Genomic DNA, 57280 nt, shown 5'->3' with positions numbered 1-57280 from the left:
GCGGTCGCCTTCCAGTGCCAGCGCTTCAGCGCGTCGCCGGGCAGGTAGGGGCGCGCGATCACGTCGTCCTGGCCCAGTCCGGAGGTGGGGTGCAGCCGCGTGGCGCCGTCGGTGGCTCCTGCCGGGCCCACGCGGACGTCGAGCGGGCTGCGGCGGGGCAGGACGATGAAGCGGTCGCGGTCGCTGGTGCTCAGCGAGCGCTGCACGAGGCCGAACGCGTCGCCCACGATGACCGAGAAGGGACCGAGCTCGTGGCTGCCCCGACGGCGGCCCCGCACCTCGTACCCGACCGTGGCGTACGGGCCGTCGGTGACCGGGACCGTGCCCGTGGCCTCGCCCAGCACGGTGCTCGGGAGACGGTCGCGCCAGTGACCGGCGACGACCGGGACCCCGGACCGCACGCCGACCCGGATCTCGACCTCCACGACCTCGTCGGGCTCGACGATCGCCGGCACCACGGTGCGCGTGAGGTCGAGACGGGGACGGGCCAGGAGCGCCAGGACGACCGCCACGGCCACGAGTCCGGCACACAGGCCCGTGACGTACAGGAGGGCGGGGATGCCGGCGATGGCGGCCAGCAGGAGGCTCACCACCGCGGCCGCGATCAAAGCGACGGAGCGTCCGGTGAGCCACATGGTCAGACCGGGACCCGGCGCAGGACGTCGGCCACGATCTCGTCCGAGCTCCCACCGCCGCGGAGGGGGACGAGGCGGTGGCTGAGCACCACCGGGGCGAGCTCGACGACGTCGTCGGGCAGGACGAACTCGCGGTCGCGGACCGCGGCGAGGGCCTTGGCCGCACGGACGAGCTGGAGCGTGGCGCGCGGGCTCGCACCGAGCCGCAGGTCGCCGGACTCGCGCGTGGCGCGGGCGAGGGCGACGACGTAGCGCTCGACGGACTCGGCCACGTGGATGCTTCGTGCGTGGGTGACCATCTGCTGGAGGTCGTCGACGAGGATCACCGGCTCGAGCAGCGCGGCAGGATCTCTGACGTCACGGTCGCGCAGCATCGCCAGCTCGGCCTCGACGTCGGGGTAGCCCAGCGAGATGCGCGCCATGAACCGGTCGCGCTGGGCCTCCGGGAGGATGTACGTCCCCTCCATCTCGAAGGGGTTCTGGGTGGCCACGACCATGAACGGCGCGGGCAGCGGGTAGGTGGTGCCGTCGACCGAGACCTGCCGCTCCTCCATCGCCTCGAGCAGCGCGGACTGCGTCTTCGGCGAGGCGCGGTTGATCTCGTCGCCGAGCACGATGTTCGCGAACACCGCGCCGGGCTTGAACTCGAACTCCGACCTGGCCTGGTTGAACACCGAGACGCCGGTGACGTCGGACGGCAGCAGGTCGGGCGTGAACTGGATGCGGCGCACCGACCCGTCGACCGATCGCGCCAGCGCCCGGGCGAGCGCCGTCTTGCCGACGCCGGGGACGTCCTCGATCAGCAGGTGACCCTCCGCGAGCATCACCACGAGGGCGGTCTCGATCGCGTGCTCCTTGCCGTCGATCACCTTGGCGACGTTGTCGAGCACGGACTGAGCAGCCGCGGCGAAGTCCATGGCCCGATCCTAGGCATACCGAGCAATATCGGACACGCGAACGGAACGACCCGGCGATACCGTGACGCCATGCCCCGCCTCCTTGTCGTCCAGCACTGCCCCACCCCTCGCCTGGCCGAGCTCGGCGACGCCGTGCTCGCCGGCGCGCGCGATGACGCGATCGAGGGAGTCGAGGTCGTCGTGCGGGCGGCCCTGGACGCCACCGTCGAGGACGTGCTCTCCGCGGACGGCTTCGTCCTCGGCACCTCGGCCAACCTGGGCTACATCTCGGGCGCGCTCAAGCACTTCTTCGACACCGTCTACAACGACGTGCGTGAGCCCACCGCGAAGCGGCCCTTCTCGTACTGGATCCGTGGCGGCTACGACACGATCGGCGCCGAGCGCGCCATGGAGTCGATCACGACGGGCCTGCAGTGGTCACTCGCGGCGCCGCCCCTGGTCTTCACCGGCGACATCGAGCCGCACCTGGAGGAGGCCACCGAGCTCGGCGGCACGCTCGCGGCGCTGCTCATGTGACCGGTGGTTGAGTAGCAGGCGAGGAACGAGCCGCATATCGAAACCACCGGTCTCAGCGGCTCAGCCAGTCGCGCAGCCGCTCCAGCGGCCAGGTCGTGACGATGCGGTCGGGATCAAGTCCACGCGCCGCCGCGCGCTCGGCGCCGTGGTCGAGGAAGTCCAGCTGACCCGGCGCATGCGCGTCGGTGTCGATCGAGAACAGGCAGCCGAGCTCGTTGGCCAGGTCGATGAGCTCGTCGGGCGGGTCCTGCCGCTCGGTGCGCGAGTTGATCTCGACGGCGACGCCGTGGTCGGCGCACGCGCGGAAGACCTGCTCGGCGTCGAACTGCGACTGCTTGCGCGTGCCGCGGGAGCCCTCGACGAGACGACCCGTGCAGTGCCCCAGGACGTCGGTGTGGGGGTTCGACACGGCCGCCACCATCCGCCGGGTCATCGCACCGGAGTCCATCCGCAGCTTCGAGTGCACGCTCGCGACCACCACGTCGAGCCGTGCGAGGAGGTCGTCGTCCTGGTCGAGCGCGCCGTCGTCGAGGATGTCGACCTCGATGCCGGTCAGCAGGGTCACGCCGGGGTCGCTCACGTTCACGTCGGCGATGACCTCGAGCTGCACCTCCAGCCGCTCGCGGCTCAGCCCGTTCGCCACCGTGAGCCGCGGCGAGTGGTCGGTGATCGCCTGGTACTCCCGGCCACGCCAGGCGGCCGCGCGGGCCATCTCGTCGATCGGGCTGCCGCCGTCGGACCAGTCGGTGTGGCTGTGCAGGTCACCGCGCAGCAGCGCCCGCAGCTCGGCACCGCCCTCGGCGAGCGGCTCGGTGTTGCGCTCGCGGAGGTCGGCCAGGTACGTGGGGACCTCGCCTGCGAGAGACTGCTCCACGACCGTGATGGTGCGCGGGCCGAGGCCCTTCATCCGGGCGAGCGCGCCGGCGCCAGCGCGCTCGGCGACGTCCTCGGCGGTCAGGTCGGCCAGTGCTGCGGCGGCCTTCCTGAACGCCTCGACCCGGTAGCTGGACGCGCGCTCGCGCTCCAACCAGAACGCGGTCTCGCGCAGCGCCTCGACGGGGTCCACTCCCCCATCGTGCAAGAGATGGGCGCGGGTCACCAGACCAGGGAGGCGGCGATGACGAACATGACCAGGCCGATCAGCAGGTCGAGCACCTGCCACGCGCGCGGCCGGGCCAGCAACGGCGCCAGGCGCGTGGCCCCGAAGCCCAGCGCGGAGAACCACGCGACGCTGCCCACCGAGGCACCCGCCCCGAACCACCAGCGACCCACGGGACCGTGGGTCTGCGCGATCGAGCCGAGCAGCACCACGGTGTCGAGGTAGACGTGCGGGTTGAGCCAGGTGAGCGCCAGCGCCTGAAGCGCGATGGTGCGGACCGTGCCGGCCGCCCGTCCGGTGGCCTCAAGCTGCTCCGGCCGGAACGCGCGGCGGATCGAGCCGATGCCGTACCAGACCAGGAAGGCGACGCCGAGCCACGTGACGACGTCGATCACCCAGCCGGCACGGTCGACGATCGCGCCGATGCCGGCGACTCCCGCCAGGATCAGCACGAGGTCCGAGACCGCGCAGATCGCGACCACGATCGCCACGTGGGCGCGTCGGATCCCCTGCCGGAGGACGAAGGCGTTCTGCGCGCCGATCACGACGATGAGGGAGAGGCCGGTCACCATGCCGGTCAGGAAGGGGTTCACCACCCTTCGACCGTAGGTTCGCCGCTCGATGAAGTCCAACGAATGTTTCTGCACGACGTGAAGGAATGCTTAACTGGCGCGGTGGACCTCTCCCCCGCCCAGCTCGCCGCCCTGGTCGCGATCGCCGACACCGGCTCGTTCGAGGCCGCCGCCGCGCGGCTCCACGTGACGCCGAGCGCGGTCAGCCAGCGGATCCGTGCCCTCGAGAGCTCGGTCGGACGCGTGCTCGTGGGCCGCGGCACGCCCTGTGTGCCCACGGATGCCGGAGCGGACCTCGTCCGCCTCGGCCGCCAGCTCGAACTGGTCTTCGCCGAGGCGTGGCACGAGGGCCCCACCGACCTCGCGCTGGCCGTCAATGCCGACTCGCTCGCCACGTGGTTCCGGCCCGTGCTCGCGGAGGTGGCCACGTGGGAGGGGGTCGCTCTGCGCCTGCGCGTGGAGGACGAGGGCCACAGCCACGACCTCCTGCGCCGCGGCGAGGTGGTGGCCGCGGTGACCAGCGACCCGTCCCCGGTCCAGGGCTGCTCGGTCACCCCGCTCGGCGCGATGCGCTACCTCCCGGTCGCTCATCCGCGCCTGCTCGGGCCCGGCGGACGTCCCGACTGGTCGGCCATGCCGATGGTGGTGTTCAACGCCAAGGACCGCCTCCAGCACGAGCAGCTGCGCCGGCACACCGACACCGATCCGGCGGTCGTCCACGAGGTCCCCTCGTCCGACGACTTCCGCGCAGCCGTCGAGGCCGGGCTCGGCTGGGGCCTGCTGCCCGAGACGCAGGCCCGAGCCGCCCTCGACGACGCCCGGCTCGTCCGGCTCGGCCGCTCGGTGACCCGGGTGGCGCTCTACTGGCAGCGCTGGAAGCTGGACTCCCCGCTGCTCGACCGGCTCAGTGGGACGCTGCAGACACACGCTCCTCGGTGACGGCGAAGTCGGCGGCGGCCTCGGCCAGTGCAGCGAGGAAGTCCGTGGCGTCGGGCTCGGCCGCCACGCTTCGGCGCCACTTCCAGCGCGCCGTCGGGGTCTCGCCGACCGCCTACCGCGCGACCTTCCGCGTGGCGTGACGCCTCTGGAGGACCGCGTCTCGCCATGCGGGAATATCAGTCTGATTCAGCCGTAGTTCGAACGCACGTACTACACTTTCGTCATGTTCAGGGCCCGGACCGACGACGAGGCGTTCGCTGACGTTCGTCGCGAGCAGGCACGAGCCGAGTACGCCACGTGGAATCTCGTCCTGAACCACTTCGAGCGGGCGACGAAGCTGGTGGACGCCGCCGATCAGGCACCGGTGTCCAAGCAGCACGGCCGCAGCGCAGTGGTGCTCGACATGGCGCAGCAGCTTGCCATCTCGGAGCAGCGCACGTGGGGCATCCTCCACGAGGCGCGCACCCTCCGCGATCGCACGCCGCGCGTCTGGGCCACGTTCCGCGTCGGACGCATCGATGCTGCGAAGGCCGGCACGATCGCCGCCCTCGTCGAGAAGCTCCGCACGCCCGAGGCCGTCGCGGCGGTCGACCACGCGGCCGTCGAGTACGCAGAGTCCCACACGCTCGGCGAGCTGCGGTCGTGGCTCCGGCGCCTCCGTGCGCGGCTCGAGCCCGAGCAGGTGGAGACCGAGGCCGCTCGCGCCACCGAGGAGCGCCGCGTCAACGTCGTCCATCTCGACGACGGCACGTCATGGCTGAACGCGCTCCTGCCCACCGGAGTCGCCGTGGCGGTCGCCGACCGTCTGACGCGCGCCGCGCGGGCCCTCCCGGCCATCGACGGCGAGACGGGCGAGCGCGACCGTCGCACGCGCGACCAGAAGCAGGCCGACCTGCTCGCGCACTGGCTCACCTCCTGCACCGGCACCGAGACCGAGATCCACGCCGAGATCGCGATCAGCATCGCCGCCACCGACCTCATCGGGCTCACCGACGGACCTGGCCTCACGCTGGACGGCGAGCCGGTGAGCAGCGAGTGGGTCCGCGAGCTCGCCCAGTCCGAGCACACGGAGTTCCGGCGTCTCGTCCTCGATCCGGTCGGACGGGTGATGGACACGGCGGTCCTGGCGTACCGGCCACCGCAGTCATTGAGGGAGGCGTTGCGGTGGCGCGACGGCACCTGCCGGGTGGCCGGCTGCCGGACCCCGGCGCGCAGCACCGACCTCGACCACGAGCTCGCGTACGACCGCGGCGGCACCACGTCGGCGGACAACCTGCGCTGCCTGTGCCGACGGCACCACAACATGAAGTCCCACGGACACCTCGACGACCGGCACCTCGACCGGGCGATGGAGCACGTCGAGCGCTACCGCGTGGCCTAGAAGCCGAGCTTGCGCAGCTGGCGCGGGTCGCGCTGCCAGTCCTTGGCGACCTTCACGTGAAGGTCCAGGTGCACCGGCGTGCCCAGCAGGCGCTCGATCTGGCCGCGCGAGTCGATGCCGATCTGCTTGAGCCGCGAGCCCTTCTTGCCGATGATGATGCCCTTCTGGCTGTCGCGCTCCACGTAGACGTTGGCGCGCACGTCGAGCAGCGGCTTCTCGGCGGGCCGGTCCTCGCGGGGCACGACCTCCTCGACCACCACGGCCAGCGAGTGCGGCAGCTCGTCGTGCACGCCCTCGAGCGCGGCCTCGCGGATGATCTCCGCGATCAGCGTCTCCTCGGGCTCGTCGGTGAGCTGACCCTCGGGGTACAGCGGCGGTCCGGGCGGCAGAGTGTCGATGAGCAGCGAGGCCAGCAGGTCGACCTGCTCGCCCGCCACGGCCGAGACGGGCACGACCTCGCGCCACGTCAGCCCGGCCTCCTCGCCGGCGGCGGCGATGTCCATGAGGTGCTCGGCGAGGCGGGCCGGGGGCACGAGGTCGGGCTTGGTCGCGATCGCGAAGACCGGCTTGCGCCGCCGGGCGGCGATCTCCTTGATGAGGTACCGGTCGCCCGGGCCGATCTTCTCGTTCGCCGGCAGGCACATGCCCACCGTGTCGACCTCGGCCCACGTGGTGCGGACCAGGTCGTTGAGGCGCTGACCCAGCAGCGTGCGCGGCTTGTGCAGGCCCGGTGTGTCGACGAGGACGAGCTGGGCGTCGTCGCGGTGGACGAGGCCGCGAATGACGTGGCGGGTGGTCTGGGGGCGCGAGGAGGTGATCGCCACCTTGCCGCCCACGAGCGCGTTGGTCAGCGTGGACTTGCCGGCGTTGGGACGGCCGACGAAGCAGGCGAAGCCCGAGCGGAATCCCTCGGGGGCGCTCATGTGGACAGCACCGTGTCGACGGCACCGGCCGGGTCGGCGACCACCACGGTGACGCCCGCGCCACCGAACTCGATCACCGAGTCGAGGCCGACCGGGACGTCGCCCTCGGTGACCAGCGCGGCCGCCTCGAGGCCCTTGGCCCCGGACGAGACCGCCATCGCGACGGCGAGGTCGAGGGCCGAGACGCGCAGCGTGTCGAGGTGGACCGTGGCCGACGTGTACGTGCGCCCGTCGAGGTCGCGCACGGCAGCTCCCTGCGCCACGCCGAGACGGGCACGAGAGGTCCGGGCGAGCGTCACGAGCTTGGCGTCCTCGGGGGTCAGGTCCATGCGACGAATGTACCGGCCGGGCTCAGGCGTCGGCCGTGACGTCCAGCGGCTCGACCCGCGAGACGACGACGCGGCCGATGCGGTTGCGGCGGCCCTGCGGGGCCTGGGCCTCGAGGCGCAGGCCGTCGACCTCGACGACGGAGCCCGGGATGGGCACGGTGCCCAGGTGCTTGGCCATGAGGCCGCCCACGGAGTCGACGTCCTCGTCCTCCACGGGGATGCCGAAGAGCTCCTCGAGGTCGTCGACGTCGAAGCGTGCGCTGACCCGCCAGGCGCCGTCGGAGAGCTGCTCGCGCTCGTCGGGCTCGTCGTCGTACTCGTCGGTGATCTCGCCGACGATCTCCTCGAGGATGTCCTCGATCGTCACCATGCCGGCGGTGCCGCCGAACTCGTCGATGACGATCGCCACGTGCGTGCGCTGCGCCTGCATCTCGCGCAGCAGGTCGTCGGCGTGCTTCGTGTCGGGCACGTAGACGCAGGGGCGGCAGATCGACTCGACCTTCTCGGTGGTCTCGGCCGCGTGGTTGTCGAAGACACGCTTGGTGATGTCCTTGAGGTACGCCATGCCGATGACGTCGTCCAGGTTCTCGCCGATGACCGGGATGCGGGAGTAGCCGCTGCGCAGGCCCAGCGACATCGCCTGGCGCAGGGTCTTGTGCCGCTCGATGTAGACCAGGTCGGGGCGCGGCACCATGACCTCGCGCACGATCGTGTCGCCGAGCTCGAACACCGACTGGATCATCTTCGACTCGTCTGACTCGATGACCGAGCTGGCGGCGGCGAGGTCGACCAGCTCGCGCACCTCGACCTCGGACGCGAACGGTCCCTCGGCGAAGCCGCGGCCGGGGGTCAGGGCGTTGCCCAGGAAGATCAGCAGGCGCGGCACGGGGCCGAGGAGCACGGTCAGCCAGATCACGGGCGCGGCGGACGCGACGGCGATGCTCTCGGAGTGCTGGCGACCCAGGGTGCGCGGACCGACGCCGATCACGACGAACGACACGACCGACATGACACCGGCCGCGATGAGCACGTTCTGCCAGTAGCCGGCGACCTCGTCGGCCACGATCGCCGCGACCAGCACGATGCCGGTGGTCTCGGCGACGATGCGCAGCAGCAGGACGGAGTTCAGGTACGGCGCGGGGTCCTCGAGGATCCTCACGAGCCGCTTGGCGCCGCCGACGCCGGCCTCGGTCAGCTCGTCGGCGCGCGCCTTGGAGAAGGTGGAGATGGCGGCTTCCACGGCGACGAGCACACCCGCCAGCACGACCAGGAAGACCGCCAGGAGTATGGCTGGGCCACTCATGCGGGAATCACTGCTCCCGCAGGGCCGGGTCGGCCCACTCGAGCAGCAGCCGGCCCTGGATGCCGAACATCTCGGCGTGCTCCTCGGGCTCGGCGTGGTCGTAGCCCAGCAGGTGCAGGATGCCGTGGACGGTGAGCAGCGCCATCTCGTCGTCGCGCTCGTGGCCGGCGGCGGGAGCCTGCTGCTCGGCGACCTGCGGGCACAGGGCGATGTCGCCGAGGTAGCCCGCGTCGAGCTCCTCGTCCTCGCGGCCCGGAGTCAGCTCGTCCATCGGGAACGACAGCACGTCGGTGGGTCCCTGCTTGCCCATCCACTCGCGGTTCAGGACGGAGATGGTGTCGACGTCGACGAGCCGCAGCGTCATCTCGGTCTGGGGGTGCAGCCGCATCCGCCGCATCACGAAGCGGCACAGCGAGGTGAGCGAGGCGACGTCGACGTCGACCCCGGACTCATTGAGGACGTCGACGGTCATGCGCTCCCCCGGCGACCTCGGAGCGAGCGCGCCCGTTCGCCTCGTAGTCGTCGTACGCAGCCACGATGCGGCCCACCAGCTTGTGGCGGACGACGTCGTGGCTGGTCAGGCGGCTGAAGTGCACGTCGCGGACCTCGTCGAGGATCTGCTGCACGACCCGCAGGCCGCTGGTGGCGCCGCCGGGCAGGTCGACCTGGGTGACGTCGCCCGTGACCACCATCTTCGAGCCGAAGCCGAGACGGGTGAGGAACATCTTCATCTGCTCGGCGGTGGTGTTCTGCGCCTCGTCGAGGATGATGAACGCGTCGTTGAGCGTGCGGCCGCGCATGTACGCCAGCGGCGCCACCTCGATGACGCCCGACGTCAGCAGCTTCGGGATCGACTCGGGGTCGAGCATGTCGTGCAGCGCGTCGTACAGCGGGCGCAGGTACGGGTCGATCTTCTCGCTGAGGGTGCCCGGCAGGTAGCCGAGCCGCTCGCCGGCCTCGACGGCGGGGCGGGTCAGGATGATCCGCGTGACCTCCTTGGCCTGGAGGGCCTGGACGGCCTTGGCCATCGCGAGGTAGGTCTTGCCCGTGCCGGCGGGACCGATGCCGAACACGATCGTGTGCTCGTCGATCGCGTCGACGTACTTCTTCTGGTTGAGCGTCTTGGGCCGGATCGTGCGCCCGCGGCTGGACAGGATGTTGAGGCTCAGCACGTCGGCCGGGCGCTCCTGCGTCTCGGTGCGGAGCATGCCGATGCTGCGCTCCACGGTCTCGGCGCTGAGCGCCTGACCCGTGCGCAGGATCGTCACGAGCTCGTCGAGGAGTCGCTCGACCAGGGCGGCCTCGGAGGGCTCGCCCGTGATCGTGACCTCGTTCCCGCGCGCATGGATCTTCGCCTCGAAGGCGGACTCCATGAGGCGCAGGAACTCGTCGGCGGGCCCGAACAGGGAGACCAGGGGCACGGACGCGGGAATCGTCACCGTGTGTCGTGGCTGTGCAGTGTCGTCAGTCATACCCCTCCAGCGTAGCGTCAGGCCAGGAACAGCTTCGAGACGTCGACGCCGGCCAGCACGTGCACGTGTGCGTGGAAGACGGTCTGTCCCGCATTCTCCCCGGTGTTGAACACCAGGTTGTAGTCCTCGTACCCCTCCTGCGAGGCCACCACACGCGTCTGGGCCAGCAGCTCGGCCGCGACGGCCGGCTCCGCCGACGCGAGGGAGGCCGCGTCGCGCTCGTGCACCTTGGGCACGACGAGCACGTGCACCGGCGCCTTCGGGTTGATGTCCCGGAACGCGATCGTGTGCTCGGACTCGGCGACGACGTCGGCCGGGATCTCGCCCGCGACGATCTTGCAGAAGATGCAGTCAGCAGCCATGCGCCGACTCTAGCGACCGGCTCACTTGAAGGCGTCGCGGATGCGGCCGAAGACGCCGGAGCGCGAGTTGTGGCCCACGACCGGGTCGACGTGCTCCTCGCCGCGCGCGGCGGCGAGCCTCTCGAGCAGCTCGCGCTGCTCGGCGTCGAGCTCGCGCGGGGTCTCCACCACGACGTGCACGGTGAGGTCGCCGCGGCCCGAGCCGCGCAGGCGCGGGACGCCGAAGCCACGGGCCACCACGGTCTCGCCCGACTGGGTGCCCGGCGGCACCTCGATCGGCACGGAGCGCTCGGCGTCGTCGACCTCGTCGCGCTCCGCGTCGAGGGTGGGCAGGTCGATGCGGGTGCCCAGCGCGGCAGCGGTCATCGGCACCGTGATCTGGCACGCGAGGGCGTCGCCCTGGCGCGTGAAGACGGGGTGGCGGGCCACCTTGACCTCGATGTAGAGGTCGCCGGCCGGGCCACCGCCCGCGCCGACCTCGCCCTCACCGGCGAGCTGGATCCGGTTCCCGTCGTCGACACCGGCGGGCACGTTGACCTGCAGGCTGCGGCGCGAGCGGACGCGGCCCTCGCCGTTGCACTCGCGGCAGGGGTCGGGGATGACCGTGCCGTAGCCGTGGCACGTGGGGCACGGACGCGAGGTGCGGATGTCACCGAGCAGCGAGCGCTGGACGTGGTGGACGTTGCCGTGGCCGTGGCAGGTGCCGCACGTGACCGGCTCGGAGCCCTCGTTCGCGCCGGTGCCGTCGCAGACCTCACACGTCACCGCGGTGTCGACCTTGATCTCGCGGCTGACGCCGAACGCGGCCTCCGCGAGGGAGATCGACAGGCGCAGCAGCGCATCCTGGCCGCGCTGCACGCGCGGGCGCGGACCGCGCGAGGACGTCTGACCGAAGAACGCGTCCATGATGTCGTCGAAGCTGAAGCCCTGGCCGAAGCCGCCGCCCATGCCGCCACCGCCGGACAGCGGGTCGCCGCCGCGGTCGTAGACGGCGCGCTTCTGCGGGTCGGACAGCACCTCGTAGGCGGTGGTGACCTCCTTGAAGCGCTCGGACGCGTCGGGGGCGTCGTTGACGTCCGGGTGCAACTGGCGGGCCAGCCGGCGGTACGCCTTCTTCAGCTCCTCCGGGGTCGCCTCGCGGGACACGCCCAGCAGTTCGTAGTAGTCCAAGGTCTCTTTCTCTCTCGCAATTCCTGGGGTGGATCGCTCAGCCGTCGGCGAGGATCCGCCCGACGTAGCGGGCGACGGCGCCGACGGCGGCCATCGTGGCGGGGTAGTCCATGCGCGTCGGTCCCATGGTGCCCAGTTGGGCGAAGCTCTCGCCGTCGGGTCCGTAGTTGCTGGACACGACGGCCGTGCCCGACAGGTCGTCGCGGCCCGTCTCGCGCCCGATCCGCACGTGCGGTCCGACCGTGGCCTCACCGAGCAGGTGCAGCAGCACGACCTGCTCCTCCATCGCCTCCAGCACGGGACGGATCGCGGTGTCGAAGTCAGCGCCGAAGCGCGCGAGGTTCGCCGTGCCGCCGACGGCCACCCGCTCGTCGGAGCGCTCGTTGGAGAACGTGTTCGCCAGGGTCGTGACGATCGAGGTGACGACCGGGCGGTCGTCGGTGGCGAACGTGTCGATCAGCTCGGCCAGCCGCAGCGAGGCCTCGGGCAGCCGCTCGCCCAGCGTGGCGCGGACGATGCGCGACTTGAGGTCGCTCAGCAGGCCCTCGCCGGGGGTCTGCGCGAGCTCGACGATGCGCTGCTCGACGCGGCCGCTGCTGGTGATCACGACGATCAGCACGCGCGAGCCCTCGAGCGCGACGAGCTCCACGTGACGGACGGTGGAGCGCGTGAGCGACGGGTACTGGACGATCGCGACCTGGTTCGTCAGCTGCGCGAGGATCTTCACGCTGCGCATGACGATGTCGTCGACGTCGATGGCGCCCGAGAGGAACGTCTCGATGGCGCGGCGCTCGGCGACCGAGAGCGCCTTGACCTCGGCCAGCCGGTCGACGAACATCCGGTAGCCCTTGTCGGTGGGGATCCGGCCGGCGCTGGTGTGCGGCGCCGTGAGGTAGCCCTCGTCCTCGAGGGCCGCCATGTCGTTGCGGATCGTGGCCGACGAGACGCCGAGGCGGTGACGCTCGACGAGCGCCTTGGAGCCGACGGGCTCCTGCGTGGCGACGTAGTCCTCGACGATCGCTCGCAGGACGTTGAGCCGACGGTCCTCGATCACGCTGTCACCTCCCACGCTGCTGGCACTCGAACCTGACCAGTGCCAGTCTACCGAGGTCGTCGAGGGCGGTGCGCCTGCGCGGAGGCCGCCGGGCGGCATGGCAACCTGTCGGGGTGAGTGAGGTCTCCGTACGCCCCGACGGCGCGATCGAGGTCGCCGACGGCGGCCAGGTGCTCGTGTACACCGCCTACGCCGTGACGGCCCCCGACGGGACCACCGTCGCGCACGAGTCGCGCGGCGGGACGATGGCCGCGGTCTGGGCGAGTGCCGTGGGCGAGGCCTTCGTCGAGGTCAGCCACCTCGGCCACGGCCCCGAGGGCGGCGAGCTGGTCATGGTGGTCACCCGGCCCGGCCACTCCCCCGACGTCGCGCTGGGCGCACTCGTCACCGACGAGATCCCCGCCACCGTGCCCGAGAGCTGGCCCGCGGCGGTCGACCTGGCGATCGGGCTGATCGTGCACGACACCCTCGACAGCGGCACCAAGGACGACGTCGAGGACTTCCACCAGCGACTCCTGGGAGTGTGGTTCGGCCATGGCTGACCGCTACGGCTCCGACGTCCTCTCCGGCGACTGGCGCCGGCCCGCCCGCGGCCGCTCCACCGAGGTGGCCGCCGACACCGGCCTCGTCGTGGAGGAGGCCTCCACGGGCTTCGTCGGCGAGATCATGCGCGTCGAGCGCGACCTCGGCACGGTCCAGCTCGAGGACCGGCGCCTGCGACGCAAGGTCTTCCCGCTCGGCCCCGGCTTCCTCCTGGAGGGCAAGCCGGTCGTGCTGGTCGCCCCCACGCCGAAGGGGAAGGCCGCGCCCACCCGCACCGCCTCGGGCTCGCGGATCGCCGCCGACACCCGGGCGAAGGTCGCGCTGCCCAGCCGGATCTACGTCGAGGGCCGCCACGACGCCGAGCTCGTCGAGAAGGTCTGGGGCGACGACCTGCGCGCCGAGGGCGTGGCCGTGGAGTACCTCAACGGCATCGACGACCTGGCGGCGATCGTCCGCGACTTCTCCCCCGGTCCGAAGCGCCGGCTCGGCGTGCTCGTCGACCACCTGGTGCCCGGCTCGAAGGAGCAGCGTCTCGCCGACGAGGTCGCGCACGTGCCGCACCTGCTCGTGGTCGGGCACCCCTACGTCGACGTCTGGCAGTCGATCAAGCCGCAGCGGCTCGGCATGGACGCCTGGCCGACGATCCCGCGGAGCATCGAGTGGAAGCGCGGCATCTGCGCCCACCTCGGCTGGCCGCACGACGACCAGGCCGACATCGCGCGGGCCTGGAAGGCGATCCTCGGCCGGGTCGACTCCTGGACCGACCTCGAGCCCGCGTTCCTGGGCCGGGTCGAGGAGCTCATCGACTTCGTCACCTCGCCCTGAGCAGCTGCAGCTTCCACAGCCCCACGGAGAGCAGCCCCAGCACCAGCGGCCCCGCGATCGTGATGGTGCGCCAGATCACGAAGCCCGCCACGAGCTCGGCCTCGTCCGCGCCGGCCTCGATCGCCAGCAGGGTCGCGACGACGACCGCGTCGAGGATGCCCAGCCCCGAGAAGGGGAACAGCGTCAGCGGGTAGGCGACGAGGAAGGCCACGAGCACCTCGATGGCGGGAACCTCCGACGCGGTGACCCCGACGAACCGCAGCGACGCGACGATCAGCGTCGCATCGACGACGACCATCGCCACGAGGGCGAGCACCGAGCGCGGCAGTGCCCACGGGACGCGGTCGACGACGCGCCCGCGGAAGTCCGCCGCCCAGGCAGCCCACGCCTCGGGGTCGACCCCGTGGCGCATCCGTCCGACGAACCGTCCCAGCCGGCGGGCGAAACCCACCGTGAACGCCTCGCCGCGGAACGCCAGCCACACGACGGCCAGGAGTGCGGCACTCACCGAACCGCTCAGGACGGCGGGGACGAACTCGCCGAGGTAGAACGTGCCGAGAGCGAGCATCAGCGCGATCCCCAGCAGCGGCGCGCCGAATCGCACCACGTAGAACGTCACGGTGTTCATGACGGTGCCGGCCAGGCCCGCCGGCGCCGGGATCCCCCAGGACCCGAACATCGCCAGCCGCAGCACGACGTCGGAGGGCGGCGGGGCGACCGTGGTCATCAGGATGGCCGCCTGGTCGTTCTGCATGGCCCTGATCGGCGGACACCCCGGGATGAAGAGGGCGAGCGGCAGGGCATTGAGGAACTGACGCACCAGCAGCCCGATCACGAGGACGGCGAACTGCCACGGCGCGAGCTTGGCGATCGCGGTGCGGACCTGCTCCCAGTCGATGTCGCCCAGCAGCCCGCGGATCACCACGACGATGACCGTCAGCAGGACCGCGACCAGGCCGAGCCGCACCCAGCGTCGGCGCGCTCCTGACTCCTCAGGCATCGAGCGGGTCGCGGATGATCGGGCACGTCATGCAGTGCCCGCCCCCGCGGCCGCGGCCGAGCTCGGCTCCGACGATCTCGATCACCTCGATGCCGGCCTTGCGCAACAGCGAGTTCGTGTGGGTGTTGCGGTCGTAGGCGATGACGACGCCCGGCTCCAGCGCGACGAGGTTGTTGCCGCTGTCCCACTGCTGGCGCTCGGTGTCGTACTCGCTGCCGCCGGTCTCGACGATCTGGAACTTCTCCACCCCGAGGGCCTCGGCGACGACGTCGACGAAGAGCGCGTCCTCGTGGTCGATGACCTCGATGCCGGGCAGTCCCTCGCCGGGCAGGATCGTGAACGCGTGGATCGTGTTGACGATCTCGGGGTAGATCGTGACGACGTCGCGGTCGGCGAACGTGAAGACGGTGTCGAGGTGCATGGCGGCGCGCAGCTTCGGCATGCCGGCGACGATGACCTTCTCGGCCGCGCCCTGGTCGAACAGGGCCTTCGCCAGCTGGGTGATGCCCTGGCGCGACGAGCGCTCGCTCATCCCGACCAGCACGACGCCGTTGCCCGGAACCAGGACGTCGCCGCCCTCGACCGTGGCGGTCCCCCAGTTCTCCTCGGGGTCGCCCCACCAGACCTTCGACCCGGCGAAGTCGGGGTGGAACTCGTAGATGGCCTTCATCAGGAGCGTCTCGTCCTTGCGGGCGGCCCAGTACAGCGGGTTCAGCGTCAGACCGCCGTGCACCCAGCACGTCGTGTCGCGCGTGTACAGCGTGTTCGGCAGCGGAGGCATGAGGTACTCGTGACCGCCGTGCGCCTCGCGGACGAGGGCGCGGTAGCCCGGGGCCAGGTCGCGCGGGAGGTCGCGGGTGGACAGGCCGCCGATGAGGAACTTCGTCAGCTCGTCGGCCGGCAGCTCGTCGAGGTAGCCGCGGGTCTCCTCCACGAGGCCGATCCCGACCTCGTTCGCCACGATCTTGCGGTCGAGCAGCCAGGCTCGCGCGGTGCGGTCGGCCATCGTCGCGGAGAGCACGTCGTGCAGCTCGACCACGTCGATCTCGCGCTCACGCATCTTGTCCACGAAGTCCTCGTGGTCGCGCTGGGCGTTCTGCACCCACAGGACGTCGTCGAACAGCAGGTCGTCGCAGTTCGACGGCGTCAGCCGCTCGTGCGCCAGTCCGGGCGCGCAGACGAGCACCTTGCGGAGGCGGCCGACCTCGGAGTGGACGCCGTAGGCGTCGGAGGGCTGCGTCATGAGACTCCTTCGGGACGTGGGATCACACGGTGATCCCGCCGGTGAGCAGTTGGTAGAGGGCGACCACCGCACCGATGGCGATGACCACGAACAGCGCCAGCTCGGCCGGGGTGAACACCCGCAGGCGGCGCTCGCGGCGCGCGACGACGAACAGCACCGCGGCGGGCGCGTAGACCAGGCACGAGAGCAGCAGGAACTCCAGCCCCGCCGCGATGAACAGGAAGATCGCGTACGCGGAGGCGACGGCGGCGAACACCAGGTGCTTGCGCCGCTCGGCGGAGTCCTCTGCCTCGTACGTCTCGCCGCTCAGTGCGAGCTTCAGCGCGTACGCCGCCGCCAGCAGGTAGGGCACGAGCGCGAGACTCGTGGTGAGGTCCAGCATGAAGTCCAACGAGTCCTCGATGAACAGCGTCAGGGCCAGCAGCACCTGAACGCCGATCGACGTCGCGACCAGCGCGGCGATGGGGGTGCCCGCAGCGTTCTCCCGACCGAGGAACCTGGGCATGTCGTCGCTGCGGGCCGGGATGAACACGACCTCCGCCGCCATCAGCGTCCACGCCAGGTAGGCACCGAGAACCGACACGATGACGCCGATGCTGATGAACCACTTGCCCCACGGGCCGACGGCCTGCTCGAACAGCCCGATCATCGACGGCTGAGGGGTCCCCACGATCTCTGCCTGGCTGAAGGCGCCGTAGGAGACCATGGTCACGAGCGAGAAGATCGCGAGGACGCTGAGGAACCCCAGCACCGTCGCGCGGCCGACGTCCTCGCGTCGCTGGGCGTAGCGGGAGTAGACGCTGGCGCCCTCGATCCCGATGAACACGAACGTCGTGATGATCATCGTGTTCTTGACCTGCTCGGTGAGGGTGCCCAGATCGTCGTAGGCGAAGAAGTTGTCGCTGAAGACGCCTGCGTCGAACTGGAAGCCCAGCACGACGATGAACGTCAGGATCGGGATGACCTTGCAGATCGTGACGATCCGGTTGATGACCGCCGCGTCACGCACGCCCCGGGCGATGAGGTAGTGGAACACCCACACGCCGATGGTCGACACCGCCACGGCCAGCAGCGTGTCGCCCTCCCCGAACTCGGGGAAGAAGAAGCCGATCGTCGCCGTGATGAAGATCCAGTAGAACGCGTTGCCCGCCATCGTGCTGGCCCAGAAGCCCACGGCGGAGTTGAAGCCGGCGTAGTCCCCGAAGCCCGCCTTGGCGTAGATGAACACGCCGGAGTTCAGCTCGGGCTTGCGGATCGCGAGGGTCTGGAAGCAGAAGGCGAGCATGAGCATGCCGGTGCCGGCGACGGTCCATGCGATCAGCGCACCGGCGACCCCGGTGGCCGTGCCGAAGCGCGCCGGGAGCCCGAAGACTCCAGCGCCGACCATGGACCCGATGACCATGGCCGTGAGGACCGGTCGGCTGACCTTGCCGGTCGACCCGCCCTGGGCGGTGGTGACCTCCGTGTCCCCCATTCGCTGAACGTAGCGCAGTGCGACGTCTGCCGAACAGGCCTCACTCGCCGCCGACGGCCTCCAGGACCACGCGGTCGGCCATCAACCGACCCGAACGAGTGAGCACGACGCGATCGCCGAGCGGCTCGAGCCAGCCCGCCTCGATGAAGGGGTCGACGTCGCCGAGCAGCGCCGGCTCGATCCCCTCGGCCAGCCGGATGCGCAGCATCACGTCCTCGAGGTGGCGGGCCTGCGCATCGGGCCGCTCGCCGTCGGCGCGCGGCGACTCCCCCGCGGCGAGGCGCTGGGCGTAGGCGGCGGGGTGCTTGACGTTCCACCAGCGCTCGCCGTCGACGAAGGAGTGGGCGCCCGGGCCGACGCCCCACCACTCGCCGCCGTTCCAGTAGCCCACGTTGTGACGACACTGCGCCGCCTCGTCGCGAGCCCAGTTCGACAGCTCGTACCAGCTCAGGCCGGCGGCCTCGAGCAGGTCGTCGGCGAGCAGGTACTTGTCGGCGGTCTCGTCGTCGTCGGGCATGACCACCTCGCCGCGGCGCACCTTGCGCGCGAACGCGGTGCCCGCCTCGACGATCAGGGCGTAGGCGCTGATGTGGTCGGGCTCCATCTCCAGCGCCGACTCGACCGTGTGGCGCCAGTCGTCCATCGACTCCGACGGCGTGCCGTAGATCAGGTCGAGGCTGACCTGCTCGAAGCCGGCCTCGCGAGCCCACGCCACGGCCTGCGGGACGCGCTCGGGATCGTGGGTGCGGTCGAGCACCGAGAGCACGTGCCGCACGGCCGACTGCATGCCGAAGGAGATCCGGGTGAACCCGCCCTCGCGCAGCTCGGCCAACGACTGCGGCGAGACGCTGTCGGGGTTGGCCTCGGTGGTGACCTCGGCGCCCGGTGCGAGCCCGAGGCGGTCGTCGACGGAGCGCAGGAAGCGCACGAGGTCGCCCGCGGCCACCTGCGACGGCGTGCCGCCGCCCACGAACACCGTGTCCACGGTGCGCTCGGGCACGAGGGCCAGCTCGCTCAGCGCGGCCTCGATGTAGGTCGACCGGGAGGCGCCCACGACGTCCGGCCCGCCGAGCTCGTCGGCGGTGTACGTGTTGAAGTCGCAGTAGCCGCACCGCACGGAGCAGAACGGCACGTGCAGGTAGATGCCGAACGCCACGTCCCCAGCGTACGGGGCGGCCCCGCGGTCAGGCCCCGGCGTAGAAGCCGTCGAGGACGTCGGAGTAGCGGTCCTCCACGACGCGCCGCTTCACCTTCATGCTCGGCGTGATCTCACCGGACTCGATCGAGAGGTCGTGGTCCAGCACGGCCCACTTCTTGATCGTCTCCCACGGGTTGAGCTTGGCGTTGAGCTCCTCGATGTCCTGCGCGATCTGCTGCTGGATCCCCGGCGACGAGACGATCTCCTGGTAGGACTTGCCCTCCATGCCGTGGTTCGCGGCCCAGGCGTCGACCGCGTCGGGGTCGAGCGTGATGAGCGCCGAGCAGAACTTGCGGTCGTTGCCGTGGACCACCATCTGGCTGGCCAGCGGGCAGACCGCCTTGAACGCGCCCTCGATGTGCGACGGCGCGACGTACTTGCCGCCCGACGTCTTGAACAGGTCCTTCTTGCGGTCGGTGATCCGCAGGTAGCCGTCGGCGTCGAACTCGCCGATGTCGCCCGTGGCGAGCCAGCCGTCGTCGACCAGCGCGGAGGCGGACTCGGAGTCCAGGTTGTGGTAGCCACGCATGACGCCGGGGCCCTTGATGAGGATCTCGCCGTCGGTCGCGATCTTGACCTCGGTGCCCGGGAAGGGGCGGCCGACGGTGCCGATGCGGTAGTCGTCGGGGTGACCGACCACGGCACCCGCCGAGGTCTCGGTGAGGCCGTAGCCCTCGAGCACCAGGATGCCCGCGGCGTGGAACCACTCGGCGATGTCGGTGGACAGCGCCGCGGCCCCGGAGATGAAGAAGCGGACCCGGCCGCCGAAGCGGTCGCGGACCTTGGAGAAGACCAGCTTGTCGGCGAGGGCGTGCTGCGCCTTGAGCGGCAGCGGCACGGGCTTGCCGGCCCGCTCGAGGCGCGACTTCTGCAGGCCGACGCGCTCGGCCCAGTGGAAGAGCTTGAGCTTGGCGCCGCCCTCCTCCTCCATCATGCCGACGATGCGGCCGTAGGCCTTCTCGAAGATGCGCGGCGCGGCGCCCATGAAGGTGGGCCTCACGACGGCGAGGTTCTCCACGATCTTCGGCACGCGGCCGTCGACCGCGCACGGGAACCCGACGGCGAGCTGCGTCGTGAGCAGCACCTTGCCGAACGAGTGCGCCATGGGCAGCCAGCGGTACTCAAGGTCGTCGATCGTGAGCAGGCCCGGCGCGGCGACGGCGGCACCCTCGTAGGTCCAGCAGTCGTGGACGAGGCGGACGCCCTTGGGTCGTCCGGTGGTGCCTGACGTGTAGATCAGGGTGGCCAGCGACTCGGGTCCGGTCGCGGCGATGCGCTCCTGCACGACGCCCGGGTGGTCGGCGAGGTACTTCTCGCCCTGGGCGAGGAGGTCGTCGAGCGAAATCACCCAGTCGCCGTCGGTCTCGCCCTCGAAGGCGACGACCTTCATGACCTGCGGCAGCTCGGATCGGCCGTCGCGCAGCTTCGCGACCTGGGCGTCGTCCTCGGCGAACACGACGCGACTGTCGGAGTCGGACAGGATGTAGACGACGTCAGGAGTGACGGTGCTCGGGTAGACCGTGGTGGTCGCCGCGCCGGCGGAGTTGATCGCCAGGTCGGCCAGGATCCACTCGATGCGGGTGCCGGACGCGATCGCGACCCGCTCCTCGGGCTCGATGCCCAGCGCGACGAGGCCCGCCGCGAGCTTCGAGACCTGCTCACCGGCCTGGTTCCAGGTCAGCGAGTGCCAGCTCTCGTCGGCATCGGGGTAGCGGAACGCCTCGCGAGGCCCGGAGGCCTCGACGCGGCCGAAGAACAGCTCGCCGACGTTGCGAGCGCGGTTCTGGACGATCAAGAGCTGGTCGGCTTCGGAAACAGCCATTGGAGTTCTCCCGGGGACGGACGGCAAGCGTGTGATGCAGGTCACCCTATACGTGCGGAGGGCCCCGTTACCGCTCAGTCACGAAATCACCCCGGGCGCGGCACCGCCCACCCTGTGCGGGCAGCGGAGCGGCGGGCGAGCGGCTCAGCTCTGCTTGGTGTCGCCGGTGGAGAGCGCGGCGATGAACGCCTCCTGGGGGACCTCGACGCGGCCGACCATCTTCATGCGCTTCTTGCCCTCCTTCTGCTTCTCCAGCAGCTTGCGCTTGCGGCTGATGTCGCCGCCGTAACACTTGGCGAGCACGTCCTTGCGGATCGCGCGGATGTTCTCGCGGGCGATGATCCGCGCGCCGATGGCGGCCTGGATCGGCACCTCGAACTGCTGGCGCGGGATGAGCTCCTTGAGCTTGCCGGCCAGGGCGACGCCGTACGAGTACGCGCTGTCGCGGTGCACGATCGCGCTGAAGGCGTCAACGGGCTCGCCCTGGAGCAGGATGTCGACCTTCACGAGGTCGGCGGCCTGCTCGCCGGACAGCTCGTAGTTGAGCGAGGCGTAGCCCTTCGTGCGCGACTTCAGCGCGTCGAAGAAGTCGAACATGATCTCGCCCATGGGCAGCGTGTAGCGGATCTCGACGCGGTCGTCGGAGAGGTAGTCCATGCCGCCGAGCTGGCCGCGCCGCGCCTGGCACAGCTCCATGATCGTGCCGATGTAGTCCGACGGCGCGAGGATCGTGGCGGACACGATGGGCTCGTAGACCTCGGAGATCTTGCCGGCGTTCGGGTACTCGCTCGGGTTCGTGACGGTGTGCTCGCTGCCGTCCTCGAGCTTCACCCGGTAGACGACGTTCGGCGCGGTCGAGATGAGGTCGAGGTTGAACTCGCGCTCGAGCCGCTCGCGCACGATCTCGAGGTGCAGCAGACCCAGGAAGCCGATGCGGAAGCCGAAGCCGAGCGCGCCGGAGGACTCGGGCTCGTAGACGAGCGCGGCGTCGTTGAGCTGGAGCTTCTCCAGCGCGTCGCGCAAGGTGGCGAAGTCGTCGCCGTCGATCGGGTACAGGCCGGAGAACACCATCGGGTTCGGGTGCTGGTAGCCGCCCAGCGGCTCGGCGGCGGGCTTGGTGGCCGAGGTCACCGTGTCGCCCACGCGGCTCTGGCGAACCTCCTTCACCCCGGTGATGAGGTAGCCGACCTCGCCGACGCCGAGGTGGTCGGCCTTCACGGGCTCGGGGCTGATGACGCCGACCTCGAGCATCTCGTGCACCGCGCCGGTGGACATCATCTTGATCCGGTCGCGGTGGCTGAGCTTGCCGTCGATCACCCGGACGTAGGTGACGACGCCGCGGTACGTGTCGTAGACGGAGTCGAAGATCAGCGCGCGCGGCGGCCCGTCGGGGTCGCCCTGGGGCGGCGGCACCTCGTCGACGATGAGGTTGAGCAGCGCCTCGACGCCCTGGCCCGTCTTGGCCGAGACGCGCAGCACGTCGTCGGGCTCGCCACCGATGATCCCGGCGATCTCCGCGGCGTACTTCTCCGGCTGCGCGCCGGGCAGGTCGATCTTGTTGAGCACGGGAATGATGTGCAGGTCCGCGTCCATCGCCAGGTAGAGGTTCGCCAGCGTCTGGGCCTCGATGCCCTGAGCGGCGTCGACCAGCAGGATCGCGCCCTCGCACGCCTCCAGGGACCGGCTCACCTCGTACGTGAAGTCCACGTGCCCGGGGGTGTCGATCATGTTGAGGATGTAGGTCGTGCCGTCGTCGTCACCGTCGGACTTGGTGAACGGCATCCGCACGGCCTGGCTCTTGATCGTGATGCCACGCTCGCGCTCGATGTCCATCCGGTCGAGGTACTGCGCGCGGGCGGCGCGCGCGTCGACGACGCCGGTGAGCTGGAGCATCCGGTCGGCGAGGGTCGACTTGCCGTGGTCGATGTGCGCGATGATGCAGAAGTTCCGCAGCAGTTCGGGCGGAGTCGACCCCACGGTGGGGGCAGGAGTGGAGCGCGTCATGGTGAGGTCCATTGTCCACGACCCGGGCACAGGTCGTGACCAGCGATCATCGCCAGGCGTATGCGATGACGACGTTGACCACGACCAGGGCTGCGACGACGTGGCCCCAGGGGTTCGGGGCGGGCAGCTTCTGCTTCATGAACGCGAGCGCCGTGGCGACCGCCGCGATGACGAGCTTGACGCCGACCTTGGCGTTGTTCGGGTCGTGCACGGTCTCGCTGGCCGAGCCGATCCCGGTGAGCACGATGCCGATCACCAGGGCCGTGGCGACGGCGTGCGCCATGCCCTTGGGGACCCGCGGGGCGCGGAGCGACATGGCCCACAGGACGAGGGCCGCGACCCAGCACGCGATGTGGACCCAGACGAGGATGTCGTAGAAGAGCTGCACGACCCGAGCGTACGAGACGGAGCGGATTTGAGGACCGGGTGCTCCCGCTGGTAGCATTGACGATTGCGTGTCCAGCCCACCGTACGACGGGCTCGGACGCGACCAAGACTTCTCATCACCGGAACGACGAAAGAAAAGGTTTGCCGTGGCGAACATCAAGTCGCAGATCAAGCGCAACCGGCAGAACGAGGCCGCGCGCGAGCGCAACAAGTCCGTGCGCTCCGCGCTGAAGACCGCCGTTCGCCGCTTCCAGGAGGCCGTCGAGGCCGGCAACACCGACGAGGCCAAGACCCTCGCCGCCGACACCGCGAAGAAGCTCGACAAGGCTGCTTCCAAGGGTGTCATCCACAAGAACCAGGCCGCGAACCGCAAGTCCGCGATCGCCAAGAAGGCCGCCTCGCTCTGATCTTCACGACAACGCCCCGCACCTGATGGTGCGGGGCGTTTTCGCGTTGCCTACGACGTGCGGGCGCGAGCCACGGCGATGTCGATGATCATCCGCTCGACGGCGTGGCCGGGCTCGGCGGAGCCGCCCTTGACTTGCAGGTCGGCGTGGGCGACGGCGTCGAGCGCCTGGCGCAGCGAGGCCTCGCTCCAGCCGCGGGCGCTCTGGCGCAGCGAGCGGATCTTGAACGGCGGTGCGCCCACCTCGCGCGCCAGGTCGGCGTCGCGCAGGCCGGGATCGGCGGTGGCGACCCGGGCCAGCTGGCGCAGCCCCGAGGCGAGCGCGGCGGTGATCAGCAGCGGGGCGACCTTGGCGGACTCGGCCCACCGCGCCCGCTCGAGCGCAAGGTCGAGCCGGCCGTCGAGGGCGGCATCGGCGATCTCGTAGCCGCGGACCTCGGCCCGGCCGCCGAAGTAGCGGCCGACCACCGTCGCGTCGAGCCGCTCGCCCTCGGCCAGGGTGGTGACGAGCTGGTCGACGGCGGCCGCGAGCGACCGCAGGTCGGAGCCGACGGCCGCGACGAGCAGGGCGGCGCCCTCGTCGTCGATGGCGCGCCCCTGCGTGCGGGCCTCCTGACGCACCCACGCGATGAGGTCGCGCTCGTACTTCGGCGCCTGCTGGGCGACCTCGGAGACGGCTGCGGTCTTGCGCAGCTTGTCGAGCAGGCCCTTGCCCTTGGCTCCCCCGCCGTGCACGAGCACGACGGCGGTGTCGTCGGACGGCGACGCGGCGTACTGGAGCAGCTCTCCGGCGACCTGCTCGCCGAGATCCTGCAGATCCGTGAGGACCACCGCGGTGGCCTGGCTGAACAGCGAGGCGCTGGTGAGGGCCGTGAACTCGCCGGGAGCCAGGGCCGAGGCGGCCGTCTCGGCGATCTCGGCCTCGGGAGCGGCTTCGCGGACCTGGGCCACGGCCTGGCGCTTGGCGCGGTCGGAGAGGAACTCGGAGTTGCCGGTGACCAGCAGGATCTTGCCGAACGGGTTCGCCACGTCCCGAGAATAGGTCACCGGGCCGACACGACGAGGCGCCCGTCGCGATCGAGGACGGCGATCGTGCCGGAGGTGTCGGTGCGCCACACCGCGACCCGCTGACGCGCGAGGTCGTCGAGCACCGCGGAGGTCGGGTGCCCGTGCGGGTTGTCCGCCCCGACGCCGACCAGCGCGACCGACGGACCGACCCGTTCGAGCAGTCCCTCCCAGCGGTCTGCGCTGCCATGGTGCGCCACCTTGAGGACGTCGGCGGACAGGTCGGCGTTGAGCCGGCCGAGGCCACGCTGGGCCTCCTCCCCCAAGTCACCGGTGAACAGGATCCGGTGTCCGCGCACGGTGGCCCGCACCACCACGCTCGCGTCGTTGCGCGCCTCGGGCGTCACACGGCCGGTGTCGGCCCGCGGCCAGAGCACCTCGAGGCCGACGTCACCCACCTTCACGTGCTGGCCCGCGAGCAGCCGGATCCGACGCGCGGCGGGCACCGAGGGACCGCCGGACGGGCCGTCGGCGAGCACGGCGACCTCACGGCCGCGCACCGCCCCACGCCAGCCGTCGACGTGGTCGGCGTCGCCGTGGGTGAACAGCAGCAGGGCGATGCGGTCGATCTCGAGCTCGGTCAGGCAGCGGTGGATGGGGCCGGGCTCCTGGCCGACGTCGATCACGATCGCCTCACCCGGTGCCGTGGGGACGACGAACCCGTCGCCCTGCCCGACGTCGCACGCCACGACCACCACGTCGCGCGGCGGCCAGCCGGGTGTCGGCGTGCGCACGATCGCGACCAGCAGCCCCAGGGTCATGCCGACCGCGAGCGCAGGGCGGCGCAGCAGCCACCACACGCCCCACCCGACCATCGGCGTGACGGGGATCAGCGTCCACCACGGCCAGGGCCACGTGATCGCGGCGCCCGGTGCGGAGGCACCGAGACGGGCCACCCGGACGATCACCGAGGCCGCCGCCCAGGCGACCGTGCCGGGCACCGGGGCGAGGGCGGGCGCCACGAGATCGACCAGGCCGGCCGCGAGGCCGGCAACCGTGGCCGGCGCGACCGCGGGCGCGACGACGATGTTCGCGAAGACGGCCACCATCGAGATCTCGCCGCTCAGCGACGTGGCGACCGGGAGGCACGCGAGGTGGGCCGCGATCGGCACCGCCACGGCGGTGGCGACGGGCAGCGGGAGCCAGTGCAGCCGGCGGGTCAGCACCGGCGTGGGCGCGATGATGCCCGCCGTGGCCGAGACCGAGAGGACGAAGCCGGGCCGGGTGGCCAGCCACGGGTCCAGCACCACCAGCGCCACGACCGACCACGCCAGGGCTCGCAGTCCGGCACCGCGGCTGCCGACGAGGAGCCCGGCGAGGGCGACCGAGCCCATCACCGCCGCGCGCTGGACGCTGGGCTCGGGTCGCGCGACGACCACGAACGCCACGACGGTCAGCACGCCGGCCACGAGGACGACGCGACGCGACGCCCCGACAGCGCGCAGGCCCAGGAGCACGATGCCGAGCACGATCGTCAGGTTCGCGCCGGACACCGCGAGCAGGTGGGTCAGGCCCGTGGTCGCGAACTCCTCACGCGTGCGGTCGGAGAGGCCCGACTCGTCCCCCGCGACGAGCGCGGGCACCAGCGCCGCCGCCTGGTCGTCCCGGTGGTCGACACCGTCACGGACGCCGTCGCGCACGACCTCGCTCCACCGCCACCACCACGGACCGGCGCCCACCGGGAGCCAGTCGTGCACCCTCAGTACGGCCGCCTCGTCGCTGTCGTCCGACGGCTGGAGCCCGGCACGGACCGTCAGCCGCGTCCCGGTGACGAAGCGCTCGGAGCCCTCCACGAAGGCCGTCGCCCGGACGCGGACGCGCCAGGTCCGGCCGCGCGACTCCACGACGCGCACGGTCACCGGCACCACCGTCCCCGCGCGGCCGGCACCTGCGAACACGCGCCCGTCCTCGCGGACGTGCACCTCCGCCCGCACCGTCGCCCCGCGCTCGGCCAGCTGGGTCACCGGCGAGGACTCGACGGCCGCCACGCGCCATCCGCACGTGGCCGCGACCACCACGAGGACCGCCGCAGGGAAGGCCAGCGAGGGCCGGCGCCACCCCCAGGCGAGCACCGCCACGGCGACCACGGCCACGACGAGCGACACAGGGACCGGGGCCCGGGTCAGAGCTGCTGCGGTCGCCCAGGCCGCGAGAGCAGCCGGGACGACGCGCAGGTCAGACCGAGACCCGGTCACGCAGGTCAGCCAGGGTCGCCTCGCCGATCCCCTTGACGTCCAAGAGGTCGTCGACGGAGCGGAACGGACCGTTCTCCTCGCGCCACGCGACGATCGACTCGGCCGTCACCGGTCCGACGCCGGGCAGCGAGTCCAGGGCCACCAGGTCCGCGGAGTTGAGGTTCACGACAGCGTCCGCCGGCCCCGCCGGGCCCGAGGCTCCCCCGGCCGGCGCGGCAGCCGGGGCACCGACCACCACCTGCTCCCCGTCGGTGAGCACGCGAGCAAGGTTGAGGGAGGCCGTGTCGACCTTGCCCTTGGTCCCGCCCGCGGCCTCGATCGCCTCGTGCACGCGCGACCCCGGCGGCAGCGTGACGATGCCGGGGCGCCGCACGCGGCCCGCGACGTCGACGACGAGCGTGCCCGCCGTGGCGCCCGCGGACGGCTCGGCGCCGGCGACTTCCACCCCCGAGGACGCCGGAACCGTGACCTCGTGGGGCCGCCCCGCCAGCAGCCACCACACGACGAGGACCGCCGCGGCGCCGCCCACGACGGCCGCGAACCGCACGTGACCGGGCCGCAGCAGGCGTCGGGAGAGATCGGGCCTGCGACGTCGCCCGGGCGGTGGCCGGTCAGGATCGGGAAGCGTGGCGTCGAAGGTCGCGGCCAGCTCGGCGAGGCGCTGCCGCGCGACCTGGGCGCGGGTCTCGGGCGGGACGGGGGCCATGTCGCGACCCTAGGAACGCCCCACGGGCGGCGGAACCACCCGCGCACGTCCTGTGGACCGCCGGTCCCGCGGCGGTGGTCCTGTGGACGGTCAGCGAGCGCTGACGGTGACCGCGATCATCCCGGGTCCGACGTGGGCCCCGATGTCGGCACCCACCTCGTCCACGCCGATCTCGGCGCGGTCCAGTCGCTGCGCGAGGGAGTGGGCCACCCCCACCGCCACCTGCTCGCTGGCCAGGTGCAGCACGCCGATGTCGTAGTCCCCGGGGTAGGTGCCCACCGTCTCGACGGCGAGCGTGACGAGTCGGGCCAGTGCCTTGGACGACGTGCGGACCTTCTCGAGGGGCGTCACCTCGCCGTCCTCCAGGGTGAGGATGGGCTTGACCGCCAGCGCGGACCCGATGAGCGCCGCGGCCCGGCCGATGCGGCCTCCGCGGCGCAGGTACTCGAGAGTGTCGACGTAGAGCAGGACGCGTGCCGAGCGGGCCGAGGCGACCGCGGCGGCCTCCACCTGCTCGGCGGTGCCGCCGGCGTCGCGCGCGCGGGCCGCGGCGCCCGCGGCGAAACCGGTGGCCAGTCCCGCCTGCATCGTGTCGACGACACGGACGGGGACGTCGACACGGTCGGCCGCGAGCCGGGCCGCGTCGACGGTGCCGGAGACCTTCGAGCTGATGTGGACCGACACGATCTCGTCGACGCCGGTGGACGCGAGGGCACGGTAGACGGCCTGGAACGTCTCGGGCGACGGCCGCGAGGTGCTCACCGGAACGGACTCGGTGAGCGCGTCGGCGATCATCTGGGACGTCACGTCGACGCCCTCGGTGTAGACCCGCGCGCCGATGATGACCGTGGTGGGCACGACCGTGATCCCCTCGCGTGCCGCGTCGTCGGGATCCAACGACGCGGTGGAGTCGGTCACGACGGCCACGGTCATGGCCGAAACCCTACCCAGCGGGGTCGCGCCGGTCGTCAGTAGACGTCCTTGGCGTAGCGGCCCTCCTCGGCCAGCCCGGCGAGCCAGTCGCGCGCACCGTCCCGGGACAGGCCCCCGTGGCGCTCGGCCAGGTGCAGCAGCGTGGCCTCGACGTCCTTGGCCATGTGCACGCGATCGCCGCACACGTAGAGGTGGGCGCCCTCGTCGAGCCAGCGCCACAGCTCAGTGCCCTGCTCGCGCATCCGGTCCTGGACGTAGACCCGCCGGTCCTGGTCGCGCGAGAACGCCGTGTCGAGCCGCGTCAGCACGCCGTCGCGCCGCAGCGACTCGAGCTCGTCGCGGTAGAGGAAGTCCGAGCTCGCGTTCCGGTCGCCGAAGAACAGCCAGTTCGGACCGGGCTCGCCGGCGAGCGCCCGATGCTGGAGGAACCCGCGGAACGGCGCGATGCCCGTGCCCGGGCCGATCATGATCGCGGCGGCGCCCGGGTCACCCGGTGGCCGGAAGTGGCGCTGGCGCTGCACGTGGATGCTCACGTCCTGCTCCCCCGCCCGGTCGGCGAGGTGGCTCGAGCAGATGCCGTGCCGCCACAGGCCGTGGACGCGGTGCCGGACCACCGAGACGGTCACCTGCACCTCGCGCGGGTCCTCGAGCGGGCTGGACGAGATCGAGTACTGCCGTGGGGTGAGCGGGCCGAGCACGGTGAGCCACTGATCGAGGCGCGCCAGCGTGGGGTGGTCGTGCAGCAGGTCCACGATCTGCCGGCCCCACGCCCACTCCTGCACCGCGAGCCGGTCGTCGGGATCGGGCAGGCCACTCACGGCGCCGCGATGGCGGTCGATGACCAGGCGCACGACGGCCGGCGTGATCGTGACCGGGTCGTACCGCTCGGCGAGCGCGTCGGAGAGGCGCACCGGCTCGCCGTCGGACTCCAGCAGGGCGTCGCCGTCCAGGCCGGTGAGCGTCAGCCAGGCGTCCACGTAGGCCGGGTCCACGCGTGGCGCCACCGCGAGAGCGTCGCCCGGCTCGTACTCGAGCGTGCCCTCGGGGAGGTGGAAGCCGAACCGGCGCACCTCCTTGGACGAGTCGGGAGTGGTCAGCAGCTCGTTGCGCGTCATCCGCGTGGCCAAGGGCCGGTTGCGCCCGTAGGCCGGGGTGTCGGGCTCGGCGACCGTGATCGTGTCGACGGCGCCCAGCGCCCGCCCGACGGAGTCGAGCCAGTCCGAGGCCGGCGCGTCGAAGGCCGGCTCGCAGTCGACGCGTGCGGCGAGGCGCTCGGCACCGAGGTCGGCCAGGCGCTCGTCGAGGCGGCGCCCGAACCCGCAGAAGTCGGCGTACGTGGAGTCGCCGAAGGCCAGCACGCTGTAGCGCAGCCCGGCGAGACGTGGCGCGTCCGCGAGGAGGCGCCAGAACGCCGCCGCCTCCGTGGGCGGATCGCCGTCGCCGGTCGTGCTCGTGACGAACAGGACCGTGCCGGTGAGGTCCTCGGGGCGGATGCCGGCGAGCGAGCGGTGGACCGCGGTGACGCCCCGACCGGACAGGAGTCGGACCAGCTCGGGGGCGTGGTCCTCGACCCGGCCCGTCTGCGACGCCGTGAGGATCGTGACGTCGGCGGACGCTTCCTGCGCCTCCGGCGCGATGGCGACGAGCACCTCGGCGAACCACGCGCGCACCTCCGGCGCGACCGGCGCCGACGGAGGCAGCGTGGGCGCGCGGTGCGTCATGGCGGCGAGGTAGCCGGCGAGCCAGGCCGTCTCCAGCTCGGACGGCTCCGCGCCGACCGGGGGCGCGACGGGCAGCCGGATCGGCGCGCGCTCCAGGCGTACCGCGCAGGCCTTGAACTCCGGTTGCAGCGAGTCGGGGTCGACCGCGTCGTTCGTGACCGCGTTGACCGCCAGACCCTCCCCCGTCATCTCGCCCCAGTGCATCGGCGCGAAGCACGTGCCGGGCAGCACGCGATCGGTGACGACGGCCGGCAGCACCGCCTCACCACGCCGCGAGACGATCCGCACCAACGAGCCCTCGCCGATGCCGAGGGCCGCCGCGTCGTCGGGATGGACCTCGACGAAGGGGTCGGGGTTGAGCCGGTTGAGCCGCGGGACCTTGCCGGTCTTGGTCATCGTGTGCCACTGGTGCGGCAGCCGACCGGTGTTGAGCACCACGGGGAAGTCGTCGTCGGGCAGCTCGGCCGGCGGCAGGTGCGGCCGGGCGTGGAACACGGCGCGCCCGTCGGGCATCGGGAACGAGATGTCGCCGTCCGTGACGTAGCGAACGGGATTACGACGCTCGCCGCCCGGCGGGCACGGCCACTGGAGCGGGCCCTCCCGCAGCCGCTCGTAGGTCGCTCCGCGCAGGTCGTAGCCGGTGGCCGGGTTGGCGAACGCGCGGATCTCCTCGAACACCTCCTCGGCGCTGTCGAAGGCGAAGGCCTCGCCGAAGCCGAGCCGCGTCGCGATGTCGGCGATGAGCCTCCAGTCGGGGCGGGCGTCGCCTGGCGGTGGACCGGCCGGCTGGCACAGGCTGAGGTTGCGCTCGGAGTTCACCATGACGCCCTCGGCCTCGGTCCAGAGCGCGGCCGGCAGCGCGACGTCGGCATGGGTGAGCGTCTCGTTCTCGGCGTAGGCGTCCTGCACCACCACGAGGTCGGCGGCGGCGAGCCCCTCCAGGACGGTGGACCGGTTCGCCACGGAGTGCGCGGGGTTGGTGCAGATGATCCACGCGGCCCGCACGTCGCCGGCCGCCATCTGCTCGAAGAGGTCGATCGTGCCGCGTCCCATTTCGTCGCGGATCGTGCCCGGTGCCAGGTCCCACACGTCCTCGCAGAACGCACGGTCGTCGGCCGAGACCACCGAGCGCTGCCCCGGCAGGCCGGGACCCATGTAGCCCATCTCGCGGCCGCCCATCGCGTTCGGCTGGCCCGTCAGCGAGAAGGGGCCTGAGCCCGGACGGCAGATCGCGCCGGTGGCCAGGTGCAGGTTGCAGATGGCGTTGGTGTTCCAGGTGCCGTGCGTGGACTGGTTGAGACCCATGGTCCAGCAGGTCATCCAGTCGCCCGCCTCGGCGATCCAGCCGGCGACCGTGCGCAGGTCGTCGGCGGCGATGCCGGTCGTGGCGGCGACGGTGTCGGGCGCGTAGTCGGCCAGCATCGCCTCGACGTCGTCCCAGCCGCGGGTGTGCCGGTCGACGAACTCGCGGTCGACGGCACCGGCCTCCACCAGCAGGTGCAGCAGCCCGTTGAGGAAGGCCAGGTCGGTACCGGGCCGGATCTGGCAGAAGAGGTCGGCCTTCTCGGCGGTCGCCGTGCGCCGGGGATCGACGACGACGAGGCGCGCACCGGCCTTGACCCGCTCCATCATCCGCAGGAACAGGATCGGGTGGGCGTCGGCCATGTTCGAGCCGATCACCAGGAACAGGTCGGCGTGGTCGAAGTCGTCGTAGGAGCCGGGCGGGCCGTCGGCGCCCAGCGACTGCTTGTAGCCGGTGCCAGCGCTGGCCATGCACAGCCGAGAGTTCGACTCGATGTTGACGGTGCGCAGGTAGCCCTTGGCGAGCTTGGTGGCGAGGTACTGAGCCTCCAGCGACATCTGGCCCGAGACGTAGAGCGCCACGGCGTCGGGTCCGTGCTCGTCGATCACGGCACGGAACCGGGTGGCGGCCTCGTCGAGTGCGGCCTCGATCCCGACCTCCGCGCGCTCGGACCCACGGTCGGAGCGCACCGAGGCCTTCTCCATGCGTCCCGGGGCGGCGAGCAGGTCGGCGGTGGTGGCGCCCTTCGTGCAGAGCCGTCCGGCGTTGGCGGGGTGGCTCGCCGTGCCCACGGCACCGGTGACCCGCACGGTGTCGTGCCGTCGCTCGACCTGGAGCGTCAGACCGCACCCGACGCCGCAGTAGCCGCAGACGGTGTCGACCATCGTCACACCGCGGTCGCGAGGTCGTGGGCGCAGGCGGCGGCGTACCGCTCCAGCACGAGGGACACCAGCCGCTCGTCGGGCCGGCGCTCGTCGAGCAGGGGGGCCGTGACGACGTCGGCCCCGGCCCGGCCGAGAGCGTCGTGGAAGTGACCGGGCGCGAGCAGGTGGCTGGCGACCAGCACCCGCCGGCCCGGGCGTCGCACCCCGCGCACGACGTCGGCCAGCGGCGTGCCGCAGTGGCCCACGTGGCCGAGCTCGACGCGCCGGCCGAGCCGGAACGACAGTTCGGCCGCCGTCGCGCGGAGGTCGGCCAGGGCCCGCGGATCGCTGGACGCGGAGGCGCCCAGCACCACGGTGTCGTCGGGTCGCAGGCCCTCGTCGTGCAGGCGCGACACGAGCGTCCGCGTGATGGCCGCGTGCGGTCCCAGCGGCGCGGCAGCGACGTGGCCGGGACGCCTGGTGACGACGCCCGCGATGTCGTGGTGCACGTGGTAGCCGGCCGAGAGCAGCAGCGGCACGACGACGGCCTCGCGGTCAGCCACCGACTCGGCGACCGTGGGGAGGGCCGGCTCCTGGACGTCGACCCACGTGTCGAGCACCTCCACGGAGGGCAGCGCGGTGCGCACGGCCTCGACGAGGGCGGCCACCGCGGCCGCTCCGCGGGCCGAGCGGGTGCCGTGACTGCAGGCGATCAGGACGGGCTGCGACAGGGACCTCATGCGATGTCCTCCCGGTGGAGCGGTTCGAGGCGGTAGCCGCGCTTGACCACGGTCTTGACGAGGCTGCGGTCGCCGAGGGCCTCCCGCAGGCGCCCGACGGCGACGTCGGCGGCGTGGTGGTCGTCGGTGGCGCGGGGCAGCACCGACAGCACCTGGTCGCGGGTGAAGACGGCGCCCGGGTCGGACGCCAGCAGCCGCAGGACCGCCAGCCCGGCGGGCGGGAGCGGCAGCACCGCGTGGTCGAGGGTGGCAGCGGTGGCGTGCAGGCGCAGCCGGCCGGTGGCGACGTCGACGCCGAGGTCGTCGCCACCGAAGTGCAGGACGACCGACCTCACGAGGGCGCCGAGACGCCCGCGATCGGGCACGAGCGGCTCGAAGCCCGCGACGACGAGGGGCTCGGCCGTGACCGGCCCGACGGCGGCGAGCACGAGCCGCCCCTCGCGCGCCAGCTCCAGCAGGGCGGCGCGCTCGCCGAGGTCGCGAACGACGGACAGCCAGGCGCTCGCGCCGGGGGCGGAGGTGAAGACGATCGCGTCGAAGCCGCCGCACGCGGCGTCGCGCACCGACCGCTCGACGGCCTCGGGGTCCGGCGGCGGGCCCCAGCGGTAGACCACGAGGGGCACCGTGGACGCGCCGGCCGCCGTGACCGCCGACTCCAGCCCGTCGTCGCCGGCGCCGTGGTGCTGCACCGCGATCCGCATCCCGTCGACGCCCTCGGCCACGAGGTACTCGGCCATCTCGCGCGACGTCTCGGACTCGGCGACCCAGTCCGCCACGAGTCCCGAGGCCTGGATGGCGCCCCGGGCCTTGGGCCCTCGCGCGACGATCCGCGCCGCCGCCAGGACCTCGAGCAGCGGCTCGAGCAGGTCGACCGACTCGGCCGTCTCCAGCCAGCTGCGGAACCCGATGCCGGTCGTGACGACCACGACGTCCGGCGGGTCGGCGATGAGCTCCTGCGTGCGCCGCACGAGCGTGTCCTCGTCGATGTGCGCCTCGACCCCGAGGGTCGCGGCGATGTGCACCTGCGCGCCACGGCGCACCAACGCGCTGGCCAGGTCGGTGGCGCGGCGCTGGGCCGTGACGAGGATGCGGGTCCCGGCAAGCACCGGCCCGTGAGGGGTCACGCGTCGCCCCGTCTCAGCCACACGACGTCGTCGACCACCCGCACGTCCCAGTGGCCCAGCGAGACCTCGGGGTCGTCGAGGCAGACGCCGGTGCGCAGGTCGAACACCTGCTTGTGCAGGGGCGACGCGACGGTCGGCACGTCGCCCCGCGACCCGACGAGACCGCGGGCGATGACGTTCGAGCCGGTGAACGGGTCGCGGTGGCCCACCGCGAGGATCTCGCCGTCGCCGAGGCGGAAGAGCGCCACCTGCTCGCCGTTGACCAGCGCCGCCGCGCCGCGGTCGACCCAGAGGCGGTCGATCGTGCACACCGCGGTCCATGCGCTCTCCGACACAGCGGCGCTCATTGAACAGCCTCCGTCCGCACGGGCAGCGTGCCGCCGGCGATCACGACGGGGTCGGCGGGCCGGCGCTGCCCGCGTTCCTCGACGTAGGACAGGTCGGGATCGGGGGTGTCCGGGGCGTTGACGAAGGAGCCGAACTGGGCCAGCTTCTCCGGGTCGGCCAGGGTCTGCGCCCACTCGTCGGCGTAGTTCTCGACGTGCTCGGCCATCTGCGCGTCCAGCTCCTCCCCGATGCCGAGCGAGTCGTGCAGGACGACGTCGCGCACGTGCTCGATGCCTCCCTCGATCGACTCGATCCAGGGCGCCGTCCGCTGCAGCCGGTCGGCCGTGCGCACGTAGTAGAGCAGGAATCGGTCGATGGCCCGGATCAGCTCCTCGGTGGTGAGATCCTCCGCGAAGAGCTGCGCGTGGCGGGGCGTGAAGCCGCCGTTGCCGCCGACGTACATGTTCCAGCCGTTGTCGGTGGCGATCACGCCGACGTCCTTGCCTCGGGCCTCGGCACACTCGCGGGCGCAGCCCGAGACGCCGAGCTTGATCTTGTGCGGCGAGCGCAGGCCGCGGTAGCGCAGCTCGAGCTCGACGGCCAGGCCGACGGAGTCCTGCACGCCGTACCGGCACCAGGTCTGGCCGACGCACGACTTCACGGTGCGCAGGCTCTTGCCGTACGCGTGACCCGACTCGAAGCCCGCGTCCACGAGGCGCTTCCAGATCGCCGGCAGCTGGTCGATGCGGGCGCCGAAGAGGTCGATCCGCTGGCCGCCGGTGATCTTCGTGTAGAGCCCGAAGTCGGCGGCGACCTGGCCGATGACGATGAGCCCCTCGGGCGTGACCTCGCCGCCGGGGATGCGCGGCACGACCGAGTAGGTGCCGTCCTTCTGCAGGTTCGCCATGACGTGGTCGTTCGTGTCCTGCAGGCGCGCGTTCTCGCGGTCGAGCACGTGGCCGCGCCCCAGCGTCGACAGGATCGAGGCGGCGACGGGGCGGCAGATGTCGCAGCCCTGGCCGCGGCCGTGCTTGGCGATCAGCTCGCTGAAGGAGCCGATGCCGGTCATGCGGGCGACCTCGTACAGCTCGGCGCGGCTCAGGTCGAAGTGCTCGCACAGCGCGTTGCTGACGGCGATGCCCTGCGACTCGAGCTCGGCGTTGACGATCTGCTTCACCAGCGGCACGCACGAGCCGCAGCTGGTGCCGGCCTTCGTGCACGCCTTCACGCCGGCGAGGTCGGTGCACTCACCGCCGCTGATCGCGCACCGGATCGAGCCGGCCGACACGTTGTTGCAGGAGCAGACGGTGGCCGTGTCGGGCAGTGCGCCCGTGGAGGGCGGCTCGACGCCGTCGGGCATGAGCCAGGCCGCGGGATCGCTGCCGAGCTCGGCGTCGACCATCGGGCGCAGGCTCGTGTAGGCCGAGGCGTCGCCGACGAGCATGCCGCCGAGCAGCGTGGAGGCGTCGTCGCTCATCACGAGCTTCTTGTAGACGCCGGCGAGCGGGTCGGCGTAGACGACCTCGAGGCTGCCGCCCTTCGCGGCGAAGGCGTCGCCGAAGCTGGCGACGTCGACGCCCATCAGCTTGAGCTTGGTGGACAGGTCGGCGCCGGTGAAGGCGGCCGAGCCGCCGAGCAGCCGGTCGGCCACGACCTCGGCCATCGTGTAGCCCGGGCCCACGAGGCCCCAGACGCGGTCGGCGATGCAGGCGACCTCGCCGATGGCCCAGATGTGCTCGTCGCTGGTGCGGCAGGCCGGGTCGGCCATGACGCCGCCGCGCGGGTGCACCTCCAGCCCCGCATCGCGGGCCAGCTCGTCGCGGGGCCGCACGCCGGTGGCGAAGACGACGACGTCGGCCGGGATGGTCTCGCCGTCGGCGAAGGTCATCCGGCCGACCTTCTTGGTGCCGCGGCCGGTGCGCACGGACTTCGTGGCGGTGGAGGTGCGCACCTCGACGCCGAGGCCCTCGATGAGGCGGCGCAGCGCCTGTCCGCCGGCCAGGTCGAGCTGGACGGGCATGAGGCGGTCGGCGAACTCGACGACCGTGCAGTCCGCGCCCAGCTCGCGCAGCGCGCCGGCGGCCTCGAGGCCCAGCAGGCCGCCTCCGATGACGACGCCGCGAGCCGGGTGACCGAGCTGCTCGCCGCGGTCACGCACCCACGTGCGCAGCTCGGTGACGTCGTCGACCGTGCGGTAGACGAAGCAGCCCGGCAGGTCGGCACCGTCGATCGGCGGCACCGCGGCGTACGAGCCGGTGGCCAGCACGAGCTCGTCGTAGTGCTCCTCGCGACCGTGCACCGTGATCGTGCGGGACTCCCGGTCGATGCCCCCGACCTGGGCGTGTCGGTGCAGGCGGACGCCCGGCGTGCGCCACAGGGCCTGGTCGCCGAGCAGCAGGTCGTCGGGGTCGGCGACCGTGAAGAAGGAGGTGAGCGCCACGCGGTCGTAGGGCGGGCGGCTCTCCTCACCGAACACGTCGATGTCCCACTGCGCGGTGGCGCCGCGCTCGACGAGTGCCTCGACCAGGCGGCGCGCGACCATGCCGGCGCCGACGACGATGAGTCTCTTGCGTGTCATGCATCCAGCCTCGGTGCCGCAGGTTTCCGACCCGAGATGTGGATGTAACAAACAATGACATCGGTCTCACACCCGGACGGGACGGCCTGTGAGGAGAACGTTCCCGCCCGGTTACCCGAAGGAGCGCGTGGGTGAAATGCGGCGTTCCTAGCGTCGTGGCGTCCGACCCGACCCGCGTCAGGAGTCCTGATGACCACCGTGAAGACCGACCTGCAGACCTCGACACTCGTCCACCGCCCCGGCCGCTGGATCGACGGCTGGAACCCCGAGGACACCGACCAGTGGGAGGGCGAGGGACGCGCGATCGCCCGCCGCAACCTCGCCGTCTCGGTCTTCGCCGAGTTCTTCGGCTTCATGATGCTCGGCGTGTGGAGCGTGGTGGTGCCCAACCTCGGCGCCGCCGGCTTCGCCTACACGACCGACCAGCTCTACTGGCTGATCGCGCTGCCCGGACTCACCGGCGCGGCCATGCGCGTGCTCTACACCTTCATGGTCCCGGTGTTCGGCGGGCGGAACTGGACGGTGATCTCGGCACTGCTGCTGCTCATCCCCTCACTCGGGCTGGCGTGGGCCGTCAGCGACCCGACGACCTCGTTCGGCGTCATGCTCCTGGTGGCGTCGCTCGCGGGGCTCGGCGGCGGCAACTTCGCCTCGTCGATGGTCAACATCTCGTTCTTCTACCCGCAGCGCGAGAAGGGCAAGGCGCTCGGCATCAACGCCGCCGGCGGCAACCTCGGCACCGGCATCGTGCAGCTGGTCGTGCCGCTCATCATCACGTCGGGCGCGGGCATCGCGCTCGGGCGCGCCGGCCTGATCTTCGTGCCCGCCGCGATCCTGTCGGCGCTCGCGGCGTTCGTGCTCATGAACAACCTGTCGAACGCGAAGTCGGACCTGCGCAGCTACGCGCTCGCCGTGAAGAACCACCACACCTGGGTGATCTCGTTCCTGTACATCGGCACGTTCGGCTCGTTCCTGGGCTTCTCGCTGACGTTCCCCACGCTCATGAAGGCGATGCACCCGGACGTGCCGATCGCGGTGGCGTTCCTCGGCGCGGCCACCGGCGCCCTGACCCGACCCTTCGGCGGTGCGCTGGCCGACCGGTTCGGCGGCACCCGCGTGACGATGGGCTCGTACCTGGCCATGGGCGTCGGCGTCGTCGGTCTGGTGCTCACCGTCGAGGAGGCCGGCTTCGGGCTCTTCCTGGGACTGTTCCTGCTGCTGTTCGCCGCCGCGGGCATCGGCAACGGCTCGGTCTACCGGATGATCCCGATCGCGTTCCTCATCGGCGCCGACGACGACGCCGCGAAGGCACGCGCGCACCGGGCGGCGGCCGGCTGCATCGGCATCGCGGGCGCCGTCGGTGCGCTGGGCTCGTTCTTCGTCCCCCGAACGTTCGCCGAGCTGGGCATCACCGGCGGCCTGTGGGCCTTCGCCGGGGTGTACGCCGTGATGCTGGTCGTGGCCTGGGGCGTCTACGCCCGGCCCGGCACCGAGACGGCTGCGGCGCGGGTCTGAGGCGGGTCGGATCACCCGGTGGTGATGTCGCGGCGCCGGAACGCCCACAGGCCCACCGCCACCAGGGCCGCCGCCAGGACGATCTCGACCAGCGCAGGGACCGGGTCGAACCCTTCGACCGGCACCTCGGGCAGGTGCGTGAACGGCGAGAGCGAGTCGACCCAGTCCGGCAGCCGCAGCGTCTCACCGAGCATGACCTGGAGGGCGACGAACGCCACGACCGCCCACGCCAGCAGGGCGCGGTGCGGCCACAGCCCGAAGAGGGCGACGGCGAGCGCGGCCACGACGAGCACGCCCGGCAGGTAGCTCACCTGCCCGCCCACCTGCTCCACGATCCGGTCCCACTCCCCCAGGCCGACCGCGTAGCCCACGGCGAGGCCCAGACCCATCAGCAGCGAGAGGAGCAGTGCACCGACGAACGCGACCGAGACGGCGGCGGCCATCCACGAGACCCGCCGGACACCGGTGGCCAGCACCAGCTCCGCGCGGCCGGACTCCTCCTCCGCGCGGAGCCGGAGTACCGACGTGACCGCGAAGCCGCAGGAGACGACCGCCATGAACAGGAAGATGTAGCGCAGGAACGCGTCGATGAGCTGCTCCTCGACGTCGGGTGAGGCGCCGATGACCTCCGCGATGTCGGGGTTTGAGGCGACCAGGTCCGGGATGGTCGGGATGACCGCGCCGTAGAGGAGTCCGAGCGCCGTCACTCCGATGGCCCAGCCGATGACCAGCCCACGCTGGAGGCGAAGGGCCAGGCCCAGCGGCGTGCTGAGGAACCGGGACGCGCGCGGCCGCCCGGGGCGATCCGGCAGCACGCCACCCGCGAAGTCGCGACGGACGGTGAGCCGGCCGGCCACGACGAGCAGCGCGGCCGTCAGCAGCACCAGGGGCACGGCAGGCCACCACTGCTCGTCGCCGAAGGCGTCCATGCGCTGCGCCCACCCGAAGGGCGAGGCCCAGACGAGTGCGTTGTCCCGCATCGCTCCCAGGCCCCGGACCAGGTAGCCCACCGCGATCGCCGCCCCGGCCAGCGCGAGGGCGCCCCGCGCCGACGTCGAGACCTGCACGGCGACCAGCGTGACGGCGACGTACGCGAGTCCGAGCAGCGTCAGGCCCGCGCCGTAGGTCAGGCTGCCCACGGGATCCAAGTCCACCGCGAGCATCGCGACGGTCGTGACGAGGCCGATCAGGAGCGCCGCCGACACGCCGTACAGCAGACCCGCGAGCGTCGCGGCGTGGCGGCCCACCACCGTCGAGCGGACCAGCTCGGCACGACCGGTCTCTTCCTCGGCCCGGGTGTGGCGCACCACCAGGAACATCACCATGAGGCAGATGCCCAGCTGCGCGACCTGTGAGATCTCGTTGGCGACGATGCCGCCGAGGGTGTCGATCCCGGCCTGGCGACCGGACATGAGGAAGCTGACCGGACTCGCCCCGACCGCGCTCGCGTACCCGGCGATCTTCTCGGGGGTGTCGTAGATCGACGGGACGGCCAGCGCGCTGGCCGCGATCGTGCCTCCGAGGCCGATGATCCACAGCGGCAGGATCAGCCGGTCACGTCGCAGGACGAGCCTGACGAGATGTCGAGTCCCCGTGAAGGGCGAGCTCACGAGGTCGGCTCCTCGCCGTACTGACGCAGGAAGAGCTCCTCCAGCGTCGGCGGATGGGCCGCGAGCGAGAGCACGCCGAGGGGTGCCAGCGCCTGCACGGCGTCGTCGAGGTGGGCCGATTCGACGTCGAACGTGACCCGCGTGCCGTCGAACCGGGGATGGTGCACCCCCTCCACCTCCGCGATGAGCGCGGCGGGCCGCGCGGTTTCCGCGATGACCGTCGTCCGGGTGAGGTGCCGGAGCTCGGCGAGCGAGCCGCTCTGCACCACGCGACCGGCCCGGATGATGCTGATCCGGTCGGACAGCGCCTCCGCCTCGGCGAGGATGTGCGAGCTGAGCAGCACGGTGGCGCCCTCGCCCTTCAGCTCGAGCACGGCCCGCTGGAACTCCGCCTCCATGAGGGGATCGAGCCCGGACGTCGGCTCGTCCAGCAGGTACAGCTCGGCCCGGCTCGCCAGGGCGGCGATCAGCGCCACCTTCTGCCGGTTCCCCTTGGAGTAGGTGCGGTTCTTCTTGCTGGGATCGAACTCGAACCGATCGATCATCTCTGCACGACGCGCCTCGTCCAGGCCGCCGCGCATCCGCGCGAGCACGTCGATGACCTCGCCGCCGGTGAGGCCGGGCCACAAAGCCACGTCGCCGGGAACGTACGCGATCCGGCGGTGGAGCTCGGCCGCCTCGTCCCACGGGTCTCCGCCGAGCAGCCTGGCCGTGCCGGAGTCGGCCTTCAGCAGCCCGAGGAGGACACGGATCGTGGTCGACTTGCCCGCGCCGTTCGGCCCGAGGAAGCCATGGACCTCGCCGGCCTCGACCGACAGGTCGACACCGTCCAGGGCGCGCACGGCACCGAAGGTCTTGACGACGTTGCTCAGCTCGATGGCGGTCACCCGCTCATCGTGGCACGCGAGAGTGCTCCTCCAGCAGGCTCAGACGACGACGCTGACCAGCTTCGGCGCGCGGACGATGACCTTGCGGATCTCCTGGTCGCCGATGGTGCGCACGACGTTGGGCTCGGCCAGCGCGAGGGCCGTGAGGTCCTCGTCGCTGATGTCGGCGGGGACCTCCAGCTTGCCGCGGACCTTGCCCTGGATCTGCACGACGCACGTGACCAGGTCCTCGACGAGGTACTGCTCGTCGGCGACTGGCCAGGCCTCGTACGTGAGCGTCTCCTCGTGGCCCAGGCGCGACCACAGCTCCTCGGCCAGGTGCGGGGCGACGGGCGCCAGCATCAGCACGAGCGGCTCGAGGACGGACCGCGAGCGCACTGACTCCTTGGTGAGGTGGTTCGTCAGCTCGATGAGCTTGGCGATCGCGGTGTTGAAGCGCAGCTCGCCCATGTCCTCGGTGACGCCGGCGATCGCCTGGTGCAGCGCACGCAGGGCTGCGGTGTCGGGCTCGGTGTCGTCGGCGACGACCTCGCCGGTCTCCTCGTCGACGACGAGGCGCCAGACGCGCTGCAGGAAGCGCTGCGCACCCACGACCGCGCGGGTCTCCCACGGACGCGAGACGTCCAGCGGGCCCATGCTCATCTCGTACACGCGGAACGTGTCGGCGCCGTAGGCGTCGTACATGTCGTCGGGCGTGACGATGTTCTTGAGGCTCTTGCCCATCTTCCCGTACTCGCGGTTGACCGGCCGGCCCTCGAAGAACCAGCCGCCGTCGCGCTCCTCGACCTCGTCGGCCGGCACGTAGGTGCCCCGCTCGTCGGTGAAGGCGTACGCCTGGATGTAGCCCTGGTTGAACAGGCGGTGGAACGGCTCCTCGCTGCTGACGTGACCGAGGTCGAACATCACCTTGTGCCAGAAGCGCGCGTAGAGCAGGTGCAGGACGGCGTGCTCGACGCCGCCGACGTACAGGTCGACGCCGCCGGTGCCGCCGGGCGTCTTCGGACCGAGCCAGTAGCGCTCGTTAGTCGGGTCGGCGAGCACCTCGCTGTTGTGGGGATCGGTGTAGCGCAGCTCGTACCAGCTGGAGCCCGCCCAGTTCGGCATCGTGTTGGTCTCGCGGCGGTACCGCTTCGGACCGTCACCGAGGTCCAGCTCGACCTCGACCCACTCGGGCACGCGCGCCAGCGGCGGCTCGGGCTCGCTCTCGGCGTCGTCGGGCTCGAACGTCTTGGGCGAGTAGTCGGGCACCTCGGGCAGCTCGACGGGCAGCATCGAGTCGGGCAGCGCGATCGCGTGGCCGGCCTCGTCGTAGACGATCGGGAACGGCTCGCCCCAGTAGCGCTGACGGCTGAACAGCCAGTCGCGCAGGCGGTAGGTGGTGGTGCCCTCGCCGAGGCCGCGCTGCTCCAGCCACGCGATGATCGCGGCCTTCGCGTCGTCGATGGCCAGGCCGTCCAGACTGACGCCCTCGTCGCCGAACACGTCGGTGTTGTCGGAGTTGATCGCGACGCCCGCGCCGGTCCACGGCAGGACCTCGTCCTCGGGCGCCTGCACGACCGGGACGATCCGCAGGCTCAACTCGGTGGCGAACTCGAAGTCGCGAGCGTCGTGGCCGGGGACGGCCATGATGGCTCCGGTGCCGTAGCCCATGAGGACGTAGTCGGCGACGAACACCGGGACGGCCTCGCCGTTCACCGGGTTGGTCGCGAAGGAGCCGGTGAAGACGCCGGTCTTCTCCTTGTTCTCCTGGCGCTCGACGTCGGACTTCGCCGCGGCGGTGCGCCGGTACCGGTCGATCGCCGAGACGGGGTCGGGGGCACCGGCGGTCCAGCGCTCGTCGACGGCCTCGGGCCACGTCTCGGCGGCCAGCTCGTCGACCAGCGGGTGCTCGGGCGCCAGCACCATGTAGGTCGCGCCGAACAGCGTGTCGGGACGGGTGGTGAACACCTCGATGGGGCCGGCGGCGGACTCGAAGCGCACCTTCGCGCCGTGCGAGCGGCCGATCCAGTTGCGCTGCATGAGCTTGACCGGCTCCGGCCAGTCGACCCGGTCGAGGTCGTCGATCAGGCGGTCGGCGTAGGCCGTGATCCGCATCTTCCACTGGCGCAGGCTGCGCTTGAAGACGGGGAAGTTGCCACGCTCACTGCGACCGTCGGCGGTGACCTCCTCGTTCGCCAGCACGGTGCCCAGACCCGGGCACCAGTTGACGGGCGACTCGCTGATGTAGGCCAGGCGGTGCTGGTCGATGACCTCGGGGTCGTCGGTGCCCAGCTCCTGGATCAGCTCGGCGATGGGCCGGGCCTTGCCCTGCTCGGGGTCGTACCAGGAGTTGAAGATCTGCAGGAAGATCCACTGCGTCCAGCGCATGAACTCGGGCTCGATCGTGGCGAACGAGCGGCGCTCGTCGTGGGCCAGGCCGAGGCGGCGCAGCTGGCGCCGCATGTTCGCGATGTTCTCCAGCGTGGTCTCGCGCGGGTGGCGGCCGGTCTGGACGGCGTAGATCTCGGCGGGCAGGCCGAACGCGTCGTAGCCCAGCGCGTGCAGCACGTTGTCGCCCTGCATGCGGCGGAAGCGGCCGACGACGTCGGTCGCGATGTAGCCCAGGGGGTGACCGACGTGCAGGCCCGCGCCCGAGGGGTACGGGAACATGTCCATCAGGAAGTACTTCGAGCCGCCCGCGTTGTGCCGGCCGTCGTCGGCGGCGAGGTCGCCGACCGGGTTCGGCGCCTCGAAGGTGCCCTCGGCCTCCCAGCGGTCCTGCCACGCGGTCTCGATGCGGCCGGCGTACTCGCTGGTGTAGCGGTGCGCGGCGCCGTCCGGCGTCGCGCCCTCCGTCTGGTTGTTCACCGGTCAAGGCTATCCGGCGACCGGCACCACCCGGTGCACAGGCGGCTGCTCGACTACGGGAGCTTGGCCCGGGCCTCGCGGCGCACGGGCGCGGGAAGCCGGTCGCCGAGCCGGTCCAGGAACGCGCGCACCTCCGCCGGCGCGACGGCGCCCGCGTGCTTGAGTGCGATGCCGACGGGCTTGGAGACGGTCGGGTCGGGATCGTCGGCGAGCAGCTCGGCCAGACGCAGGAGGTCGGCGATGCCCGCGGGATGGGCCGGGCGCGTGTACGCCAGCGGCGCCGTCATCGCCGTGCGACGGCGCAGGGGGTCGGCCGACGCGGCCAGCGCGAACAGCGACTCCCTCGAGCGGTCCCGCAGGAACTGACCGATCACGCGCGGAGCGGCCCGGTCGACCATGTCCCACGAGTCGATCGCGTCGTGCCGGGCCAGGTACAGGTCGTGGCGCTCCTCGCGCTCCGCGCCCGTGACGCCCTGGCGCCGCACCTGGAAGTCGAGGACGCAGAACGCCGCCAGGCGCGGCTCGTACTCGGGCTCGTCGAGCAGGCGGCCGACCTCGCGCAGCGACATGGCGCTGTGCCGCTTCGCCAGGTCGAAGACCGTCCCCATCCGCACTCCCAGGACCCCGGCGCCACCGCGGTAGTGCCGTTGCGGATGCGCGGCGGGGTCCGTGACGTCGCGCAGCTCGCGCAGGAGGTCGGCCGCGGTCGAGGTCAACGGAGTCACCCGGCGCCCGGGACTACTCGTTCCTCAGCGCGCAGAACGTCTCGACCTTGCGCGTGGGACCGGAGACGATGAGCTCGTCCGACGCGGCGATCGAGGTCTCGGGGCGCGCGTAGGTGAAGTCCTCGCCCCGGCGCTTCACGCCGACGACGGTGACCCCGAACCTGGCCCGCAGCTGGGACTCCAGCAGCGTGCGGCCCGCCGCGAGCTTCGGCGCCCGGGTACGGGCGATCGAGAAGCCGTCGTCGAACTCGATGTAGTCGATCATCGCGCCGGTGACCATGTGGGCCACCCGCTCCCCCATCGCCGACTCGGGACGCACGACGTGCGTGGCGCCGACGCGCTCGAGGATCCGGGCGTGCTTGGCGTTGATGGCCTTCGCCCACACCTCCGAGACGCCCAGCTCCACGAGGCTCAGCACGGTCAGGACGCTGGCCTCGATGTCGGTGCCGATGCCCACGACGGCGCGGTCGAACTGCTCCGCGCCGATCTGGCGCAGGGCCTCGGTGTCGGTGGTGTCGGCCGAGACGACGTGGGTGAACTCGCTCGCGAAGCGCTGCACCAGCTGGGGGTCCTCGTCGACGCCCAGGACGTCGTGGCCGAGCCGGACCAGCGACCGCGCGACGGCGGAGCCGAACCGGCCGAGTCCCACGACGAGGACGGGCGCGGTGAGGGGGTCGTTGTTAGCCAATGATCGGTTGCTCCTCGGGAAGGTGATACCTGGATTGGCGCCGCCTCAGCACGAACGCGGAGGCTGCCGTAATGGTGCCCACTCGGCCGATGAACATCAAGACGATGAGCACCAGCTGCCCGGGGATGTTGAGCTCGGGGGTCAGGCCCGTGGACAGGCCCACGGTGCCGAAGGCGGAGGCGGACTCGAACAGTCCGTCCGCGAGCGGGACGCCGGCCAGGATCATGAGTGCCATGGAGCCGCCCGTCACCAGGCCCACGGCGATGAGCGCGATGCTCAGCGCGGTGCGGATCGTGCGCGGGTTGATCGCCCGCGACCCGATGCGCACCTGGTCCTCACCGCGCAGCTCGGCCAGGATCACGTACGCCAGCAGCAAGAACGTCGTGATCTTGATGCCGCCGGCGGTCGAGGCGCTGCCCGCGCCGATGAACATCATGATGATCGCCATGAAGAGCGTGACCGGCTCGACCGCGCCCCAGTCGAAGCTGGCCAGGCCGCCGGAGCGGGTCATGATGCCGCCCTCGATGCCGGTGACCAGCTTGTCGATGGGGCTGAGGTCGCCGATCGTGGCGGCGTTGTTCCACTCGACGACGACGAACATCGTCGAGGCGATGGCCAGCAGCAGCAGGGAGCCCCAGATCGTGAGGCGCGTGTGGATCGTCCAGGTCTTCGGCGAGCGCCACTCCTGGTAGAGCTCGGCCAGGACCGGGAAGCCCAGGCCACCGGCGAAGACGGCCACCGAGACCGGCAGGATCACCGCGAAGTCGCCGGCGTAGCTGGTGAGGCTGTCGGGGTGCAGCGAGAAGCCGGCGTTGTTGAACGCCATGACGGCGTCGAACACACCGTGCCAGAGGGACTCGGCGAACGAGTCGAAGTAGCCGGTGGCGTACCGCCACGTGAGGATCACCGCGGTGACGCCCTGGAAGAGCAGCGTCGTGATGGCCACGCGCTTGAACAGCGGACCCACGTCGCCGAGGCTCACCACGTGCATGTCGGTCTGGGCCGCCAGCCGGGTGCGCAGGCCGAGACGCCCGCCCACGAACAGACCCAGGACCGTGGTCATCGCGATGATGCCGATGCCGCCGATCTCGACGAGGACCAGGATGATCGCTTGGCCGATGATCGACCAGTAGGTGCCCGTGTCGACCGTCGCCAGACCCGTGACCGTGACCGCCGAGGTGGACGTGAAGAACGCGTCCATGAACGAGGGGTCCGCCTCGCCCTCGCGGGCGAACGGCAGCAGCAGCAGGAGGGTGCCGGCCAGGATGAGGGTCAGGAAGGCCAGCGGCAGCAATCGCACGGGATGGGCGATCGACGCCGGGAGGCGAAAACGGCGACGTCCCCAAGGCACGCCCCGACGGTACACCGGCCACAACCGTCACACGCGGTAGATTGCCGCCCATGGCTTCCCCGGCGCGTTTCGTGCGTTCTCTCGTCGCGCGGCTGGGTCACAGCACCGAGCTGCCGGGCCTGCTCCTGGTCAACGGCACGATCCTGCTGGCGCTGCTGCTCGTCGTCCTCGACCTCGACCTGGCCGCCGCGATCGCGCTGATCGTCTCGGTCGTCTCCGAGTGGCTCCTCGAGCGCCGCTCACCCCTGTCGTCGATGCTGCTGCGCCAGGCGTCGGCCGGACCTCCGCTGCGTTTCGCCCTGCGCGTCATCGTGGCGGCCACCGCCGCCTCGCAGTTCGCCAACGACACGGCGTTGCACGCCTTCCTGCTCGTCACGCTGCTCATCGTCACGGGCCTGTGCGCGAGGGCCCTGCACGCCGAGTACCGGCGGATCGGGCCCCTCAAGCCGATGCGCACCCGCCACATCCCGGGCGACACGTACATCGCCGAGGAGCCCCGCAGCCGTCCCGTCCTCGTGACGCTCGTCCAGCTCGCGGCCCTCGCGCCGGCCATCCTCGGCGCCCCGTGGTGGATCGTGCTGTCCGCCGGAGTGGCCGCCTTCGCGGTCCTGGCCGCCGCGACCGTGCCCGACGTGCTCGCCAGCTGGCGCATGCGCATGGCCAAGCGCGCCACGGGCTTCACGCCGCAGCTGTCGGCCGTCCAGAAGTTCCTGGACGAGTACCGCCCCGAGGTGGTCGTCCACCTCTCCGGCCCCGACACCGCGGCCTACCAGATCAACACCTGGATCGAGGCCCTCGAGAGCCTCGACCAGCGGGTCTTCGTGGTGCTGCGCGACCATCCCCTCTTCGAGCGGATGGCGTCCTCGTCGCTGCCCACGCTGTCGCTGCCGGCGCCGGGCGAGCTGCTGATGCTCGACTTCTCCATGGTCAAGGTGGCGCTCTACCCCAGCAACACCGGCAACAACATCCACCTGCTGCGCCTGCCCACGATGATGAGTGCGTTCATCGGCCACGGCGACAGCGACAAGAGCGCCTCCAACAACCCGTTCTCGCGCGTCTACGACGAGCTGTGGGTCGCCGGCGAGGCCGGCGCCGACCGCTACCGGCGCTCGGGCATGCACATCCCCGAGGACCAGTACCGGTTCGTCGGCCGCCCCCAGGTGCACGCGATCGAGCGCACGCCCCGCGTCGGCGAGGCCGAGATCCCCACGGTGCTCTACGCCCCCACGTGGGAGGGCGTGAACCAGCACCAGGAGTACTCCTCGCTGCGCGCCATCGGCGTCCAGCTGATCGACGCGCTGCTGGCCGACGGGTCGGTGCGCGTGGTCTACAAGCCGCACCCGTTCACCGGCCAGCGCGACGCCAAGTACCGCATCGCGCACGCCGTGATCTCGCGCCGCCTCGACGACGCCAAGGCGCGCACCGGCATCGACCACCGCGTGGTCACCAGTGGGTCGCTGACCGGCTGGATGAACCAGTCCACCGCCCTGGTGAGCGACATCTCGAGCGTGCTCTCGGACTGGCTCGCGGGCGAGAAGCCCTACGCCGTGTTCAACCACGCGGGCGTCTCGACCAGGCAGTTCCGCGAGGACTACCCCTCCAGCGCCGCCGCCACGCTGCTCGGCAGCCACGCCCAGGGCATGGACGAGTTCCTCGACGTGATCACCGGACGCGGCCCCGACCAGCTGGCCGAGTACCGCTCGAAGCTCGCGACCTACCTGCTCGGCCCGCCGGAGCAGCGCTCGCTCGAGGCGTTCCGCGAGGCGGTCACGGCCTTCGTGGCGCGGTCGGACGCCGAGCGCTCGATCTACCGCTGAGCAGCAGGAGCAGCAGCCCCGCGGCGGTGGCCAGCGCCCCGCCCGCGAGGATCGCGGCGCCGGGGCCGCCCGCGGCGGCCAGGCCGGTGCCTCCCCCGCCGCCGTCGGAACTCCAGTAGTAGTCCGAGCCCGGTCCCTGCTCGCCCCCGCCGGAACCGACGTCCGTCGGCTCCGTGGTCGGATCCGTGGTGGGCTCGGTCGTCGGCTCGGTCGTCGGCTCCGTGGTGGGCTCGGTCGTCGGCTCGGTCGTCGGCTCGGTCGTCGGCTCGGTCGTCGGCTCGGTCGTCGGCTCCGTCGTCGGCTCCGTCGTCGGCTCGGTCGTCGGCTCCGTGGTCGGCTCACAGTCGATGACGCCCTGGAAGGGGAAGTTGTGCACCTCCCGGACATCGCGGCCCGCGAAGCTGAGGTGGTCGAAGCTCCGCGCGATCACGTTGCCCTCGATGTTCCCGTGGGCATACCAGTCGAGGTCGGCGCGCGGCGCGTAGACCGTCCCCTCCAGCGAGTCCGAGTTCTCGATCTCCAGGTCCGTGGCGTCAGGGAAGTTCCACAGCATGTACGGCGCGTTCGCGCTCGAGACACCAGCGAGGTTCGGCATGCTGCCGTTGAAGTTCCCGGTCACGTTGATGAGGAGAGTCGTGCCGGGCCCCGGCCGCGGCTCGTTGAACGTCAGGCTCGTCAGCCCGTCGAGCTCGGCGGCCGTCACGTTGAGCACGTTCGTCGTCCCAGCCGTGAGAGACAGATAAGCCTGCGTCCCCGATGGGACGGGCCGCACGAGCTGGGTCCCGTCGGCCGATGTGAGAGCGACGGTGTTGGCGCACTGTCCCATCTCCGTCGACAGCGTCCTGTACTGCGAGAACGCCGCGTCGAAGTTGACCTCGGGCACCGGCTGGGTGAACTCGGCGACCGTCTGCGCCGTCTGGACCTCGAGCCTGGGGATGTAGTCGGCGGCCTCCCCCGGCGGCACGGCGACGGCGCCCGGGCCGCCGACGAAGGCGTCGTAGGTGGTGTCGTCCATCACGCGGGCCTGACCGCCCATGATCCGCAGAATCGATCCTGAGCCGGCCTGCGGGAAGTTCAACCCGCCGCCGACGTAGAGCGCGACGTTCTCGGGCGTCGGAGAGGAGGCGGGACGCATGACGTTGTAGTTGCGGCGGAAGGTCACGTCGCCACCGACGGCCATCGTGCCCTCGGACTCGTCGGCCTCGAGGATGACGTCGTTCTCGACGAACACGAGGAAGCCGGCGTTGGCAGGATCGGCGATGTCGATCAGCACCGGGTTGACCGGTCCGACAGCCCAAGCGGGAGGCGAGACCACCAGGCCCGCGCCAGCCGCCGCCGCCAGCATCCCGGCGACGGTGAGTGCCCGACCCGCGGTGCGCAACCCCACTCGATCACTGTAGGTCGGATTCACTGATCCGTCAGGCGGGCCGATAGCCTGTCGTGGTGAGTTCGACGACCGGCACCCTGGCGATCGCCATCGTCACGTTCAACCGCTCCGCGCTGCTCGACGAGCTGCTGCAGAGCGCCTCGACGATGACGACACCCCCCGATCGCATCATCGTCGTCGACAACGCCAGCACCGACGACACGCAGGAGGTCGTCACCGCCTGGGAGGCGAAGTTCCCTCCCGGCCTGCTCGTGAACCACCGCATGGAGACCAACACCGGCGGCGCCGGCGGCTTCAGCGAGGGCACCAAGGTCGCGCTCGAGCTCGGCGCCGAGTGGGTCTGGCTGATGGACGACGACGTCGAGATCCTGCCCGACGCGCTCGAGCGGTTCGCACCCTGGATGGCGCGGTTCAAGGTCATCCACGGCCGCCGCTACGACGTCGACGGCACCCCGTTCTACTGGCAGGCGAAGTTCAACCAGTGGCTCGGCGTGCCGCTGCCGTACTCGGTGAAGACGTTCAACACGGACGGCTACGCCGTGACCAACTCCGGCACCTTCGAGGGCATGCTCGTGCACGCCGACGTGGTCCGCCGGATCGGCCTGCCCGACCCGCGTTTCTTCATCTCGTGGGACGACGCGATCTACGCCTGGCTGGCCTCCCTGGAGACCGAGGTCGTCTACGTGGACGAGTTCGTGCTGCAGAAGAAGCGCGAGCAGAAGCAGGTCAGCCTCGGCGTGCGCCACCTCAACGACTCCAGCCCGCTGGCGAAGTATCACGTGATGCGCAATCGGGCCTATGTCGGCCGCTACTTCGACGAGCACGGCCACCTGAGCCGGCCCGGCTTCGCCCTGGGCACGGCGCTGACCTTCGCCAAGGAGATCGTGCGGCTCGTCGTCGTCGAGCGCTCCTTCCGCGGATTCTCCTCGCTCGTGAAGGGCTGGCGCGACGGCCGCAGGATCTGGGCCGATCGCACCTGGCAGCCGATGCCCGCGCTGGAAGGCGGCCGCGATGACTGACGTCCTCGTCGTCGGGTCGGGCTTCTTCGGGCTCACCGTGGCCGAGCAGCTGGCCAACGATCCCGGTCTCAAGGTCCACGTGATCGACCGCCGCTCGCACCTGGGCGGGAACGCCTACAGCGAGGCCGAGCCCACCACCGGCATCGAGGTGCACCGCTACGGCGCGCACCTGTTCCACACCTCGAACGAGCGGGTCTGGGACTACGCCAACCGCTTCACGACCTTCACCGGCTACCGCCACCACGTCTACTCGACGTACCGCGGCGAGGTGTTCCCGCTGCCGATCAACCTCGGCACCATCAACCAGTTCACCCGCTCGGCGATGGGTCCGGACGAGGCACGCGCGTGGGTCGCCGAGCAGGCGGGCGCCGCGCTGTCGGGCGGTGCGGCCGCGGCTCAGAACCTGGAGGAGAAGGCGATCAGCCTGATCGGCCGTCCCCTCTACGAGGCGTTCATCAAGGGCTACACCGCCAAGCAGTGGCAGACGGATCCCACCGAGCTGTCGGCGGACATCATCACCCGGCTGCCGGTGCGGTACACCTACGACAACCGCTACTTCAACGACCGCTACGAGGGCCTGCCCACCGACGGCTACACGGCGTGGCTCGAGCGGATGGCCGACCACCCGAACATCACGATCGGCCTCGACACCGACTTCTTCGACGAGTCCCAGCCCTACAACAAGGCGGCCACGGTCGGGCAGCTGCCGATCGTCTACACCGGCCCGCTCGACCGGTACTTCGACCACGCGCACGGCCCGCTCGGCTGGCGCACCCTGGACTTCGAGTCCGAGGTGCTGCCGATCGGCGACTTCCAGGGCACGCCGGTGATGAACTACGCCGACACCGACATCCCCTACACCCGGATCCACGAGTTCCGGCACTTCCACCCCGAGCGCGACTACCCGTCGGACGCCACGGTGATCATGCGCGAGTTCAGCCGCTTCGCGAACGCCGGCACCGACGACGAGCCCTACTACCCGGTGAACACCTCGGACGACCGCACGGCCCTGAAGGCCTACCGCGAGCTGACCGAGCAGGAGTCGCAGGTGCACTTCGGGGGACGTCTCGGCACGTACCAGTACCTCGACATGCACATGGCGATCGCGTCGGCGCTGTCGATGGTCGACAACATCCTGCGGCCGGGGCTCGTCCGTGGCTGACTCGCGGGCGGGGATCGTTCCCCGGCTGCGCCAGTGGGCGATCGGACGGCTGCGCCGCTCGCGCTTCCTGCCCGTCGGCATGCCCGACAAGCGCACCGACGAGGACCGCCTCGGTCGCGCGTTCGCGCAGGCGGTCCTGGTCTACTTCCCCAACGGCGCCGACGCGCTCTACCAGCTGCGTCCGTGGTTCGCGGCGCTGAAGGCACTCGACGCCGCGCACGGCGTGGTGGCGGTGTTCAAGGACTCGCGCACCGCCGCGCTCGTGCGGGCCGAGTCGGGCCTCGACTGCGTGACCCTGGCCCGCTACGGCCAGCTGGACGAGATCCTGGCCCTCAGCGACGTGAAGCTCGCGCTGTACGTGAACCACGACCCGATCAACTTCGAGTGCCTGCGCTTCACCTCGCTCGTGCACGTGTACCTGGGCCACGGCGACAGCGACAAGGGCGTCTCGGTGTCGAACCAGGTCAAGGCCTACGACTTCTGCTTCCTGGCCGGTCAGGCGGCGCTCGACCGCACGAGCGCCGGCGTGATGCTCTACGACGCGTCGGCCCGCTCGGTGCTGATCGGCCAGCCGCAGCTCGACGTTCCCGCGCCGGAGCCGCAGCCCGACCCGTCGCGGTCGACGGTCCTCTACGCGCCCACCTGGGAGGCGTCGCAGCCGTCGGTCTCGTACGGCTCGCTGCTGACCCACGGCTCTGCCGTGGTCGACGCCCTTGCGGGCACCCACCGGGTGATCTACCGCCCGCACCCGCTGAACGGCGTCATCGACCCGGCCTACGGCGAGGCCGACGCCGCGATCCGCGCCCGCGCCGACCGCGTGGACACCGACGTGCCGCTCGAGCAGTCGTTCGCGGACGCCGACCTGCTGATCACCGACGTCTCGGCGGTGACCCTCAACTGGCTGCCGACCGGCAAGCCGGTGCTCGTGTGCCGCCCCCGTGTGCCCGTGCCGCCGTCGCGCCTCATGGACACCCTGCCGCTGCTGGACGAGGACGCCGACGTGGCCGCGCTCGTGGCGCAGCACCTCTCGACCGACCCGAGCGCGGCGGCCCGCCGCGACCTCATCGAGTACTACCTCGGCGACACGTCGCCCGGCGCCGCCACCGAGCGGTTCCTGCAGGCCTGCTCCGGCGCGATGGACCTGCGCGACCGCGCCTGGGCCGAGCACCGCCGGCTGGGCGCGACCGGCCCCTGACGGGACGCGCGCTTCGTCCTTCGGGACATCTGGGTACCCAGATGCGTCACCGTGGGCGATCCTGACCGTATGAGCGACGACCGACTGGGCCCCGATGATGGGCCCTTCTTCCACGGCACGAAGGCGGTCCTCTCCCCCGGCGATCTGCTCGAGCCGGGTCGCCGGGCGAACTTCGGTGAGAACCGCACCGCCGGCCACATCTACTTCACCGGCACCCTGGACGCCGCGACGTGGGGCGCCGAGCTGTCCGCGGGCGAGGGCCGCGGCCACATCTACCGGGTGGAGCCGACCGGGCCCTTCGAGGACGACCCGAACCTGACGGACAAGAAGTTCCCGGGGAACCCCACCCGCTCCTACCGCAGCAAGGAGCCGATCCGCGTGGTCGAGGAGGTCGTCGGGTGGGAGCCCCATCCGCCGGAGGTCCTCCAGCACATGCTCGACAGCCTCGCCGCCATGAAGGAGCGGGGCGAGGTCGTCATCGACGACTGAGGCCCTGACGCGGCACCAGCAACGCGACGAGAGCACCCGCGAACGCCGCACCCGCGCCGATGACGAAGCACAGCTGGAAGGCGCCCTTGTCGGGGATCGCGTAGCCCCCGAAGTCCACCGTCCGGCTCGTCAGGACGGCCGCCATGACGGCGCCGGCGATCGTGGTGCCGACCGAGCGCATCAGGGCGTTGAGGCCGACGCCGGAGCCCGACTCGGACTCCGGCACGTTGTCCAGGATCAGCGTCGGCATGGCCGCGTAGCCGATGCCGACACCGGCGCACGCGACCAGCGAGCCGAGCATGAGCTCCCACGGCGCGTTCATCAGGAACAGCGTCACGAGGTAGCCGACCGCCAGGACCGTGGCGCCGATCGAAAGCGTGAGGCGAGCACCGATCGAGGTGATCAGCCGGCTCGAGACGGGGGCGAAGAACATCATCATCAGGCCACCGGGCGCCATCCACAGACCCGCCTGGAGGATCGTCTGGCCCAGGCCGAAGCCGGTCTCCTCGGGCAGCTGCAGCAGCTGCGGCAGCACGATGGACTGCGCCATCATGCCGAAGCCGATCAGGACGGCCGCGAGGTTCGTGAACAGGACGGGCGGATGGGCGCTGGTGCGCAGGTCCACGAGCGGGTCGTGGTGGCGCAGCTCGAACCAGCCCCACAGCAGCAGCACGACGACGCCGCCCACGATCGCGCCGATCGTGCGACCGTCCGACCAGCCCCACTCGCTGCCCTTGCTGACGCCGACCAGCGCCGACACCAGACCGATGGCCAGCCCGATGACACCGACGACGTCGATGCGGGCGGGGTGCGCGTCGTGGACGCTCGGGACGACGACCAGGGTCGCGACGAGGATGACTGCCGCCAGCACGGACGAGAACCAGAACAGCGCGTGCCACGAGTAGTCCTGGGCGATCCACGCGGCCAGCGGCAGGCCGAGGGCACCACCGACGCCGAGCGTGGCGCTGACCGCGGCGACGGCCGTCGCGCGCTTCTCGGGCGGCGCGACCTCGCGCACCATGCTGATCGCGACGGGGATGTAGCCCATGGCCATGCCCTGGAGCGCGCGGCCGACGAGGAACGGCGCGAGCGAGCTCGACATCGCGGCGACCACGGAGCCGGCCACGAGGATCCCCGCCGAGACGACCATGACCTTCTTCTTGCCGTACATGTCGGCGAGGCGCCCGGTGACGGGCATCGTCACGGCGGCCGCGAGCAGCGTGGCGGTGACGGCCCAGGACGCGTTGCCCGGCTCCGTGCCGAGCAGCCGCGGCAGTTCGCTCTGGATCGGGATGACGAGCGACTGCATGAGCGCGCCGGCGAGGCTGCCGAAGCACAGCACGAAGATGACGGCGATCGGGGGGAAGCGGGTCTCGACGCGCTCGTCGACGACGGAGGGAGAGGGCATGGGTGGGTCCTGTCGGAAGCAGCGATGTGTAACCTACACATCAACCTGTGTAGACTACACATGACGTCCGTCCCCCGACCACCGGAGCCAGCATGACCTCCATCACCGAGGCCGCCCGGGCCAACCCGGCCTGGTCCGCGCTCACCGCGATCTCGCGACTCGAGCGGGGCCAGCGCGCGGTCGTCGGACCACGAGGGCACGCCGACCAGCGGCTGCTGTGGATGTTCTCCGACGGCCGGCCGCGGACCCTGCGGGAGATCGCGGACGAGCTCGGGCTCGAGCAGTCCACCGTGAACCGGCAGGCGAACGCCGCCCTCAAGGCCGGGCTGCTGGAGCGGTCGCGGGAGCCGGGCCAGAGCGCGTGGCACTTCGTGGCCAACGAGAGCGCCCTCGCGGAGTTCGCCCGCGCTCTCGACCGGCACCTCGGTCTGCTGGACCGCGCCCTGGACGCCCTCCCCCGCGCCGACCGCGCCCGGTTCCTCGAGCAGTTCGGCACGTTCGCCGACGCGTTCGTCGAGGCTGCCGCCGAAGCCTGATCGAAGCCTAGGATCGGCGCATGCACCGGATCTTCACGACGAGCGTCGCCTCGGTCTACCCCCACTACGTCACGAAGGTCGAGAAGAAGGGGCGCACGAAGGCCGAGCTCGACCAGGTCATCGAGTGGCTGACCGGCTTCGACGAGAGCACCCTGCAGAAGCACCTCGACGCCGGGACGACGTTCGAGGACTTCTTCGCGCAGGCCGACCTCAACCCCAACGCCTCCCTCATCACGGGTGTCGTGTGCCACGTGCGCGTCGAGGAGGTCGAGGACCCGCTGATGCAGAAGATCCGCTATCTCGACAAGCTGGTCGACGAGCTCGCCAAGGGCAAGACGATGGAGAAGGTCCTGCGCGGCTGAACGGTCAGCTGGGCGTCCAGCGCGGGTCGCGGCCGGCCCGCGCCACCAGGCGATCGAGGACCGGGGCGTCGTCCGGCACGGTGACGGCCGGACCGAACAGCCCCGGCGTTCCCGCCGGGTCGAACTGCTGCACGAACTCCAGGCACGCGGCCGCCGTCGCGTCGTCGAGGACGTACTCCTGACCGGTCGCGCGGGCGAGATCCCAGCCGTGCAGCACCACCTCGTCGAGCGCGACCCTCCCGGCGACGTCGCCCGGCAAGTCGACACCACCGGCCCGCGTCATGCCCTCCCACGCCGCGGGGTCGCGCCAGGCCACCAGCAGCCGCTCCAGGTGATCCTCCAGCTCCGAGCGCCAGCCGTCCTCCACGGTGGGAGAGGCCCCGGGATCCGGCGCGGTGTCGGTCAGCGGCCCGAGCTCCTTGTCGGCGGCCGCGCGGAACGCCTGCGAAAGTCCGTCGACGTGATGGAGCATCTGCCCCACGGACACGCCCTCGCACGGGGTCTCGTGGTCGAGGTGCTCGTCCTTGATGCCCCGGACGGTCGCGAGGAGGGCCTGGGCCGCGGGTTGCAGGTCGACGGTGCTCATCACCCGAGTGTCGTCGCGGCTCGCTCGTCGCGGAACCCCCTCATGGTGGACAGACGCGGCATCATGGATGGGCGGCGCGTGCGCGGCGCGGAACGGAGGTCCCCCATGACGAACGAGACCCTCGAGCGACTCGAGGCCGAACGCGAGCGGACCCGGGGTCAGCTGCACGGCCTGATGCGTGACTTCGACCAGGTCGTCGAGGCCTCCCTGGACTCCAACGCCGACGACGAGCACGACCCCGACGGGTCCACCGTCGCGTTCGAGCGCTCGCAGGTCGACTCGATGCTGCAGCAGACCCGCCAGCACCTGGTCGAGATCGACGCCGCCATGGAGCGGGTCGCCGCCGGCACCTACGGCACCTGCGAGTCGTGCGGCCGGCAGATCGCCGCGGCTCGCCTGGAGGCCCGCCCGGTCGCCCGGCTCTGCATCGACTGCGCCTCGGCGAAGGAGTCTCAGCGATGACGTGGCCGCGGGTCGACGGGATGCGGGGCCTCGAGCTGGGCTCGCCCGGTGAGCTGCGCGCCCGCCTGAACGGGCTCGTCCTGGCCGGGCAGAAGCGCGCGACCG

54 protein-coding genes (2 of these 54 cut by a window edge) are annotated in these 57280 nt (G+C 71.5%); 17 read left to right on the top strand and 37 right to left on the bottom strand.

What is annotated here, in order from left to right; translation table 11 throughout:
* On the bottom strand, positions 1–635 hold the 5' portion of the coding sequence (locus tag H1W00_RS08480) for a DUF58 domain-containing protein (RefSeq protein ID WP_181755306.1). Its footprint begins 505 nt before the window's first position; the window shows 635 of its 1140 coding nt (coding positions 1–635); it begins with the start codon at positions 633–635; its stop codon lies beyond the left edge, outside the window.
* Positions 636–637: 2 nt separating this feature from the next.
* Positions 638–1552: an AAA family ATPase gene (locus H1W00_RS08475; RefSeq protein ID WP_181755305.1), complete on the bottom strand. Its 915-nt coding sequence runs from the start codon at positions 1550–1552 to the stop codon at positions 638–640.
* A 69-nt stretch (positions 1553–1621) separates the two neighbouring features.
* On the opposite strand from H1W00_RS08475, the gene H1W00_RS08470 reads away from it, so the two are divergent.
* The gene (locus tag H1W00_RS08470) at positions 1622–2068 is read left to right on the top strand and encodes a flavodoxin family protein (protein ID WP_181755304.1); all 447 of its coding nucleotides are present in this window, start codon (positions 1622–1624) and stop codon (positions 2066–2068) included.
* 52 nt (positions 2069–2120) lie between these two features.
* Here H1W00_RS08470 and H1W00_RS08465 read toward each other — a convergent pair whose 3' ends face one another.
* Together H1W00_RS08465 and H1W00_RS08460 are read right to left on the bottom strand one after the other, a co-directional pair.
* Positions 2121–3134 (bottom strand): PHP domain-containing protein, encoded by a 1014-nt coding sequence (locus tag H1W00_RS08465; protein WP_181755303.1) that lies wholly within the window; start codon positions 3132–3134, stop codon positions 2121–2123.
* A gap of 29 nt (positions 3135–3163) precedes the next feature.
* Entirely contained in the window at positions 3164–3763 is a 600-nt protein-coding gene (locus tag H1W00_RS08460) for a LysE/ArgO family amino acid transporter (RefSeq protein WP_338072858.1), read from the bottom strand.
* A 39-nt stretch (positions 3764–3802) separates the two neighbouring features.
* Here H1W00_RS08460 and H1W00_RS08455 point away from each other — a divergent pair, with 39 nt between their 5' ends.
* The 3 genes from H1W00_RS08455 (at position 3803) to H1W00_RS08445 (ending at position 6059) form a co-directional block, all read left to right on the top strand.
* Positions 3803–4678: a LysR family transcriptional regulator ArgP gene (locus H1W00_RS08455; protein WP_181755302.1), complete on the top strand. Its 876-nt coding sequence runs from the start codon at positions 3803–3805 to the stop codon at positions 4676–4678.
* Positions 4675–4818: a hypothetical protein gene (locus H1W00_RS08450; RefSeq protein ID WP_181755301.1), complete on the top strand. Its 144-nt coding sequence runs from the start codon at positions 4675–4677 to the stop codon at positions 4816–4818. The genes H1W00_RS08455 and H1W00_RS08450 overlap by 4 nt, the downstream gene beginning before the upstream one ends.
* A gap of 83 nt (positions 4819–4901) precedes the next feature.
* Positions 4902–6059, top strand: coding sequence for an HNH endonuclease signature motif containing protein (locus tag H1W00_RS08445; RefSeq protein ID WP_181755300.1), 1158 nt, complete (start codon positions 4902–4904; stop codon positions 6057–6059).
* On the opposite strand, the gene era is transcribed toward H1W00_RS08445, so the two are convergent.
* From era to hrcA, 8 genes are read right to left on the bottom strand one after another with little or no spacing between them, the layout of a single operon-like run.
* On the bottom strand, positions 6056–6982 hold the full coding sequence (era, locus tag H1W00_RS08440) for a GTPase Era (RefSeq protein ID WP_181755299.1): 927 nt from the start codon (positions 6980–6982) through the stop codon (positions 6056–6058). The genes H1W00_RS08445 and era overlap by 4 nt on opposite strands.
* Entirely contained in the window at positions 6979–7311 is a 333-nt protein-coding gene (locus H1W00_RS08435) for a cytidine/deoxycytidylate deaminase family protein (RefSeq protein ID WP_078698607.1), read from the bottom strand. Before H1W00_RS08435 ends, era begins: the two co-directional genes overlap by 4 nt.
* 22 nt (positions 7312–7333) lie before the next feature.
* Positions 7334–8614, bottom strand: a complete 1281-nt coding sequence (locus tag H1W00_RS08430; RefSeq protein ID WP_181755298.1) for a hemolysin family protein — start codon at positions 8612–8614, stop codon at positions 7334–7336.
* A 7-nt stretch (positions 8615–8621) separates the two neighbouring features.
* A complete protein-coding gene (gene ybeY / locus H1W00_RS08425) occupies positions 8622–9086 on the bottom strand; it encodes an rRNA maturation RNase YbeY (RefSeq protein WP_181755297.1) in 465 nt (154 codons plus the stop codon).
* Positions 9064–10086, bottom strand: coding sequence for a PhoH family protein (locus tag H1W00_RS08420; protein ID WP_181755296.1), 1023 nt, complete (start codon positions 10084–10086; stop codon positions 9064–9066). Before H1W00_RS08420 ends, ybeY begins: the two co-directional genes overlap by 23 nt.
* A 17-nt stretch (positions 10087–10103) precedes the next feature.
* Positions 10104–10448, bottom strand: coding sequence for a histidine triad nucleotide-binding protein (locus tag H1W00_RS08415; RefSeq protein WP_181755295.1), 345 nt, complete (start codon positions 10446–10448; stop codon positions 10104–10106).
* A 21-nt stretch (positions 10449–10469) separates the two neighbouring features.
* The gene (dnaJ, locus tag H1W00_RS08410) at positions 10470–11618 is read right to left on the bottom strand and encodes a molecular chaperone DnaJ (RefSeq protein WP_181755294.1); all 1149 of its coding nucleotides are present in this window, start codon (positions 11616–11618) and stop codon (positions 10470–10472) included.
* 37 nt (positions 11619–11655) lie between these two features.
* Positions 11656–12672, bottom strand: coding sequence for a heat-inducible transcriptional repressor HrcA (hrcA, locus tag H1W00_RS08405; protein WP_181755293.1), 1017 nt, complete (start codon positions 12670–12672; stop codon positions 11656–11658).
* 113 nt (positions 12673–12785) lie between these two features.
* Between hrcA and H1W00_RS08400 the strand changes: the two genes are divergently transcribed.
* Positions 12786–13214 carry a hypothetical protein gene (locus H1W00_RS08400; protein ID WP_181755292.1) on the top strand — a complete coding sequence of 143 codons (429 nt, stop codon included), beginning with the start codon at positions 12786–12788 and terminating at the stop codon, positions 13212–13214.
* The gene (locus H1W00_RS08395; RefSeq protein ID WP_181755291.1) at positions 13207–14040 is read left to right on the top strand and encodes a DUF3097 domain-containing protein; all 834 of its coding nucleotides are present in this window, start codon (positions 13207–13209) and stop codon (positions 14038–14040) included. Before H1W00_RS08400 ends, H1W00_RS08395 begins: the two co-directional genes overlap by 8 nt.
* On the opposite strand, the gene H1W00_RS08390 is transcribed toward H1W00_RS08395, so the two are convergent.
* From H1W00_RS08390 to H1W00_RS08360, 7 genes are all read right to left on the bottom strand, one after another.
* Complete coding sequence (locus H1W00_RS08390) at positions 14027–15040, bottom strand: lysylphosphatidylglycerol synthase domain-containing protein (protein ID WP_181755290.1); 1014 nt, start codon at positions 15038–15040, stop codon at positions 14027–14029. The two genes, H1W00_RS08395 and H1W00_RS08390, sit on opposite strands and share 14 nt — an antisense overlap.
* The gene (locus tag H1W00_RS08385) at positions 15033–16283 is read right to left on the bottom strand and encodes an arginine deiminase (protein WP_181755289.1); all 1251 of its coding nucleotides are present in this window, start codon (positions 16281–16283) and stop codon (positions 15033–15035) included. Before H1W00_RS08385 ends, H1W00_RS08390 begins: the two co-directional genes overlap by 8 nt.
* A 22-nt stretch (positions 16284–16305) precedes the next feature.
* Positions 16306–17757: a basic amino acid/polyamine antiporter gene (locus H1W00_RS08380; RefSeq protein ID WP_181755288.1), complete on the bottom strand. Its 1452-nt coding sequence runs from the start codon at positions 17755–17757 to the stop codon at positions 16306–16308.
* Between the two features lie 40 nt (positions 17758–17797).
* Complete coding sequence (gene hemW / locus H1W00_RS08375; protein WP_181755287.1) at positions 17798–18913, bottom strand: radical SAM family heme chaperone HemW; 1116 nt, start codon at positions 18911–18913, stop codon at positions 17798–17800.
* A gap of 28 nt (positions 18914–18941) precedes the next feature.
* A complete protein-coding gene (locus H1W00_RS08370) occupies positions 18942–20777 on the bottom strand; it encodes an AMP-dependent synthetase/ligase (RefSeq protein ID WP_181755286.1) in 1836 nt (611 codons plus the stop codon).
* A 144-nt stretch (positions 20778–20921) separates the two neighbouring features.
* Positions 20922–22781 (bottom strand): translation elongation factor 4, encoded by a 1860-nt coding sequence (gene lepA / locus H1W00_RS08365; protein ID WP_181755285.1) that lies wholly within the window; start codon positions 22779–22781, stop codon positions 20922–20924.
* A 46-nt stretch (positions 22782–22827) separates the two neighbouring features.
* Entirely contained in the window at positions 22828–23169 is a 342-nt protein-coding gene (locus H1W00_RS08360) for a hypothetical protein (protein ID WP_181755284.1), read from the bottom strand.
* A 145-nt stretch (positions 23170–23314) separates the two neighbouring features.
* Between H1W00_RS08360 and rpsT the strand changes: the two genes are divergently transcribed.
* On the top strand, positions 23315–23575 hold the full coding sequence (rpsT, locus tag H1W00_RS08355) for a 30S ribosomal protein S20 (RefSeq protein WP_078698622.1): 261 nt from the start codon (positions 23315–23317) through the stop codon (positions 23573–23575).
* A gap of 50 nt (positions 23576–23625) precedes the next feature.
* On the opposite strand, the gene holA is transcribed toward rpsT, so the two are convergent.
* The 9 genes from holA to nirB form a co-directional block, all read right to left on the bottom strand.
* Entirely contained in the window at positions 23626–24603 is a 978-nt protein-coding gene (holA, locus tag H1W00_RS08350; RefSeq protein ID WP_181755283.1) for a DNA polymerase III subunit delta, read from the bottom strand.
* 14 nt (positions 24604–24617) lie between these two features.
* Positions 24618–26834 (bottom strand): ComEC/Rec2 family competence protein, encoded by a 2217-nt coding sequence (locus tag H1W00_RS08345; protein ID WP_181755282.1) that lies wholly within the window; start codon positions 26832–26834, stop codon positions 24618–24620.
* The gene (locus H1W00_RS08340) at positions 26815–27540 is read right to left on the bottom strand and encodes a helix-hairpin-helix domain-containing protein (protein WP_181755281.1); all 726 of its coding nucleotides are present in this window, start codon (positions 27538–27540) and stop codon (positions 26815–26817) included. Before H1W00_RS08340 ends, H1W00_RS08345 begins: the two co-directional genes overlap by 20 nt.
* 90 nt (positions 27541–27630) lie before the next feature.
* On the bottom strand, positions 27631–28473 hold the full coding sequence (locus tag H1W00_RS08335; protein ID WP_181755280.1) for a DegV family protein: 843 nt from the start codon (positions 28471–28473) through the stop codon (positions 27631–27633).
* A 35-nt stretch (positions 28474–28508) separates the two neighbouring features.
* Positions 28509–32381, bottom strand: coding sequence for a bifunctional nitrate reductase/sulfite reductase flavoprotein subunit alpha (locus H1W00_RS08330; protein ID WP_181755279.1), 3873 nt, complete (start codon positions 32379–32381; stop codon positions 28509–28511).
* A gap of 2 nt (positions 32382–32383) precedes the next feature.
* Positions 32384–33100, bottom strand: a complete 717-nt coding sequence (locus H1W00_RS08325; protein ID WP_181755278.1) for a sirohydrochlorin chelatase — start codon at positions 33098–33100, stop codon at positions 32384–32386.
* On the bottom strand, positions 33097–34224 hold the full coding sequence (locus H1W00_RS08320; protein ID WP_338072857.1) for a uroporphyrinogen-III synthase: 1128 nt from the start codon (positions 34222–34224) through the stop codon (positions 33097–33099). Before H1W00_RS08320 ends, H1W00_RS08325 begins: the two co-directional genes overlap by 4 nt.
* Positions 34221–34571 (bottom strand): nitrite reductase small subunit NirD, encoded by a 351-nt coding sequence (gene nirD / locus H1W00_RS08315; protein WP_181755276.1) that lies wholly within the window; start codon positions 34569–34571, stop codon positions 34221–34223. The genes H1W00_RS08320 and nirD overlap by 4 nt, the downstream gene beginning before the upstream one ends.
* Entirely contained in the window at positions 34568–37129 is a 2562-nt protein-coding gene (gene nirB, locus H1W00_RS08310; protein WP_181755275.1) for a nitrite reductase large subunit NirB, read from the bottom strand. The genes nirD and nirB overlap by 4 nt, the downstream gene beginning before the upstream one ends.
* Positions 37130–37318: 189 nt before the next feature.
* Between nirB and H1W00_RS08305 the strand changes: the two genes are divergently transcribed.
* On the top strand, positions 37319–38644 hold the full coding sequence (locus H1W00_RS08305; protein WP_181755274.1) for an MFS transporter: 1326 nt from the start codon (positions 37319–37321) through the stop codon (positions 38642–38644).
* A gap of 11 nt (positions 38645–38655) precedes the next feature.
* On the opposite strand, the gene H1W00_RS08300 is transcribed toward H1W00_RS08305, so the two are convergent.
* Genes H1W00_RS08300 through H1W00_RS08275 form a run of 6 tightly spaced genes read right to left on the bottom strand, consistent with a single transcriptional unit; the run spans position 38656 to position 46752 of the window.
* Positions 38656–40254, bottom strand: a complete 1599-nt coding sequence (locus H1W00_RS08300; protein WP_181755273.1) for an ABC transporter permease — start codon at positions 40252–40254, stop codon at positions 38656–38658.
* Entirely contained in the window at positions 40251–41141 is an 891-nt protein-coding gene (locus tag H1W00_RS08295; protein ID WP_181755272.1) for an ATP-binding cassette domain-containing protein, read from the bottom strand. The genes H1W00_RS08300 and H1W00_RS08295 overlap by 4 nt, the downstream gene beginning before the upstream one ends.
* 39 nt (positions 41142–41180) lie before the next feature.
* Positions 41181–43988 carry a leucine--tRNA ligase gene (gene leuS / locus H1W00_RS08290; RefSeq protein WP_181755271.1) on the bottom strand — a complete coding sequence of 936 codons (2808 nt, stop codon included), beginning with the start codon at positions 43986–43988 and terminating at the stop codon, positions 41181–41183.
* A gap of 53 nt (positions 43989–44041) precedes the next feature.
* Positions 44042–44704, bottom strand: a complete 663-nt coding sequence (locus H1W00_RS08285; RefSeq protein ID WP_181755270.1) for a DNA alkylation repair protein — start codon at positions 44702–44704, stop codon at positions 44042–44044.
* Between the two features lie 22 nt (positions 44705–44726).
* Positions 44727–45401 (bottom strand): potassium channel family protein, encoded by a 675-nt coding sequence (locus H1W00_RS08280; RefSeq protein ID WP_181755269.1) that lies wholly within the window; start codon positions 45399–45401, stop codon positions 44727–44729.
* Positions 45394–46752: a potassium transporter TrkG gene (locus H1W00_RS08275; protein ID WP_181755268.1), complete on the bottom strand. Its 1359-nt coding sequence runs from the start codon at positions 46750–46752 to the stop codon at positions 45394–45396. Before H1W00_RS08275 ends, H1W00_RS08280 begins: the two co-directional genes overlap by 8 nt.
* A 50-nt stretch (positions 46753–46802) precedes the next feature.
* Here H1W00_RS08275 and H1W00_RS08270 point away from each other — a divergent pair, with 50 nt between their 5' ends.
* Positions 46803–48569, top strand: coding sequence for a CDP-glycerol glycerophosphotransferase family protein (locus tag H1W00_RS08270; protein WP_181755267.1), 1767 nt, complete (start codon positions 46803–46805; stop codon positions 48567–48569).
* Here the strand turns inward: H1W00_RS08270 and H1W00_RS08265 are convergent.
* Positions 48520–49956 (bottom strand): collagen-binding domain-containing protein, encoded by a 1437-nt coding sequence (locus H1W00_RS08265; protein WP_181755266.1) that lies wholly within the window; start codon positions 49954–49956, stop codon positions 48520–48522. The genes H1W00_RS08270 and H1W00_RS08265 overlap by 50 nt on opposite strands.
* Positions 49957–50012: 56 nt before the next feature.
* Here H1W00_RS08265 and H1W00_RS08260 point away from each other — a divergent pair, with 56 nt between their 5' ends.
* From H1W00_RS08260 to arr, 4 genes are all read left to right on the top strand, one after another.
* Positions 50013–50975: a glycosyltransferase gene (locus H1W00_RS08260; protein WP_206679988.1), complete on the top strand. Its 963-nt coding sequence runs from the start codon at positions 50013–50015 to the stop codon at positions 50973–50975.
* Complete coding sequence (gene glf, locus H1W00_RS08255; RefSeq protein ID WP_181755264.1) at positions 50968–52137, top strand: UDP-galactopyranose mutase; 1170 nt, start codon at positions 50968–50970, stop codon at positions 52135–52137. Before H1W00_RS08260 ends, glf begins: the two co-directional genes overlap by 8 nt.
* Complete coding sequence (locus H1W00_RS17060) at positions 52130–53332, top strand: CDP-glycerol glycerophosphotransferase family protein (RefSeq protein ID WP_181755263.1); 1203 nt, start codon at positions 52130–52132, stop codon at positions 53330–53332. The genes glf and H1W00_RS17060 overlap by 8 nt, the downstream gene beginning before the upstream one ends.
* A 69-nt stretch (positions 53333–53401) precedes the next feature.
* On the top strand, positions 53402–53821 hold the full coding sequence (gene arr, locus H1W00_RS08245; RefSeq protein WP_181755262.1) for an NAD(+)--rifampin ADP-ribosyltransferase: 420 nt from the start codon (positions 53402–53404) through the stop codon (positions 53819–53821).
* On the opposite strand, the gene H1W00_RS08240 is transcribed toward arr, so the two are convergent.
* Positions 53808–55229, bottom strand: coding sequence for an MFS transporter (locus H1W00_RS08240; protein ID WP_181755261.1), 1422 nt, complete (start codon positions 55227–55229; stop codon positions 53808–53810). The two genes, arr and H1W00_RS08240, sit on opposite strands and share 14 nt — an antisense overlap.
* A gap of 92 nt (positions 55230–55321) precedes the next feature.
* Here H1W00_RS08240 and H1W00_RS08235 point away from each other — a divergent pair, with 92 nt between their 5' ends.
* Positions 55322–55765, top strand: a complete 444-nt coding sequence (locus tag H1W00_RS08235) for a MarR family winged helix-turn-helix transcriptional regulator (RefSeq protein ID WP_181755260.1) — start codon at positions 55322–55324, stop codon at positions 55763–55765.
* A gap of 20 nt (positions 55766–55785) precedes the next feature.
* Positions 55786–56127 (top strand): DUF2200 domain-containing protein, encoded by a 342-nt coding sequence (locus H1W00_RS08230; protein WP_181755259.1) that lies wholly within the window; start codon positions 55786–55788, stop codon positions 56125–56127.
* A gap of 4 nt (positions 56128–56131) precedes the next feature.
* On the opposite strand, the gene H1W00_RS08225 is transcribed toward H1W00_RS08230, so the two are convergent.
* Entirely contained in the window at positions 56132–56713 is a 582-nt protein-coding gene (locus tag H1W00_RS08225) for a TIGR03086 family metal-binding protein (protein WP_181755258.1), read from the bottom strand.
* 105 nt (positions 56714–56818) lie between these two features.
* On the opposite strand from H1W00_RS08225, the gene H1W00_RS08220 reads away from it, so the two are divergent.
* Positions 56819–57175 carry a TraR/DksA family transcriptional regulator gene (locus H1W00_RS08220; RefSeq protein WP_181755257.1) on the top strand — a complete coding sequence of 119 codons (357 nt, stop codon included), beginning with the start codon at positions 56819–56821 and terminating at the stop codon, positions 57173–57175.
* A protein-coding gene (locus tag H1W00_RS08215) for an ASCH domain-containing protein (RefSeq protein ID WP_241732831.1) crosses the window boundary here: on the top strand, positions 57172–57280 show its 5' end (the start). Its footprint extends 305 nt past the window's final position; only the first 109 of its 414 coding nucleotides appear in the window; it begins with the start codon at positions 57172–57174; the stop codon falls past the right edge of the window. Before H1W00_RS08220 ends, H1W00_RS08215 begins: the two co-directional genes overlap by 4 nt.

Source organism: Aeromicrobium phoceense, assembly GCF_013868155.1.
In the GTDB taxonomy this organism is placed as follows: Bacteria; Actinomycetota; Actinomycetes; order Propionibacteriales; family Nocardioidaceae; genus Aeromicrobium; species Aeromicrobium phoceense.
The sequence above is the reverse complement of the archived record's forward strand: the minus strand, read 5'-3'. Positions and strand labels throughout refer to the sequence as shown.

Excerpts from the sequence above, each read along its gene's own strand:
- H1W00_RS08475 (WP_181755305.1), bottom strand. The coding sequence starts at position 1,552 with ATGGACTTCGCCGCGGCTGCTCAGTCCGTGCTCGACAACGTCGCCAAG.
- H1W00_RS08470 (WP_181755304.1), top strand. The coding sequence starts at position 1,622 with ATGCCCCGCCTCCTTGTCGTCCAGCACTGCCCCACCCCTCGCCTGGCC.
- H1W00_RS08455 (WP_181755302.1), top strand. The coding sequence starts at position 3,803 with ATGTTTCTGCACGACGTGAAGGAATGCTTAACTGGCGCGGTGGACCTC.
- H1W00_RS08445 (WP_181755300.1), top strand. The coding sequence starts at position 4,902 with ATGTTCAGGGCCCGGACCGACGACGAGGCGTTCGCTGACGTTCGTCGC.
- era (WP_181755299.1), bottom strand. The coding sequence starts at position 6,982 with ATGAGCGCCCCCGAGGGATTCCGCTCGGGCTTCGCCTGCTTCGTCGGC.
- H1W00_RS08435 (WP_078698607.1), bottom strand. The coding sequence starts at position 7,311 with ATGGACCTGACCCCCGAGGACGCCAAGCTCGTGACGCTCGCCCGGACC.
- H1W00_RS08430 (WP_181755298.1), bottom strand. The coding sequence starts at position 8,614 with ATGAGTGGCCCAGCCATACTCCTGGCGGTCTTCCTGGTCGTGCTGGCG.
- ybeY (WP_181755297.1), bottom strand. The coding sequence starts at position 9,086 with ATGACCGTCGACGTCCTCAATGAGTCCGGGGTCGACGTCGACGTCGCC.
- H1W00_RS08420 (WP_181755296.1), bottom strand. The coding sequence starts at position 10,086 with ATGACTGACGACACTGCACAGCCACGACACACGGTGACGATTCCCGCG.
- H1W00_RS08415 (WP_181755295.1), bottom strand. The coding sequence starts at position 10,448 with ATGGCTGCTGACTGCATCTTCTGCAAGATCGTCGCGGGCGAGATCCCG.
- H1W00_RS08395 (WP_181755291.1), top strand. The coding sequence starts at position 13,207 with ATGGCTGACCGCTACGGCTCCGACGTCCTCTCCGGCGACTGGCGCCGG.
- H1W00_RS08390 (WP_181755290.1), bottom strand. The coding sequence starts at position 15,040 with ATGCCTGAGGAGTCAGGAGCGCGCCGACGCTGGGTGCGGCTCGGCCTG.
- H1W00_RS08385 (WP_181755289.1), bottom strand. The coding sequence starts at position 16,283 with ATGACGCAGCCCTCCGACGCCTACGGCGTCCACTCCGAGGTCGGCCGC.
- H1W00_RS08380 (WP_181755288.1), bottom strand. The coding sequence starts at position 17,757 with ATGGGGGACACGGAGGTCACCACCGCCCAGGGCGGGTCGACCGGCAAG.
- H1W00_RS08370 (WP_181755286.1), bottom strand. The coding sequence starts at position 20,777 with ATGGCTGTTTCCGAAGCCGACCAGCTCTTGATCGTCCAGAACCGCGCT.
- lepA (WP_181755285.1), bottom strand. The coding sequence starts at position 22,781 with ATGACGCGCTCCACTCCTGCCCCCACCGTGGGGTCGACTCCGCCCGAA.
- H1W00_RS08340 (WP_181755281.1), bottom strand. The coding sequence starts at position 27,540 with ATGGCCCCCGTCCCGCCCGAGACCCGCGCCCAGGTCGCGCGGCAGCGC.
- H1W00_RS08335 (WP_181755280.1), bottom strand. The coding sequence starts at position 28,473 with ATGACCGTGGCCGTCGTGACCGACTCCACCGCGTCGTTGGATCCCGAC.
- H1W00_RS08330 (WP_181755279.1), bottom strand. The coding sequence starts at position 32,381 with ATGGTCGACACCGTCTGCGGCTACTGCGGCGTCGGGTGCGGTCTGACG.
- H1W00_RS08325 (WP_181755278.1), bottom strand. The coding sequence starts at position 33,100 with ATGAGGTCCCTGTCGCAGCCCGTCCTGATCGCCTGCAGTCACGGCACC.
- nirD (WP_181755276.1), bottom strand. The coding sequence starts at position 34,571 with ATGAGCGCCGCTGTGTCGGAGAGCGCATGGACCGCGGTGTGCACGATC.
- nirB (WP_181755275.1), bottom strand. The coding sequence starts at position 37,129 with ATGACACGCAAGAGACTCATCGTCGTCGGCGCCGGCATGGTCGCGCGC.
- H1W00_RS08305 (WP_181755274.1), top strand. The coding sequence starts at position 37,319 with ATGACCACCGTGAAGACCGACCTGCAGACCTCGACACTCGTCCACCGC.
- H1W00_RS08270 (WP_181755267.1), top strand. The coding sequence starts at position 46,803 with ATGGCTTCCCCGGCGCGTTTCGTGCGTTCTCTCGTCGCGCGGCTGGGT.
- glf (WP_181755264.1), top strand. The coding sequence starts at position 50,968 with ATGACTGACGTCCTCGTCGTCGGGTCGGGCTTCTTCGGGCTCACCGTG.
- arr (WP_181755262.1), top strand. The coding sequence starts at position 53,402 with ATGAGCGACGACCGACTGGGCCCCGATGATGGGCCCTTCTTCCACGGC.
- H1W00_RS08240 (WP_181755261.1), bottom strand. The coding sequence starts at position 55,229 with ATGCCCTCTCCCTCCGTCGTCGACGAGCGCGTCGAGACCCGCTTCCCC.
- H1W00_RS08235 (WP_181755260.1), top strand. The coding sequence starts at position 55,322 with ATGACCTCCATCACCGAGGCCGCCCGGGCCAACCCGGCCTGGTCCGCG.
- H1W00_RS08230 (WP_181755259.1), top strand. The coding sequence starts at position 55,786 with ATGCACCGGATCTTCACGACGAGCGTCGCCTCGGTCTACCCCCACTAC.
- H1W00_RS08225 (WP_181755258.1), bottom strand. The coding sequence starts at position 56,713 with ATGAGCACCGTCGACCTGCAACCCGCGGCCCAGGCCCTCCTCGCGACC.
- H1W00_RS08220 (WP_181755257.1), top strand. The coding sequence starts at position 56,819 with ATGACGAACGAGACCCTCGAGCGACTCGAGGCCGAACGCGAGCGGACC.